Raw genomic sequence first — 57187 nt, 5'->3', positions numbered from 1 at the left:
AATCCGGGCACTGACATCAGGCGGTCGGCTTGCTCTTTTGCAACGTCTCTTTCAACTGACCGATGAGCTGGCGGCGGAAATCCCCCAGCCGGGGTTTGTCGTCGTCGATCCACGGCAGCGGTCGGCATAACTCCATCGCTTTAATACCCAGACGCGCCGTGAGCAGGCCCGCGCCGATACCCTGCGCGGCGCGGGCGGAAAGGCGTGCCGCCAGATCCTGCGATACCCAGTCCATGCCCACTTCACGCACCAGTTCGCTGGCCCCGGCAAAGGCGATATTCAGTAAGACCAGGCGAAACAGCCGCAGCCGGCTGTAATACCCCAGATCAATGCCGTACAGCCGGGCGATGCGATTGATGAGGCGCAGGTTGCGCCAGGCGATAAACGCCATATCCACCACAGCCAGCGGGCTGACGGCAATCATCAGCGTCGATTCGGCGGCAGAACGGCTGATCTCGCGCCGCGCCTGGGCGTCCAGCACGGGCTGCACCAGATGGGCGTACAGCGTGACAATTTCCCGGTCGCTTTGCGTCTCATGGATCGCCGCGTACCAGCGTTGCAGCGCGGGATGCGCCTGATCGATACCCGCCTGCTGCGCCAGCTTCTCGCAAAACGCGCGCCCCTTGCCGGTACCGTGGCTGTGCAGCAGATCGCGGGCTTCATCACGCTCCTCCGCGCGCTGGCGTAAACGCCACAGGCGACGCCATTCTGTCGCCACCGATCCAACGCCCGCACCGATAATCAGCGCTCCCGCCGCACAACCGCCGAGCGCCACCCAGTCCTGGGTCTGCCAGGCGTGCATCGTCCATTGCACTCCCTGTCCGACCACGCTTGCCCCAAACAGCGCCAGCCCGGTCATCACCATTTTGCGCCACAGGCTGCGCTTCGGACGCAATGCCGCCTCGATCACCGCTTCCGGTTGCTCATCATCAATCAGCGTTTCATCCACCTTTGTCGGGGCGAATTTATCCGCCTGCGGGCCATCAAACATCTGCGCCGATTTGAACGTTTCGGTTTTATCCGCCTCCAGCGGCCCGGCAAAATCAATGCGCGGTTTCAGCGGTTCGTTCATCGCAATTTATCTCCTGTTAAAAACTCCAGCGCGGCATCAAGACGGATATGCGGCAGCGGGCTGTCCACATCCAGCACCTGCGGGCGAAACGCCTCAAACTGAAAGCCCTGCTTCTCCCAGAACGCCTGGCCCGGCAGGCGGGGCGGCACTTCGCCGGGATAAACAGTCAGCGGTGCGCCATCGCTCTCGCGATGCCCGCGCAGCGCCGGGATCTTTTCACCGTTAACATCAACCAGCCCGCTCTGGGTCGCCTGCACAGCGGCAAGCCCCAGGCAATCCATGCTGATGCCTTCAAAAGCGGCATTTTGCCAGGCGTCCTGGATCAACTGCTGCAGCAACGACACCATATTGGCGTGCTGATCGACCGTCACGTGATCGGCTTTGGTGGCGGCAAACAGCAGCTTGTCGATCACCGGGGAAAACAGGCGGCGGAACAGCGTGCGCTGACCGTAGTGAAAACTCTGCATCAGTTGCGTGAGCGCCAGCCGCATATCGTTGAACGCCTGCGGCCCGCTGTTCAGCGGTTGCAGACAGTCCACCAGCACGATCTGGCGGTCAAAGCGCAGGAAGTGATTTTTATAGAATCCCTTCACCACTTTTTCGCAGTAATAGTTAAAGCGCTCGCGCAGCATCCCGGCGTTGGTACTTTTATCCGCCTGCGCCAGCTTCGCCTCACCGATGGCGTCAACGTCCGGCCAGGGGAAGAATTGCAGCGCGGGCGCGCCCGCCATATCACCGGGCAGCACGAAACGCCCCGGCTGAATAAAATGCAGCCCCTGCCGTTTGCACTGGTGCAGATAGTCCGTCCAGGCATCCGCAATCTCAGCAAGCCGGTTCTCATCAGCCGGTGCCAGCGGATCAAGGCCGTCACACAACTCCTGCCAGCGGGTTGCCCAGATTTTCCGGTCGCCCTGCAACAGCCCCGTCATCTGACGCGACCAGGTCAGGTAATCCTGCGCCAGCATGGGGAGATCCAGCAGCCATTCACCGGGGTAATCGACGATTTCCAGATAAAGCGTGGACGTGTCTTTGAAATGGCGCAGCAGCGACTCACTGGAGCGGTAACGCAGCGCAAGACGGATTTCGCTGACGCCGCGCGTTGGCGTCGGCCAGTCCGGGGGCGTGCCGTAAAGTTTGGCGATCCCTTCATCATAGGTAAAACGCGGAATGCCGAAATCACGCTGCGGCACGCGCTTCACACCCAGAAGGCGCTCTTCACGCACCACGCTAAACAGCGGTAGTCGTGAGCCGTTGTGCACGTTCAGCAACTGATTAACCAACGAGGTGATAAACGCCGTCTTACCGCTGCGGCTCAGGCCCGTCACCGCCAGCCGCAGGTGTCGGTCCATCCCGCGATTGACCAGCGCACTGAATTCATTTTTTATTCTGTTCATCGCATCCTGCCTGGGCGTGTATAAACATAGTGAATAGTTAATGGGGGTAATGCCGCAGGAATCAAATCCTTCGCCCCTGTTTTACAGGCTTTTTACAGTATGGATGGTGAATAGACAGCCTGTAAGTGGTTGAGTAATATGTTACCTCTTTTGGCACAGAACAGGACCGGCTCCGCCATGTCCCCTACTATTTATGATATTGCCCGTGTTGCCGGGGTTTCAAAATCAACGGTGTCACGCGTATTAAATAACCAGACCAATATTTCACCCGAAGCGCGGGTGCGGGTATTAGAAGCGATCGACGCGTTAAAATACCAGCCAAATAAACTGGCGCGTGCGCTGACCTCTAATGGTTTTGATGCGATCATGGTTATATCCACCCGCTCAACCAAAACCACCGCCGGTAATCCTTTTTTCTCGGAAGTGCTTCATGCCATTACCGCCCGCGCCGAACTGGAAGGGTTCGACGTGGTATTGCAGACCTCAAAAAATAGCGAAGACGATCTGCAAAAGTGCATATCCAAAATTAAGCAGAAGATGATCAAGGGCATTATTATGCTCAGCTCGCCCACCGACGAATCTTTTTTTGAAGCGCTGGACAGCTATTCCATTCCTGTGGTGGTGATTGGCAAAGTCGAGGGGGAATTTAACAACGTCTGCTCCGTCGATACGGATAATTACCATGACAGCATCATGTTAACTGAAACGCTCATTAATCAGGGCCGCCGTCGAATTGGCTGCCTGCATGCGCCGCTGGATTATCACGTTTCTGTCGATCGCCTGGCGGGTTTTAAACAGTGCCTCGCCGCACATGATATTACTGTGCAAAATTCCTGGGTGGTGGATGGCGGTTATACCAATGAATCGGCGCTGGCGGCCGCAGAAAAGTTACTGAGCGGCGAGTCGCGGCCTGATGCGATTTTTGCCACCGACAGCCTGAAATTAATGAGTCTGTACCGCATCGCCCATGAAAAAGGCATCGTGATTGGCGAAGAGCTTACTTTGGTCGGCTACAGTAACGATATGCTGAGCTTTTTATTATCGCCGCCGCCGGTACGCATTGAAGTACCCATTCATGAATTAGGCACCCTGGGCAGCGCGTTATTATTCAGCAAAATTGCGGGTAACGCCGTTCCCGCACGCACGCGGGTTGCCACCACGCTGGCGTCCCAGTAAATAAACTACGGGTGGCACATTTGTCGCCACCCGTTTGTTCATCAGAAGCTGTAATTCACACCGACACCGGCGTAATGGAAACGATCGTCGGATCCTTCGTTATGATCCTGCCACTCGTAAGCATATTCCAGAGACATCGACAGACCATTATTGAAATCATAGCCATAGAATAAACCGATACGGTTATAGCTATGCTCTTCGCGGGTAATATCTTCAGACCAGTCCCAGTTGGTCCAGCGATCCAGACCGAGGCGGGTGTACGGCATCAGCGTTGTGCTGCCAAGGGAGATCGGCAGATAAATACGCATTTCCTGGGTCGAGAATTCACCGTTATTGGAATCCGTCACTTCGTTAAAGCCACGTTCTAAATAGTAGTTCGCTTTAAGCGAGACGGTATCGTTGAATTTCCAGGTCACCCCGGTTTCTGTTTCAACACGGCTGTCGGAATAACCGGTTTGATCTAAATCCTGATCGAAGCGGTACAGTGCTAGCCAGCCGCCGAAACGGAGTTGGTCGGACAGTTTCAGATCCCAGTCCGGCATAATTTTATAACGCTGGGTATTCGCGGTTCCGGCATTAGCACCTTCGGCGTCTTTGAAATGGAAGCCGTAATTACGCACGCCGCCGGTCACGCCAAATGAAAAATCATCGCTTTCGACAAACTGGTAATGAATGTCCAGTTCCGGGCGATTGAAATAACCACCACGGGTAAAGTTACTATAATCCGCTGGCCCCTCCTGATACATGGTCATGGCAATTCGCCATGCACCATACGAGGCATTGAAATAGACGGAAGGTTCATATAAACCGTCTTTATCTTCGCCCTGCCCCTCGACGTTTTCAATTTCATACATTGCGCCGATATTATAATGCCAGTTATTTTCTTCAGCCTGAACGCCCGCAGCAGCGCTGCACAGCAACAGGCACGGCAGTACCTTCTTCATGAGAATATCCTTGTAGAACTACAGTGATAAAACGTGTCAGGGAAATTCCTGACACGCAAAAAAGAATAATTATTTCAGGGCGATTTCGCTTTCGCTGTCAAAGAAATGACTCTTCTGCATATCGAACTGAATATTAATATGCTGTGCGGCGCAATAATCTGCATCAGCGCCAGCGCGCAACGTTAATTCGTGACCGCCCACGGTGGCATAGAGCATAAATTCCGCCCCGGTTAATTCTGCCACGCTAATTTGTGCGGCAATACCTTCCGGTTCTGTGACCGGATGAATATCTTCCGGGCGAATGCCCAGCACCACAGGTTTATGTTGATACGCGTCCAGCGTTTCGCGGCAGAGTATTTTTTCCGGAATGGGTAATTTCAGGGTTTCCGTTACAAAATACCCGGCGTCCAGCGTACCGCGAATAAAGTTCATCGCCGGAGAACCGATAAACCCGGCGACAAACATATTTGCCGGTTGGTTATAAACCGTTTTCGGTGCGCCGACCTGCTGGATCACACCGTCTTTCATGATCACGATGCGCGTCGCCATGGTCATGGCTTCGGTCTGATCGTGCGTCACGTAGATCATCGTGGTGTTGAGCTTCTGATGCAGGCGGCTGATTTCCGCACGCATCTGCACACGCAGTTTGGCATCGAGGTTGGAAAGCGGTTCATCCATTAAAAAGACGCCCGCTTCACGCACGATGGCGCGCCCCAGTGCCACACGCTGACGCTGACCGCCGGACAACGCCGCCGGGCGTCGGTCGAGATAGTTTTTCAGCCCCAGGATCTGCGCCGCCCACTGCACGCGCTCGTCGATAATCGCGGCGTCCATCTTCTGCATCTTCAGGCCGAACGCCATGTTGTCGTACACCGACATGTGCGGATAGAGCGCATAGTTCTGGAACACCATGGCGATACCGCGCGATTTGGCGGGCACATCGTTCATGCATACGCCGTCGATCAGTAGCTCGCCGCCGCTGATCTCTTCCAGCCCGGCAATCATTCGCAGGGTGGTGGATTTACCGCAGCCCGACGGTCCGACGAAGACAATAAATTCTTTATCTTCAATCTCCAGGTTGAAGTCCTTCACCACGTGAACCTGGTTGTTGTAGATCTTTTGAATGTGTTTAAGCGAAAGTTGTGCCATCGATCAGTCCCTTTTTCACACAGCCACGCTGTGATGTGTTAACCAGAATGTTTCCAGACGCGCCCAGCTCAGGTCGGCAGTTGACGCCAGGCGCAGATCTGCGCCGGAAAGCTGCTCACCAATGCCAACGGACGCCATGCCGCAGGCATTGATCGCGTCAATACCCGCCTGCGCGTCTTCAATACCGATGCACTGCTCAGGTTTCACGCCCAGCCCCTCACAGGCGGCAATAAAAATCGCCGGATCGGGTTTGGAGCGCGCCACCTTTGCGGCATCGGCGCAAAAATCAAACTGCGCGGTAAGGTTAAGCGCCGCCAGAATGCGCGGTGCATTGAGCGACACCGACGCCAGACCAGTGCGGATGCCCTGCGCGCGCAGCGCGGTCAGCAAGCCGGCAATCCCCGGTAAAATGGAATCGGGGTTGAGCTGAGCGAGTGATTCCACGTAAAGCGCATTTTTGCGCTCGCAGAGTTGCAGACGCTGCGCCTCATCCACGCGCGCTTCTGCCCTGCCGTGGGCGAGAATACGCCGCAGCGACTCGCTCCTGCTGATGCCTTTAAGCTGTTCGTTGATCTTCTCGTCAATGTCGATGCCGATGTCGCGGGCGATGCGCTGCCATGCGAGGAAGTGCAAATGCGCGGTATCGGTGACGACACCATCAAGATCGAAAATCACGGCCTGGGGTTTCATACGTTTGCCTCCTGCGTGGTACCGCTCCCGGTAACAGACCCAATAAATGCCGCCAGCGGTAAAATCTGCCCCGGCTCAACGGTGACTTTTTGCGCGCCGATCCAAAGCGTTAAGCGGGCTGAAAGCGACACCTCCTGCCGGGTGATCGTCAGTTCCACGTGCTCACCCTGCCAGCAAAACGGCACGGTAATGGAGTGCCACTCAGCAGGCAGACACGGATTAAGATGCAGCTCGCCTTCGCGAACGGTGAGGCCCGCAAAGCCCTGCACCGCGCCCAGCCAGATCGCGCCGGTCGCCGCCGCGTGGATACCGTCATCGCAACTGTGCGGCTCCGGCCCTAAGTCGATCAGGCAGGCTTCCTGCCAGAAGCGGTACGCCTGTTCCGGGCGCTGACAGCGGGCAGCGACGATGCCGTGAATGGCCTTGCTGAGCGACGAATCGTGAATGGTGCGCGGTTCGTAGTAGTCCAGGTTGGCGGCCAGTTGCGACGGCGTGAAGCGCGACGGCAGCAGATAGTTGAGCATCACCACATCGGCCTGCTTGAGGATCTGCATCTCATTGACTTCAGCGCGGGAGTAATCCAGCAAAATCGCCTGCGTGCCCTGCTGCGCCTTGTAGCGAGTAAGATCGATAGTCGGCTTGCTGAAGAACGAATCGTCCTGCGCGATCAGCCCGTTTTCATCGGCCTGCGGCAAAGTCAGACGCGCCAGGAAATTCTCCGCGCGGGCGATGAACGCCGCGTCCGGGGAGTCAAAATGCTGATGAAAATGCAGCGCCCGCGCCACGTTGTGATGGGCTAAATAGTTGGTGTACGCGTTGTTATTGACGTGCTCGGTGTATTCATCCGGGCCGATCACATCGTGCAGTTCAAGCTGACCGTTCACCTCAACCGCGCGGCTTATCCAGAAACGCGCGCTTTCCATCAGCAGCGCTAATCCCTGCTTACGCATAAAGTCGTCGTCGCGGGTGGTCTGGTACCAGGCGTCCACCGCCCAGGCGATGTCAGCGACCAGGTGATGTTCCGCCAGCGCCGAGGCGACTTTTTGCCGCAGTCCGGTGCGGATGTTGATGGCGGCAAACTCCGGTGTTTCTTCCTCGCCGCTCCATGCGCTTTCCCACGGGAACAGCGCGCCCTCATAGCCGTTACGTTGCGCCTTCGCCTGAGCGCCCGGAAGATTATGCCAGCGGTAACTCAGCAACTGGCGCGCCACGTCCGGCTGCGTCATCTGGAAGAACGGCAGCAAAAAGACTTCGGTATCCCAGAAAATATGGCCCTTGTAGCCTTCGCCGGTTAAGCCTTTCGCCGCGATGCTGCACCGCTCGCTGTGGGTCGGCGTCATGGCAAAAAGGTGATACAGCGCGAAGTCCAGCGCCCGTTGATCTTCCGGGTTCTGGCTCCCGACCTGCACCCGGCTGTGCTGCCAGCGACGCGCCCACGCCTGCGCTGATTCTGCGAGCAAGGCGTCATAAGGTTGCTCTGCACAGGCAGTTAGCGAGGCCAGCGCCGATTCAGGGGTTGCACCGTCGCGCGAGCAGGCGATCCAGCTTGTTTTCACGATTTCAAACGCGTCGCCGCAACGCACATCCGCACTGATGTGCTGGCTGAGGCGGCGGTTTTTAGCAAAAAAGCGGCTGCCCGCGCCCGCTGGCACAGCGCAGTGGCTGGTGATGATCACCTCGTCCTGGCCGTCCTGGGTGCGATAGCCGCCCTGCAAATAACGCTGGTCGAACACGCGAACGCTGATTTCGTCCAGGTGCTGGCGACCGCTGTTGGTCTGCGTGGCGTCGATGCCGGTGGCGATCGACACGCGGGCGTCTTCGTCCAGCGGCGTGATAACCACGCGGGAGCAGAGCAGTGAGAACTGCGCCATGCTCAAAAAGCGCTGGCAGGCGATCCGGTAGCGGCGACCGTTCGGTGCCACCCAGACCACCGTTCTGCGCAACTCACCGCAGGCAAAATCCAGTTCGCGGTGGTACGTCTCCACGCGGCCTGCCAGCAGGGAGAAAATCTCCCCGTCCAGCTCAATGTGCATGTGCTGCACATCCGGCAAATTGATCAGTTCCGTGGTTTCGCCCTGCCCGGCACGATGGTACAGCCCGGCCATATACATGCCACGGGTCTGGCCGGTATAGGGTTCTTCGTGGCTGGCGCGCACGCCGAGAAAGCCGTTGCCCGCCGCCATCAGGGTGGCAAATTTGTCCAGCGTATGCGGGCTGAAGGATGATTCTTCCAGTGATGTCAGATTTAACATATGTCGACACTCGTTCCCTGTTCTGCCGCCTGATAAATAGCCGCAACAAGCTGCTGGATCAGGTATCCCTGCTCCGCATCTGCGATGCTGACCGGGGCACCCTGCACATGATCGACAAAGGCTTTCATGCTGTTGAAATGCCGGTTGTCGTCTGCTTTTTCACGCTGCATCAGCGTGACCAGCTCGCCGCCTTCATCCTGATAAATATGCGCCGGGAACAGCGATGCCCCGGCGTTGTCACCGCAGAATTCCACGCTCATCACCGACTGCGGCACGATATTCAGTGCAAACGAGGTTTCGAGACGCAGAATGCCGCCGTTGTGAAACTCAAGGGTGGCGAATACCGCATCCTCAACCGTGTAGGTTTTCGGATCCCATTCACCAAACTGCCCGCTGTGCTTGCGCGTTCCCAGTTTCTGGAAGGTATGCGCCGTCACGCGACGTACCGCCGGAAAGCCCAGCACGTACATCGCGGCATCCAGCATGTGAATACCGATGTCGATTAACGGCCCGCCGCCCTGTAGCTCTTTGTTGGTGAACACGCCCCAGCCCGGCACGCCGCAGCGACGCAGCGCTTTCGCGTTGGTGACGTAGATTTCACCCAGCGTGCCCGCTATCACCTGCTCGCGCAGCAGTTGCGTATCCAGCGCAAAGCGATGATGGAAGTCATACGCCAGCACTTTCCCCGCCCGCCGCGCGGCATCGCGCATTTCTGCCGCCTGCTCAGGCGTCATGGCGGGTGGCTTTTCGCACATCACATGGCAGCCGTTCGCCAGCGCCTGGAGAACGTTCTGATGGTGAAAGCGGTTCGGCGAACAGACGCTGACGATATCCGGCTGGCACTGTTGATACATGGCCTGCGCATCCGCAAAAGCGTGCGGGATGCCCAGCCGGGCGGCGAAATCATTCGCCCGCTCGGCTGTGGTATCAACGACCGCGACCAGTTCCAGATCGGGGCGGGTCAGGTAATACGCGGCGTGAACTTTCTCCGCCACCTGCCCCGCACCAACGATGGCAACCTTGAGTTTCTCACTCATCTCGCAGTCGCCCCTCAGCAGGTACGCAAAAATTGCAGGGATTGCTGATAAGCCGCCGCCGGATCTTCAGCGCGGATACGGCCTTCATAGACGATGTAACCGTCATAGCCGTCGGCGCGAAGCTGGTCGAAATGGCGTTTGAAATCGATGCTGCCGCTGCCCGGCTGGTAGCGGTGGTTGTCAGCGATGTGGACGTGGCCCAGCAGATCGCGGTTGGCGTGGAACGCGGCGCTGATATCGTCCTCTTCGATGTTCATGTGATAGAAATCACCGATGATTTTGGTGTGTTTGAGCTTGTTATCCACGATATAGGCGCGGGCTTCAGCCAGGGTGTTGATCATGTGATCCTGGTAGCGGTTCAGCGGCTCAAGGAACACGGTGGTGCCGGTACGCCCCGCCACCTCGTCGAGTTGACGCAGGGAATCGCTGACCGCTTTACGGTCGTCTTCCAGGCTGCGCGGTGAGGTCATCGGCGGCAGACGGAAAGTAAACATGCCCCATGCGGCCGGGACTACGATGCCTTTGCCGCCCACTTCCGCCAGCGCTTCGAGAATGCGGGCGATTTGGATCAGACCGTTTTTACGGCGAACTTCGAGGAAGTCACCGATCCAGCCATCGTAGCCGCCGCAGGCGGTGGTCACAGGCAGGCCCGTTTCCGCGATGGCCGCTTTTACTGCGTCCACGTTTTCTACCAGCAGTTTGCCGTCGATTTCAAAGCCGTCAAAACCCATCGCTTTGATGTATTTAAATTTTTCCAGGATGTCGGTCGGGAAAAATGCCTGGTTCTGTGTTCCGATTTTCATGTGGCTAAAATCCATTTCAGTTAAAAAGTAACGCCCATTTTGATGCTCAGGTCCGGCTGCTGATCGACATACTTCATGTAGCTGTCAGCGCTGTCGTGGAAGGTAACCACCGGGTCGATCAGATCTTCGCAGTTGAGATAGCCGTTCATCAGTAATTCCCAGCAGGTCTCTTCGATGCGCTTGCGGTTCCAGCGCGGGTATTCCGGGTTCGGTTCGCTGGACGCACGGGAGAAGACGATTTTCGCGTTGTTGAAATGCGCTTCGCGGCCCAGGTTGAAGTTGTTGAACGGTTTGGCGAAAGCGACAAAAGAGATGGTGCCGCCGTAAGCCAGACCGCGCAGCGCCGCCTGCAATGCGTCGCTGTGACCGCTGGTTTCGATGATCACATCGGCACCCAGTTTGTTGGTCAGCTTTTTGATTTCCAGGCCCACGTCAGTGCCGATTGGGTTCATGCAGACGTCTGCCCCGTGGCGTTTGGCGATGTCGCAGCGGTGAGCGATTGGGTCCACGCCGATAACCAGGGAAGCGCCCGCTTTTTTCGCCAGTTGAACGGCAATCTGACCGATTGCGCCCAGGCCAACAATAACCACCACGTCACCGACGCGCACGTTACCGTCACGTACGCCGCTCATGGCAAACTGCGCCGGGTCGTAGCACACCGCGTTTTTCCAGCTTGCACCGGCTGGCATTTTGCGCAGTTTGTAGTTGTTAACGGCGTTAACGATCACCGTTTCTGACAGCGGGCCGTAGGTGCAGACCTGATCGCCGATCTGATAATCGGTGACACTGTCACCCATTTCTACGATCTCACCGACCACCATGTTGCCCAGCTGGAACTTGCCGAACTCGATCCCGCGAGCGGCACCTTCGGCACGCGGCACAAACAGGTTCCACTCTGCGGAAAACTCTTCGTCAATGAACGGGCTGGCCGCGCGGAAGTCCACCACTTCGGTGCCGTGTTTCGGCGCGCCGAAGGCGACTTTGATTTTGACTTCATTGGCCTGAACCGGGCGATCTTCGTAGTCAACCAGAGCGGCTACGCGCGGGGCTGTTGCAACTAACTTTTTCATTTGTGACTCCATCACTCCATTAATTGACGGCTTAACCTTTAACGCCGCCAGCTGTTAATCCACTTTTGATAAAACGTTCAGACAGTGCGTACATCACGACGACCGGCAGCGCTGTGACCAGTGAAGCAGCCATCATTCGTCCCCAGACATAATCCGGCGTGCTGAACAGGGTGCTTAAGCCCACTGGCAGCGTGAAGTTCGCCGAACTGGAGAGGAAAATGGAGGCAAACAGATAGTCATTCCACGCCACCATGAAGCAGTAGACGAATACGGAAACCAGCCCCGAAATCGCCAGCGGCACGGTGATGTAAAAAATGATTTGTAGCCGGTTAAGACCGTCCATCATGGCCGCTTCTTCGATCTCATCCGGGATGGTGTCGAAGTAGCTTTTCAGCATGAATACGGCGGTCGGCAGCGTCTGGGTCACCATGGTGATGATCAGCGCCATTTCGGTGTCATAAATGCCAAGCGCGGTGATGATTTTGAACAGCGGCACCACCAGCAAAATGCCCGAGAACATATACACCGCGTAAAAACTGGCGTTGATGGTCATCCGGCCTTTAAAGCGCAGTTTGGACAGGGCATACGCGCCCAGAATGCCAATGAACACTGCGATGGCCGAGGCGGTTAACGCCACCACCAGACTGTTTTTGAAGTAGGTCATGAACGGGAAGATGACCGGGTTAAAAATGTCCAGGTAATGTTCCAGCGTCCACGACTGCGGGAAAATAGTCGGATGGAGCGAGATCGCCTCTTTCGGGCTTTTAAACGACGTCATCAGCATCACGAAGAACGGAAATAACGTCACCACTAAAAACAGCACCAGACCGGCGTAGAAACCCACGCGCCCCAGCACTTTGCGCTTATTTGTTGCCATTGAGATTCACCCGGTTTCTGGTTATCAGGATGACCGCGAAAATGATGATGAACAGCACCACGGAAATAGCCGCCGCTTTGCCCAGATCGTTAAACGCGAACGCCGTTTTGTAGAGATACACGCCGAGGATGTTGACTTTGGTGGTCAGCAGCCAGACATCGGCAAACATGTAGAACATCCAGATGGCACGCAGCGTCACGACCGTCGCCAGCACCGGCATGATCGCGGGCAGCGTCACGATGCGAAAACGTTGCCAGGCATTAGCGCCGTCCATTTCCGCCGCTTCATACAGCGATTTATCGATGGTCTGCAAAATCGCCAGGAACGAGATGAACGCATACGGGAAGTAACGCCAGATGGCGAACAGCACCACGAGGAAAAAGCTGCTGCCGGGGTTGTCAAACCACAGCGGTGCTTCTTCAAACAGGTGCAGCACGTCAACGCCGAGGAAATTCACGATGCCGTAGCCGCTGTTGAACATGTATTTCCAGGCAAACACCAGCGAGATGGACGGCGTCACGTAAGAGAGAATGACCAGCGAACGGGCCGTCTTACGCAGGCGAAATTCCCGGTTGAAAAACAGCGCCACGCCAAGGCCCAGCCCGGTGCTGCCCAGTACCACCAGCGTGGTGTACCAGAAGGTTGTCCATAACGAATGCCAGAATTCGGCATCGGTCAGAATGCTGATGTAGTTTTCCAGTCCGATAAAGCGTGCGCTGATATTCGGATTAAGCGGTAAACGCAGAAAACTGATTTCAATGTTCGACAACATCGGCCAGGCCACTAACCCCCCCAGCAATACCAGGCTGGGGGCAAGTAGCATCATGGCGAACGGCATGTCGGAGCGGCCAGAGAACCACTTCTTCATAGCAACTTATCCTGTGGGTCAGTGTTGTTTCATGAGTTCAACGATGCGCTGCTGACTACGATCCAGCGCCGCATTCGTCTCTTTTTTGCCCACGGTCACGGAGTTGACCATTTCGCTCAACACGGCGGAGCCGGTGATATCGCCCATGCGGGTGAAGTTTTTCTCACCGACGGAGCCAAATACCTGAACGTTAGGGAACTGAGCGATCAGCTCAGCGGGCAGCGTGCCGAAGGCTTTGATCACGTCGTTGTTTTTGTAGCTGTCGGTATCCACGACTGCTTTGGTAACCGGCAGCGCGGCACCCGGCGACATCAGCACCCAGTCAGCGGAGTTCTGTGCCTGCTCCATAAAGGCGATAAATTTCTCAGCCGCTTCGGTTTCCGCTTCTTTTTGTCCGGCGGTGATGGTCAGCGAGGTCAACATGCCGTAGACGGCGGAAGATTTTTCGTTCGGCACCACAAAGCCGAGATCGGCGGGCGTCCCCTCTTTGTAGAAGGCGGGCAGAATGTAGGTGGAGTAGAACGCCATCGGCGTGGTGCCGTTCATAAAGGCGTCTTTAATTTCCATCACATCGTTAGAGCCCGGCATGGTGTACTGCGCCAGATCGCGGTAGTAGTTGAGCGAGGCGAGCATTTCCGGCGAGTTAACGGTCACCTCCCCCGCCGCGTTGAACACGTTGGCGTGGTTTGAGAGCGCAAACTGCGAGAAGGTCTGTTCGGTCATCACGCTTTCTGCCGTTGGCAGCGCGATACCGTATTTTTTATCTTCCGCGTGGGTCATGGCGCGGGCCGCATCCAGCAACTGGGTCCAGTTTTTCGGCTCGCTGACGCCCGCTTTTTCCAGCGCAGATTTGCGATACCAGATGCCGCCAAGCCAGGCGCTGATCGGTACGCCGGTATAAGCGGTGGCGTCTTCGGTGCGCACGATGCGCAGCACGCCGTCATAGAAGCTCGCTTCACCCATATTGCTGATGACTTTTTTGATCGCGTCGCGGTCGATCAGCGCTTCTTTATCCATCACTTTGGCGTAGTCATGGCTCACTTCAATGACTTCCGGCAGTGCGCCAGAACGGGCCAGGGTGATCACTTTGGTGTTGTAGGCGTCTTCTTCTACCGGAACCTGTTTCACAACGATGTTCGGGTTTTGTTTACTGAAACGCTCAATAAGCTGAGTAATAACCGCCTGACGTTCCTGCTCCACTGACGAATGCATAAATTCGATAGTGACCTGTTTTGATTCCTCATCTTTACAACCAGAAAGCAAAGCAGCGGCTATCAACACTGATATCAGTGCTGGTTTTGAGATATTCATTATATTTCCTTATATTAATAGTGAAGCCATAACACCTGATAAGGCTGCATTTGATAAAGCTGATCCCCTTTAATTACCTGACCGGTAATTAATTCATTAAATTCATAATTACTTAAGGGGTATGCCTGAATAGCGTTGCTTAAATTAAACAGCGCAAGAATACGTTCACCGCTGGCGCTGCATCTTTCCATGGCAAATACGGCGTCATTTTCAGAAGAAAGAGTAAACTGACTGTCCGGGTGGAATGCGGCCTGTGATTTTCGCACGGCGACTAAATGCGCTAATTGCTGATAAACGCGCTGGCGTAATGAACCTTCCGTATTAAGTTGCGCTTCAATTTCAGTTAATGAATACTTCTGACGGTTAATGGCGCGGTTATATCCCAGACGCTCGACGCCCGCATAATCATTACGCGAACCCAGAATGCTCTGGATATAAATTGCCGGAACGCCAGGGAAAGCCAGCAAAATAGCGTGGGCCAGCGTAAAGCGCGCCAGACGCTCATCATCGCTGCTGTCGCGCTGATTTAACGCATCCATGTAGGTGACGTTCATTTCATACGGGCTGCGGGTGCCGTCCGGGTTGTTTTTCCAGTTCACCAGCGCGCCTTCGCGTTGCAGTTGCTCCACCAGAGATAAAATTTCATCTTCCGGCAGAATGCCGCGCAGCGGATTCAGGCCAATGCCGTCATGGGAGGAAAGGAAGTTAAACCAGGTGGTGTTGCCTTTTGCGCCCTCGTTCAGCGAGGCGGCCCACTGGCTTAGCGCCGTGGCCTTGCCGGTATGCACGGCGTGCAGCACCAGCGGCGGAAGCGGGAACTGATAAACCATCTGCGCTTCGTCGTAGCCGTTGCCGAGATACGAAATATTATCTTTGTGCGGGACGTTGGTTTCGGTGATCAGCACCGTGCCGGGGGCGACTTCATCGGCAATGGCGCGGAACAGCTTAACCAGTTGATGCGTCTTCTCAAGGTGAATACAACTGGTGCCCACGGTCTTCCACATGTAGCCCACCGCATCCAGACGCACATAATCCGCGCCCTCTTGCAGGTAGTGCAGCAGCACATTGACCATCGCCAGCAGCACAACAGGATTGGCGAAGTTCAGGTCAATTTGATCGTCGCTGAAGGTCGTCCAGATGTGTTCCTGACGTCCATCGGCCAGGGTAAACGGAGAGAGCAGCGGCAGCGCGCGCGGACGGGTCACGCCGGATAAATCCGTAGCGGGATCTTCTGAAATAAAGAAATTGTTATATTGCGGGTCGCACGCCAAATAGCCTTTAAACCATTCGCTTTTTGCCGAAATATGATTACAGACAAAATCGAACATTAATTTGGTGGATTGTTTCAGGCGGGCAATATCAGACCAGTCACCGGCAACCGGATCAACCTGATGATAATCAATGACGGAAAAACCGTCGTCGGAAGACCACGGGTAAAAAGGGAGTAAATGAATATGAGAGAATGTATCTTTTAACCAGTTCTGGTAAAAACCATCGAGCGTTTTTAAGGTTTTTTCATCCTGATGATGAAACTGATCGGCATAGGTGATTAGCACAACGTCCGTTTCATCCCACCCTTCTTTTCTCCTGGTGGCAATAGTTTTCTTGCTCTTTTCGATAACGGAAATAAACGCTTCAATGGCCTCAGCGTTTAACTTTTCATCATAAATAGATGCCAGCAGTTGTTTAATTTTTCGCATTTTACCTTTTCCATGGGAGCGGTACCACGGAACGGAAAATTACGCCCGTTTTATTTTTATGTCAACGCAGCGAAAGGCTGAAACTGCGCCTCCCGGCAAAAGTTGCGCAGACTTAATCGCATATTTGTGAGGTAACGCAAATTTAGGATAAAAACAGAAGCGCGGGAGGCGTATGGCCACCTCCCGGCGGGGGAAATTAAGAGGGACGGTTATAGCGCGTGGAAACTTTACGCATGACTTTCTTCAGTACCGGTTCAAGGAGAAGGCCAAGGAGAATTTTTAATGGTCTGCGGGCGACCGATTTCACCGCCCACCCTGCCACACCCGCCGGGCCATAACGCAGCGCGGTCAGCAGCACCAACTTGCCCACAATCTTCAGGCCAGGTTTAACTTTCTGCCCGCGGCGTTGCCATTTATCCGTCATTCAATACCTCTCATTAACCCGCAAATTCAGAGCTGGCGGAAGCGACTGCGCAACGAGAACGTGTCGGACGTGACATAGCGTTCCATTTCGCGTAACCGCTTTTCACCGGCGGCCAGTTCAGCATCCACCGCGTCCAGCAGTTCACCGCTGGTGGGGATCGCGTCGCTGTCATTCATATTTTCCGGCAGCGGATCGAGCACAAAGGTCAGCACGATGTAGGCCACCATGACGAAGAAAAACAGCCCGAAAAACATCGCTAACACCGTGATCAATCGGACCAGTTTGACCGGAACGTCAAAGTAATGGGCGATCCCGGCGCATACCCCTTTCACCATCCCCTGCTGCGGAATACGCCAGAGTTTTTTATTCAGATTAAGTCCTGTCATTAGCGTTCCCTCCAGTTCGGGTGCTCTGTATCAAGTATGGCTTCCAGAGACTGAATACGCTCGCGCATCCGCGCGGCATCGTCAGTCAGTTGCACCAGTCGCTGCTGGTCGCTTTGCGATAACTCGCCGCGCGACGTGCGGTTGTTATAGTGCAGCCACAGCCAGATGGGCAGCACAAACAGAACAAATAAGGTCAGGGGAATAGCCAGAAATAGCGCGCTCATGTGTACTCCTTACAGGTGATGAGGCGGCACGTTCGGATGCCGCCTGTTTTATGTTTATTATTGGTTATCCTGCTTCATTTTTGCTTTCAACTGAGCCAGTTGCTCGCTGATCGCATCGTCCGCTTTCAGTTCGGCAAATTCCTGATCCAGCGTTTTTGGCTTACCGAAACCCTGGCTTTCCGCTTCCGCTTCCATGTGATCAATACGGCGCTCAAAGGATTCAAAACGCGCCATCGCTTCATCAATTTTACCGCTGTCGAGCTGGCGACGGACATCGCGTGACGAACTGGCCGCCTGATGACGCAGCGTCAGCGCCTGCTGGCGAGCACGGGTTTCGCTGAGTTTGTTTTCCAGCTCGGCGATTTCGGTTTTCATGCGGGTCAGCGTATCGTCCACCAGCGTAATTTCATGCTCAAGGGTGCCGATAACGTCGGTCAGCTTTTGCTTTTCAATCAGCGCCGCACGCGCCAGATCGTCTTTATCTTTACGCAGCGCCAGTTCAGCTTTTTCCTGCCATTCAGTCTGCTGCGCGGTAGCCTGCTCAATGCGGCGAGAAAGCTGTTTCTTTTCTGCCAGCGCACGGGCGGAGGTGGAACGCACTTCCACCAGCGTATCTTCCATTTCCTGAATCATCAGACGCACTAACTTCTGCGGATCTTCAGCCTTCTCCAGCAGGGAGTTGATGTTGGCGTTCACGATGTCGGCAAAACGAGAAAAAATACCCATAATTAAATCCTCATGTTTTCTGTAATCGGGCCAGGCCCTGTGTTCTGACTAATACAATCTGCGTGCCAACTTTTCATGTCATTGATTTTATTGATTATGATTAATTTTACCGCAGCGGAGAATTACGCTAGAGTGGTGAAATAGACTAATGAGTGGCGAATTTCATCATGGCTGAATACAAAGACAATATTCTCGGCGAAGCGAACAGCTTTATTGACGTGCTGGAGCAGGTATCCCGCCTGGCACCCCTGAATAAGCCGGTGCTGATCATCGGCGAGCGCGGGACCGGTAAAGAGCTGATTGCCAGCCGCCTGCATTTTCTCTCCTCGCGCTGGGACGGTCCGTTTATCTCGCTCAACTGCGCGGCCCTGAACGAAAATCTGCTTGATACCGAACTGTTCGGACACGAAGCCGGAGCCTTTACCGGCGCGCAAAAGCGGCATCCGGGCCGCTTTGAACGTGCCGATGGCGGGACGCTGTTTCTGGATGAACTGGCGACCGCGCCGATGCTGGTGCAGGAAAAGCTGCTGCGGGTGATTGAATATGGCGAGCTGGAGCGCGTCGGCGGCAGTCAGCCGTTACAGGTGAACGTGCGGCTGGTCTGCGCCACCAACGCCGATTTACCGGAGATGGTGCGCAATGAGACTTTCCGCGCCGATCTGCTCGACCGTCTGGCTTTTGACGTGGTGCAACTGCCGCCGCTGCGCGAAAGGCAAAGTGACATCATGTTGATGGCGGATCATTTTGCGATCCAGATGTGCCGTGAACTGCGGTTACCGCTGTTCCCGGGCTTTACCGAACGTGCGCGTGAAACGCTGATGGATTACCGCTGGCCGGGTAATATTCGTGAACTGAAAAACGTGGTGGAACGGTCGGTGTATCGCCACGGTACCAGCGAGGTGCCGCTCGATGAGATCATTATCGACCCCTTCCACCGCGCCCCGCCACTGCCTTCTGCGCCCGCTGAAGCCTCAACCCTGCCCGCGCTGCCGCTGGATTTACGCGCTTTCCAGCACGAGCAGGAAAAAGCGCTGCTGGAAGCCAGCCTCGCGCAGGCGAAGTTTAATCAGAAACGTGCCGCAGAATTACTCGGCTTAACCTATCACCAGTTGCGGGCGCTGCTGAAAAAACACGCCCTGTGAATCACTTTTTCTTAAGCATTGATTTCAGATCGGCAAAAGGATTGTAGGTCGCAGCACCCACGTCTTTTTGCGCATCTTCCCCGGCCACTACGGAAGAACCGTACTGGTCAGCTTCGGTGTATTTGGAGTGCTCATGATCGTGGCAGAACAGGCACAACAGCTCCCAGTTGCTGCCATCGGGCGGGTTATTGGTGTGATCGTGGTCGATATGGTGCACGGTTAATTCGCGCAGATTGGAGTACACAAACTCGCGTGAACAGCGTCCGCAAACCCACGGGTAAATCTTCAGCGCGCGCTCGCGGTAATCCACTTCCAGACGGGCGTAATTCTTCGGAATGATAGCCATAACGGCAGTCCTTACATGTGCAGAGGTTATCCCGCCATCATAAGCTAACGCGCGGCTCAGGCCAATTATTGCGGCAGGTTTCCAGCACAAACTCGCGCAGCCAGCGGTGCGCCGGATCGACCTGTGAACGCGGATGCCACATCTGCGCCACGGTAATCCCCGGCAGCGTCAGCGGCAGTTCAAAAACGTGCAGCGCCCTGCCCGACGCGGCCAGCAGAAACGATGCCGGAACCAGCGCTACCAGGTCCGAAGCCTGCGCCACGGCCAGCGCCGCCGGGAAGCCCGGCACGATGGCGGCAATATGGCGCTCAAGCCCCAGCGCCGCCAGCGCATCGTCTACCGGCCCGGTTTGTCGGCCCCGCCGCGAGGCCACCACGTGCGCCTGGGCGATGTACTCTTCAATCGTCACCGTCGGCATTGCCGCAAGTGGATGATCGTTTCTCACCACCCCGACAAAACGGTCGCGAAACAGGGTTTGCAGGCGGATTTCCGGCCCCATTTCGCCAGGTACGCCAATCTCCAGATCCACCAGCCCTTCACGTAACGGTTTCGCGCTTTTTTCATGCTTGGGCGCAAAGCGTAAGCGCACGTTCGGCGCGCGTTTTGCCGCCGAAACAATCAGCGTCGGGCCAAAGGCTTCCACGAAACCGTCGTTCGCCCGCAGCACAAAGGTGCGGTTAAACGTGGAAAGATCAATGTCCGTTGTGGCGGGCCGGAGTACGGCCAGAGCATCCGCCAGCGTCTGCTGCGAGCGTTCACGCACGCTGTCGGCAAAGGGCGTCAGCACCATATTGCGTCCGGCGCGTACCAGCAGCGGATCGCCCGTCACCGCCCGCAGACGGCTTAACGTGCGGCTCATTGCCGATGCGCTCAGTCCCAGTCGGCGCGCAGCGCCCGCCACGCTGCCTTCAGCCAGCAGCGCATCAAGAGCGATAAGAAGATTCAGATCGGGTTCGTTCATGGCGCAATACTAGCCTGTTCCCGGCCATTTTGGGAAGGCGTCTGGTGCAGGTTATAACTGCAACTGCTGCGTCTTCCGCCTTATCTGTGCCAGGGCTATAGTCAGCACATCGACAGTAATGACAGGGCACTCTGCATGGAACTTTTTAGCGATAAACCGGGCGATGAAGGCCTGAGCGGGCGAGAACGCCGGCTGGCAACCATCGCCGTGATGACCTCCACCACCATGGCGGTGTTTGACGGGGCGATGGTCAACATTGCGCTGCCGCAAATCGCCCGCGCGCTCAACGTCACCGCGCAGGCCGCCGTGTGGGTGGCGAACGGTTATCTGCTTTCGGCGGCGATGACGCTGGCTATTTTTGCCGCCCTCGGCACCCGTTTTGGCTTTCGGGCGCTGTTTGTCTTTGGGCTTGGCGTATTTACCCTGGCGTCACTGGGCTGTGCGCTCTCATCAACGCTCCCCATGCTGACGGGCTTTCGGATTTTGCAGGGCATCGGCGGCGCGGCAACGCTGAGTATTGCGCCCGCGATCCTGCGATCTGTCTATCCCAACCGGCTTCTGGGGCGCATTCTGGGGCTCAATGCGCTTTTAATCGCCGCCAGCACCGCGATTGCGCCGCTGCTGGGCGGGACGCTGCTCTCCACGCTGGGCTGGCAATGGCTGTTTGCGATTAATCTCCCGCTTGGGCTGGTCGCCCTGCTGCTGGCGCGACGGGTGATCCCTGCCGCATCGTTATCCGGGCGCGAACCCTTTGATGTGGCGGGGGCAGTGCTCTCCGCGCTGATGCTTGGGGCGCTGATCATGACGGCAGAAGCCTTTTCCAGTCCCGGAAAACACACGATGAACGCGCTGGTCTATGCGCTGATTGCGCTGGTTTCCGGCGGCGCGTTTGCCTGGCATTCACTCCGTATTCCGAAACCGCTGCTGCCGCCCGCGCTGTTCGCTTCGGCACGCTTTTCACTGGCGGCGCTAACCTCGCTGGCCTCGTTTGTCAGTCAGGGCATGACGTTTGTGGCGCTGCCGTTTCTGTTTCAGAGCGTGTATGGCTACAGCGCGTTTGCCTCGGCGCTGCTGTTTACCCCCTGGCCGCTGGGGATTATTCTCGCCGCGCCGTGGGCTGGCCGTCTCGCTGACCGTCATCCCCCGGCGGTGATTTCCACTCTCGGTCTTGGGCTGTTTGCCGTGGGACTGGTGCTGCTCGCGCTGCTTCCCGCCGATCCTAACGTCTGGGATATCGGCGTACGCAGCCTGGTTTGCGGTTTAGGTTTTGGCTTTTTCCAGAGCCCGAACAACCGGGAGATGCTGGCGAACGCGTCGCGGGCGCACAGCGGCTACGCCTCCGGGGTGCTCGCCATTATGCGCACCTTCGGGCAGTGTCTGGGCGCGGCGCTGGTGGGCGCACTGTTAAGCCTGGCGGGTCACGCTCAGGAAGCACATGCCGTGCATCTGAGTTTGTGGGTGGCGGTTGCGGCGACGATTTGCGCCCTTCTTTTAAGTCTCTCGCGGACGCGACATTCACCTGTTTGATGACTTTTAAGCCAGTTATCACGAGACATTTTTACCTCACGGCGCTAAGTGCGATACACTTTGCAGATCGGTCTTAAAATCAAAGAACTTATGCGCCTACTTTTCTCGACCCTCCTGATGTCAGTCGGCCTGTTTAGCGGACTGGGCCAGGCTGCGCCCGTCCCTGCGGCTAACGATATTCGTGACAGCGGGTTTGTTTACTGCGTCAGTGGTCAGGTCAACACCTTTAATCCACAAAAAGCCAGCAGCGGCCTGATTGTCGATACGCTGGCGGCTCAGCTTTACGATCGCCTGCTCGATGTCGATCCTTATACTTACCGGCTGGTGCCGGAACTGGCGGAAAGCTGGGAGGTGCTGGACAACGGCGCAACGTACCGTTTCCGCCTGCGTAATGACGTCGCCTTTCAGAATACCCCGTGGTTTAACCCGACGCGCAAACTGAATGCTGACGATGTGGTGTTCACTTTTCAGCGCATTTTTAATCGCCATCATCCGTGGCACAACATCAATGGCGACAGTTTCCCCTATTTCGACAGTCTGCAATTTGCTGACACCGTCGAGAGCGTGCGCAAAATCGATAGCCGCACGGTGGAATTCCGCTTAAAAAATCCCGATGCTTCATTCTTATGGCATCTGGCCACCCACTACGCGTCGGTGATGTCGGCTGAATATGCGACCAATCTGGCGAAGGTAGATCGTCAGGAAATGATCGACCGCCAGCCGGTCGGCACCGGGCCGTTCCAGTTAAATGAATATCGCGCCGGGCAATACATTCGCCTGCAGCGACACCCCGGATTCTGGCGCGGTAAGCCGCTGATGCCGCAGGTGGTGGTGGATTTAGGCTCCGGCGGCACCGGGCGTCTGTCCAAACTGCTGACCGGCGAGTGCGATGTGCTGGCCTGGCCTGCCGCCAGCCAGTTGACCATTTTACGTGACGATCCGCGCCTGCGCCTGACGCTGCGCCCCGGCATGAACATCGCCTATCTGGCGTTTAATACCGATAAGCCACCGCTGAATAACCCGAAGGTGCGGCACGCGCTGGCGCTGGCGATCAACAACCAGCGTCTGATGCAGTCGATCTATTACGGCACCGCCGAAACCGCCGCGTCGATCTTGCCGCGCGCGTCCTGGGCCTACGACAGCGAAGCGACCGTGACCGAATACAACCCGGAAAACGCGCGTAAGCAGTTAAAAGCGCTGGGTATCGAGAATCTGACGCTCCAGCTTTGGGTGCCCACCAGCTCGCAGGCATGGAACCCGAGTCCGCTCAAAACCGCAGAACTGATCCAGGCAGATATGGCGCAGATCGGCGTTACCGTTGAGATCGTGCCGGTTGAAGGCCGTTTCCAGGAAGCGCGCCTGATGGACATGAACCACGATTTAACCCTCGCCGGCTGGTCCACGGACAGTAACGATCCCGACAGTTTCTTCCGCCCGCTGTTGAGCTGCGCGGCGATTGACTCGCAGACCAACTTTGCCCACTGGTGTCACCGGGAATTTGACGCGGTGCTGCAAAAAGCGCTGACCTCGCAGCAACTCGCCTCGCGCATTGATGCCTACGACGAAGCGCAAACGATTCTGGCGCGTGAACTGCCCGTGCTGCCGCTGGCGTCTTCGCTGCGCCTGCAGGCCTTTCGCTACGACATTAAAGGGCTGGTGTTAAGCCCCTTCGGTAACGCCTCTTTCGCGGGCGTCTCGCGTGAAAAAGAGCAGGAGGTCCCTCAGCCATGATCATCTTTACGCTACGGCGTCTTCTGCTGTTAATGGTCACGCTGTTTTTACTGACCTTTGTTGGCTTTAGCCTGAGCTATTTCACTCCCCATGCGCCGCTGTCCGGCGCGTCGCTGTGGAATGCGTGGGTATTCTGGTTCACAGGCGTGCTGCACTGGGATTTCGGCGTCTCCAGCATTAACGGTCAGTTGATTTCTGAGCAGCTCAAAGAGGTGTTCCCGGCGACGATGGAACTATGCATTCTCGCGTTTGGGTTTGCGCTGGTGGTCGGCATTCCGGTTGGTATGCTGGCGGGGATCACGCGTAATAAATGGCAGGATAAGTTTATCAGCGCGCTGGCGCTGCTCGGCTTTTCGATTCCGGTGTTCTGGCTGGCGCTGCTGTTGACACTGTTTTTCTCGCTGACGCTGGGCTGGCTGCCGGTTTCCGGACGTTTTGATCTGCTCTACGAAGTGAAAACGATCACCGGCTTTGCGATTATCGACGCCTGGCTTTCTGATTCGCCGTGGCGCGAGGAGATGATCATCAGCGCCCTGCGCCACATGGTCCTGCCGGTGCTGACGCTGGCGGTTGCGCCGACTACGGAGGTGATCCGCCTGATGCGCATCAGCACCATTGATGTCTTCGATCAAAACTATATTAAAGCCGCCGCCACCCGTGGCATCTCGCGCTTCACCATTTTGCACCGTCATGTGCTGCACAATGCGCTGCCCCCGGTGATCCCGCGTCTGGGGCTGCAATTCTCCACCATGCTGACGCTGGCGATGATCACCGAAGTGGTGTTTAGCTGGCCGGGGCTGGGACGCTGGATGATTAACGCGATCCGCCAGCAGGATTATGCGGCTATTTCCGCCGGTGTCATGGTCATCGGCGCGCTGGTGATCATTGTTAACGTCATTTCCGATATTCTGGGCGCACTGGCGAACCCTTTGAAACATAAGGAATGGTATGCCCTCCGATAACATTTACAGCGAAAAAAGCGCCCCCGGCGCGCTGCGTACCATCTGGCGTTATTTTTACAGCGACACCACGGCGATGATCGGGCTGTACGGCTGCGCGGGCCTGACGCTGCTTTGCGTGTTTGGCGCGTGGTTTGCGCCCTATGGCATCGATCAGCAATTCCTCGGCTACCAGTTGTTGCCGCCTTCCTGGTCGCGCTACGGGGATGTTTCCTTTTTCCTCGGTACCGACGATCTGGGCCGCGATGTGTTGAGCCGTTTGTTGAGCGGTGCGGCCCCGACGGTGGGCGGTGCGTTTGTGGTGACCCTTGCCGCGACGCTGTTCGGGCTGGTGTTAGGCGTTATCGCCGGGGCCACGCACGGTCTGCGTTCGGCGGTGCTGAATCATATTCTGGACACGCTGCTCTCGATCCCTTCCCTGCTGCTGGCGATTATCGTGGTGGCGTTTTCCGGCCCGCATCTGATCCACGCGATGTTTGCCGTCTGGCTGGCGCTGTTGCCGCGCATGGTGCGTTCGGTCTACAGCATGGTGCATGACGAGCTGGAAAAAGAGTACGTGGTTGCCGCACGGCTTGATGGCGCGACGACGATGAATATTTTGTGGTTTGCCGTGCTGCCGAATATGACTTCCGGGCTGGTGACAGAAATTACCCGCGCGCTGTCGATGGCGATCCTCGATATTGCCGCGCTCGGCTTTCTCGATCTCGGCGCGCAGCTCCCGTCCCCGGAATGGGGCGCGATGCTCGGCGACGCGCTGGAATTGATTTACGTCGCCCCCTGGACAGTCATGCTTCCCGGTGCTGCAATTATGTTAAGTGTGCTGCTGGTTAACCTGCTGGGCGACGGTATCCGCCGCGCGGTCAATGCGGGGGTGGAATAATGCCGTTACTCGATATCCGCAATCTGACCATTGAAGTCAAAACGGGCGAAGGCTGGGTGAAAGCCGTCGATCGGGTGAGCATTACGCTGGCCGAAGGTGAGATCCGCGGGCTGGTGGGCGAATCCGGTTCCGGTAAAAGTCTTATCGCCAAAGCCATTTGCGGGGTCAATAAAGACAACTGGCGCGTCACCGCCGACCGTATGCGCTTTGATGACATCGATTTAATGCGCCTTTCCCCGCGCGAGCGCCGTAAGCTGCTCGGCCATAACGTGTCGATGATTTTTCAGGAGCCGCAGTCGTGTCTCGACCCTTCTGAACGCGTTGGCGTGCAACTGATGCAAAACATCCCCGGCTGGACCTATAAAGGCCGCTGGTGGCAGCGCATCGGCTGGCGTAAGCGCCGGGCGATTGAACTGCTGCACCGGGTGGGGATTAAAGATCATAAAGACGCGATGCGCAGTTTTCCCTATGAACTGACCGACGGCGAGTGCCAGAAGGTGATGATTGCCATTGCGCTGGCCAACCAGCCGCGCCTGCTGATTGCCGATGAGCCGACTAACGCCATGGAGCCGACCACGCAGGCGCAAATTTTCCGCCTGCTCACCCGGCTTAATCAGAATAACAACACCACCATTATGCTCATCAGCCATGACCTGCAAATGCTCAGTCAGTGGGCGGATCGCATTAACGTGATGTACTGCGGGCAAACGGTGGAGACGGCGTTGAGCGACGATCTGATCAGCACGCCGCACCATCCATATACCCAGGCGCTGATCCGCGCCATTCCCGATTTTGGCAGTGCAATGCCGCATAAAAGCCGCCTGAACACCCTGCCGGGAGCCATTCCGTTGCTTGAACACTTACCGATTGGCTGTCGCCTGGGGCCGCGCTGCCCTTATGCGCAGCGCAAATGCATTGAGACACCGCGCCTGACAGGGGCGAAAAATCATCTTTATGCCTGTCATTTCCCCCTCAACATGGAGCGTGAGTGAGATGATCGACACCCTGCTTGAAGTGCGTAACCTGAGCAAAACATTCCGCTACCGCACCGGCTGGTTTCACCGTCAGACGGTTGAAGCGGTGAAGCCGCTGAGTTTTACCCTGCGTGAAAAGCAAACGCTGGCGATCATTGGCGAGAACGGCTCCGGGAAATCGACGCTGGCGAAAATGCTGGCCGGAATGATTGAGCCGACCACCGGCGATCTGCTGATTGACGATCACCCGCTGCATTTTGGCGATTACTCGTTCCGCAGCCAGCGCATTCGCATGATTTTTCAGGATCCGTCTACCTCGCTTAACCCGCGTCAGCGCATTTCGCAAATTCTCGACTTCCCGCTGCGCTTAAATACCGATCTCGAACCGGAAGCGCGCCGCAAGCGCATTGTCGAAACGCTGCGGATGGTGGGAATGCTGCCGGATCACGCCAGCTATTACCCGCATATGCTGGCACCGGGGCAGAAACAGCGTCTTGGGATCGCCCGTGCGCTGATCCTGCGGCCCAAAGTGATTATTGCGGATGAGGCGCTGGCGGCCCTGGATATGTCGATGCGCTCGCAGTTAATTAACCTGATGCTGGAATTGCAGGAAAAACAAGGGATTTCTTACATTTACGTCACCCAGCACATCGGCATGATGAAGCACATTAGCGATCAACTGCTGGTGATGCATCAGGGTGAAGTGGTCGAGCGCGGGAGCACGGCAGACGTGCTGTCAGCGCCACTGCATGAACTGACGCGGCGTCTGATTGCCGGTCATTTTGGTGAGGCGCTTACCGCCGATGCGTGGCGCAAAGATCGCTGAGTATTGCCGCGACGTCTAATCCGATCAGCGGTGAGGGGTTAGGCAGTCAATGGGTCTTGCGGAAAAATAACGTGACAGATTAGGTCACGAGTGAGATATAATTTCAATTTAGTGTTGAATAATTGTGACTTAATAAGCGTATCACTATGATTATTAAGCCATAAAATTAGCAGAAACTATAAGGATTCAAAGCTATGGGTTTTCTTACCGGTAAACGCATTCTGATCACTGGCGTCGCCAGTAAACTCTCCATTGCCTACGGTATTGCACAGGCTATGCACCGCGAAGGCGCAGAACTGGCGTTCACCTACCAGAACGATAAGCTGAAAGGCCGTGTGGAAGGGTTTGCCGCTGAACTGGGTTCAAGCATTGTTCTGCCGTGCGACGTGGCAGAAGATGAGAGCATCGAAGCGCTGTTTACCGAACTGGCAAAAAGCTGGCCGAAATTCGACGGTTTCGTTCACTCCATCGGTTTCGCGCCGGGCGACCAGCTGGACGGCGACTACGTTAACGCCGTAACCCGTGAAGGCTTTAAGATTGCGCACGACATCAGCTCCTACAGCTTTGTGGCGCTGGCGAAAGCCTGCCGCTCCATGCTGAACCCGGACTCTGCGCTGCTGACCCTCTCTTACCTCGGTGCTGAGCGCGCGATCCCGAACTACAACGTGATGGGTCTGGCAAAAGCCTCTCTGGAAGCCAACGTGCGTTACATGGCGAACGCCATGGGCCCGGAAGGCATCCGCGTAAACGGTATCTCCGCAGGTCCGATCCGCACGCTGGCGGCATCTGGCATCAAAGACTTCCGTAAAATGCTGGCACACTGCGAAGCGGTCACCCCGATCCGTCGCACTGTCACCATCGAGGACGTGGGCAACAGCGCAGCCTTCCTGTGCTCTAACCTCTCTGCCGGTATTTCTGGCGAAGTGGTTCACGTTGACGGCGGCTTTAGCATCGCGGCAATGAACGAGCTGGAACTGAAGTAATTCCCCCCACACCCCTTCCGCCCGGAAGGGGTGTTTTATATTCCTTTACGATCTTTGATATCACTCAACAATCTTTCATCCCCTCTCCCGCTTACGCCAGGATAATGCTGCGAAAAAGATCCGGCGCACCGTGCTGTTCCGGGTCGTCACATCAGATCAAGGAAAGCCCATGGAGCAACGTCGTTTTTCCGGCAAAAGCCACTGGTATCATGAAACCCAGTCGAGTACCGGCCAGACACCCGCGCTTCCGCTCGTTCCCGACGCTGCACGCGTAGCCGACCGATTTTTACTGGATCTGGCGTTGCCTGAAGAGAGCCTCAGTGCCTGTCAGTCCTGGCTACAACCCGCCCGCGATCTGTGCACGCGCCTTTTTCCGCCGCAGGTTCCGGTCAGCCGGTTACGCACCTTTAGCGCCTACGATCGTCTGAGCACCGCGCTGACGGTGGCACAGGTATACGGCGTCCAGCGCTTATGCAACCACTACGCCGCACGTCTTGCCCCCCTGCCGGGGCCAGATTCTTCCCGTGAAAGCAATCACCGTCTGGCACAGATTACGCAGTACGCCCGCCAGCTTGCCAGTTCACCGCATGTTATCGACAGCCGCGCCCGCCAGCATCTGGACGACGTGGGACTAACCTGCGATGACATTATTCTGATGAATCAGATTATTGGTTTTATCGGTTTTCAGGCGCGGTCCATCGCTACCTTTCAGGCTATGTTGCGCCAGCCCGTGCGCTGGCTGCCGGGCATGGAAATGCAACAGGATGCGCCTCCTGCGCCATTTGCCCGCAGCGACATTGGCTGGTCACCTGCACTGGAAACCGTTGCGCTGCGCAATGCCAGCGCCGGGCAACTGGAAGCGCTGGCTCAGTGGCAACCGCAGCCTGAACTCACGGTTCTCACGCCGACGCTGGCCCATGAGCCCTGGAGCCTGAATGCCCTCGGCGCAATTTTGTTAAGCGATGTGCATACCGAACTCGATCCCCAAATGCGCCAGCTTGCCGCGCTGCTGACCGCCCGCATCAATGGCAGCGCACACTGTTTCGATGAGCAACAGCGCGCGCATCCGGCGGATGAAGCATTGTTGAGCGGCCTGCGCCAGGACGAACAGGCGATTTTACGCTGGAGTCAAAAAGATGCCCGAACCCAGGCGGTGGTTCAGGCCGTGCTGCTGATCACCCGTGCGCCGGACCGCTTTAGCGCAGCGCAATTTAATCCCCTGGTGGAACAGGGATTTTCCACGCAGCAGGCGGTGAATTTACTCGTCTGGAGCGGCGTATGCGGCTGGCTTAATCGTCTTAAAATCGGGCTTGGCGAGGTCTGATTTGGCGAAACAGCGCTTGCTGCGACACCCAGATTCGCGTAAAACTGTCAGCCGCTCTTATGGCCACGAAAATACAAAATTATGTTCCAGGACAACCCGCTGCTCGCGCAGCTTAAACAGCAACTTCATTCCCAGACGCCGCGCGCTGAAGGCGTCGTGAAAGGCACGGAAAAGGGCTTTGGCTTCCTTGAAGTCGACGGACAAAAAAGCTACTTCATTCCCCCGCCGCAGATGAAAAAAGTGATGCACGGTGACCGCATTGTCGCCGTGATCCACAGCGATAAAGACCGTGAATCCGCCGAGCCGGAAGAGCTGGTTGAAGCGTTCCTGACGCGTTTTGTTGGCCGGGTTCAGGGCAAGAACGATCGCCTTTCTATCGTGCCCGATCATCCGCTGCTGAAAGACGCTATCCCTTGCCGCGCCGCGCGCGGTGTGGAGCATGATTTTAAAGAAGGCGACTGGGCAGTCGCTGAAATGCGTCGCCACCCGCTGAAAGGCGACCGTGGTTTTTACGCCGAAATGACCCAGTTTATTACCTTTGGTGACGATCACTTCGTGCCGTGGTGGGTCACTCTTGCCCGCCATAATCTTGAAAAAGAAGCGCCAAACGGCGCGGCGACGGAAATGCTCAATGAAGACCTGGAGCGTGTCGATCTGACCGCGCTGGACTTTGTGACCATCGACAGCGCCAGCACCGAAGATATGGACGATGCGCTGTATGCGCAGGAGCTGGCCGATGGCAAACTGCAACTGACCGTGGCCATTGCCGATCCGACCGCCTGGATCGCCCAGGACAGTCCGCTGGATAACATCGCCAAAGTCCGCGCGTTTACCAACTATCTGCCGGGCTTTAACATCCCGATGCTGCCGCGTGAACTCTCCGATGATCTGTGCTCACTGCGGGCCAATGAGCTGCGCCCTGCTCTGGTCTGCCGTATGACCATCAGCGCTGACGGCACCATCGAAGATAATATTGAATTCTTTGCCGCCACTATTCAGTCGAAAGCGAAACTGGTTTACGACGAAGTTTCTGACTGGCTGGAAGGGACCGGAAGCTGGACGCCGGAAAGCGAAGCGATTGCCGCGCAGATCCGTCTGCTGCACCGCATCTGCCTCGCCCGCAGCGAGTGGCGCACCACGCATGCGCTGGTGTTTAAAGATCGTCCTGACTACCGCTTCGTGCTGGGTGAAAAAGGCGAAGTGCTGGACATCGTTGCTGAACCGCGCCGCATCGCCAATCGCATCGTTGAAGAATCGATGATTGCTGCCAACATCTGCGCCGCCCGCGTGCTGCGCGATAAACTTGGCTTTGGTATCTACAACATTCATATGGGCTTCGATCCGGCTAACGGTGAAGCGCTGGCGGCGTTGCTGAAGACGCACGGCATGCATGTGGATGCGGAAGAAGTGCTGACGCTGGAAGGTTTCTGCAAGCTGCGCCGCGAACTGGATGCGCAACCGTCTGGTTTCCTCGACAGTCGCATTCGTCGTTTCCAGTCGTATGCGGAAATCAGCACCGCGCCGGGCCCGCACTTTGGCCTGGGACTTGAAGCCTATGCAACCTGGACATCCCCTATCCGTAAATATGGCGACATGATCAACCACCGCCTGCTCAAAGCGATCGTTAAAAACGAGAGCATTGCGCGTCCGGCGGACGACATCACACAGCAAATGGCCGAGCGCCGCCGCTTAAACCGTATGGCTGAGCGCGATGTCGGCGACTGGCTGTATGCCCGTTTCCTGAAAGACAAAGCGGGTACCGATACCCGTTTTGCGGCTGAAATTATTGATATCAGCCGGGGCGGGATGCGTGTGCGCCTGATCGATAACGGCGCGGTGGCATTTATCCCTGCCCCGTTCCTGCATGCGGTACGCGATGAACTGGTGTGCAGCCAGGAAAGCGGCACGGTGCAGATCAAAGGCGAAACGGTTTACAAAGTAACAGACGTTATTGATGTGACCATTGCTGAAGTCCGTATGGAAACTCGCAGCGTTATCGCCCGTCCACAGGCCTAATGCTGTGACGGCCTGGCATTCTGTCAGGCCGTCAATCTCTCTTCTGTTGTGCAATTATTCGATTTGACTCACTAAAACGGTTAAAAACGTCCACACTTAAATCAGGCGTATCTGCATAATCATTCCTTTAGCGAGGAATTTTTAATCGCTGGCTATGCATTTTAACCGGAGTCGTTTTAATATAATAACGCAAGAAAAAACAACACGTTCTGCACTGTTTTAGTTTTTTTGGCAGTAAGGGCTTGTGACTAAGGATGCGTATCGCTGGTGGGCTGGAGAAAGCATGAAAGACGATCTGGAACAAAATTTACTGTTTCGTTACCTGGGGACAATTAGCCCTTACTGGCGACTCACCGCAGACAGCAATGTGCTTCATTTTGCCACAAGCGAAACCTCCGACACCTGCCAGACTATTGATCTCGATGAAGAGCTTGCCACCCGCATTCGTGAGATGACGGCGATTACATCGAGTGTCACCATGACGCTGACGATCTCCGGTACCGAAGTGCTGGTGCACCTTGTGGGTCGTAAAGTCAGCAAAAGCGAATGGGAGGGGTCGGCGTCCGAATGGCATGACACCTCCTCCGTCGCCCGCGATCTGGTGCAGGGATTATTGTTTGCTGAACAGATCGTCTCGGAAGCCAATTCAGCCATCGTGATCCTCGATCGCCACGGTAATATTCACCGCTTTAACCGGTTATGCGAAGAATATACCGGCCTGCGTGAACACGAAGTGATCGGTCAGAATGTCTTCACATTATTTATGAGTCGCCGGGAAGCGGTGGCATCCAGGCGCGATATCAGTGAGTTCTTTCGCAACGGTAATTCTTTTGAACTCGAACGCTGGATTAAAACCCGCAAAGGACAACGCTTATTTTTATTCCGCAATAAGTTCGTCCACAGCGGCAGCGGTAAGAACGAAATTTTCCTGATTTGCTCCGGCACGGATATTACCGAGGAACGCCGGGCGCAGGAGCGTTTGCGCATTCTGGCCAATACCGATACGGTCACCGGCCTGCCCAATCGTAATGCCATCCATGAAATGATCAGCGATGCCATTGCCGCGCGTGAAGACGCACAGGTAGGCGTGGTTTACCTCGATCTCGATAATTTCAAAAAGGTGAATGACGCTTACGGGCATATGTTTGGCGATCAGCTTTTGCAGGCGGTGTCGCTGGCCATTTTAAGCTGTCTGGAAGAGGGACAGATGCTCGCGAGGCTCGGCGGCGATGAGTTTATCGTGCTGGCGACCCCCACATCGCAGAGTTCGCTGGAGGCGATGGCATCACGAATTCTTACCCGTTTGCGCCAGCCCTTTCGCATCGGCCTGATTGAGGTGTACACCAGTTGTTCTTTGGGGATCGCCCTCGCCCCTCAGCACGGTAACGATCGGGAAAGTATTATCCGCAATGCTGATACAGCGATGTACACCGCCAAAGAGAGCGGGCGCGGCAAATTTTGCGTCTTCTCGCCTGAGATGAATCAGCGCGTCTTTGAATATTTATGGCTCGATACCAATCTGCGTAAAGCGCTGGATAACGACCAACTATTGATCTACTACCAGCCAAAAATCACCTGGCGCGGCGAAATCCGCAGCCTCGAAGCGCTGGTGCGCTGGCAATCGCCGGAACGTGGTTTAATCGGGCCGCTGGAATTTATCTCCTACGCTGAAGAGTCCGGCCTGATTGTGCCGCTGGGCCGTTGGGTGATGCTGGACGTGGTGCAGCAGGTCGCAAAGTGGCGTGATAAGGGAATTAACCTGCGCGTGGCGGTGAACGTCTCAGCGCGGCAGTTAGCCGATCAGACTATTTTTAGCGACTTAAAGCAGGCGCTCAAAGATCTTAATTTCGAGTACTGCCCGATTGACGTGGAGCTTACCGAAAGCTGCCTGATTGAGAACGAAGAACTGGCGCTGTCGGTGATCCAGCAGTTCAGCGCGCTGGGCGCGCAGGTGCATCTGGATGATTTTGGCACCGGCTATTCGTCATTATCCCAGCTGGCGCGTTTCCCGATTGACGCGATTAAACTCGATCAATCTTTTGTGCGCGATATCCATAAGCAGTCGGTGTCGCAATCCCTGGTGCGCGCCATCGTGGCGGTTGCACAGGCGCTTAATTTGCAGGTGATCGCCGAGGGCGTTGAGAGTGCGAAGGAAGATGCGTTCCTCACCAAAAATGGCGTTAACGAACGGCAGGGATTTTTATTTGCTAAACCGATGCCCGCGAGCGCATTTGAGCGCTGGTATAAACGCTATCAAAACCGGAAAGCACGTTAGCGAGAGGTTTTCCCTTCTCTTTTGCCCTTAATTTTTGCATCATTGAATTTATTGACTATTTAAACAAGGTGATGAAATGGCTGACATCGACGTAAAGCAACTGGCGGGACGCATTGATACCGTGCTGGATATCCTGGTTGCGGGTGACACCCACTCTGCCATCCATAATCTTGAAATATTAAAAACTGAATTATTGCGCGCTGAAAGTGAAGAGCAAACGCAAACTCCGGGCTCGCCTAAAACGCCCTGGGAAATCTGATTCTACCCTAAATAATTCGAGTTGCATGAAGGCGGCAAGTGAATGAATCCCTGGGAGCGTACACAAGTACGTGACTGGGGTGAGAGAACGCAGCCAACGCACATGCAACTTGAAGTATGACGGGTATAAAAGAACAATTCACTGCCGTTATGAGTTTATCGCCATGACGGCTTATTTTTCCTTTTACGGCCCCTGAGCCGTGTGAAAGTCGTTGCTATGAATTCCCGACAACAAACTATTCTGCAAATGGTGATTGAAAAAGGCCGCGTCAGCGTGGCTGAACTGGCTAAAACCACCGGCGTTTCCGAAGTGACCATCCGTCAGGATCTCAATACGCTGGAGAAGCAAAGCTATTTGCGCCGCACCCACGGTTTCGCTGTCCCGCTGGAAAGCGACGACGTTGAAACCCGCATGATGAGTAATTTCACCCTCAAACGTGAACTGGCCCAGTTTGCCGCCTCGCTGGTGAATCCCGGCGAAACCGTCTTTATCGAGAACGGCAGCAGCAATGCCCTGCTTGCGCGCACGCTGGCGGAGCTTAAAGACATCACGATTATTACCGTCAGCGGCTACATCGCCCATCTCCTGAAAGACACCGCCTGCGAAGTGATTCTGCTTGGCGGCATCTATCAGAAAAAAAGCGAAAGCATGGTCGGCCCCCTAACGCGTCAGTATGTCCAGCAGGTTCACTTCAGCAAGGCGTTTATCGGCATTGACGGCTGGCAGCCTGAAACCGGGTTTACCGGACGCGATATGATGCGCGCTGATGTGGTTAACGCGGTACTGGAAAAAGGCTGTGAAGCCATTGTGCTCACCGACAGTTCAAAATTCGGTGCGCTGCATTCCTATACCCTCGGACCCATCAATCAATTCAGCCGCGTGATCACCGATGAAAAGTTGCATCCGGTGCAGCAGGCGCAATTAGAACAAGCGGGATTGATTGTGAATATTGTCAAAACCGCCTCCCCGCAATAATCCCCGACGCCCGCTCTGGCGGGCTTCTCTTTATCTCTGAGAGTTTTCTGACGCCTCAATTAAGACTATTTACCTGTCTGGTTTGAGGGCAAGACGTAAAATCATGTTGAGCGATATAACAGGAAGTGACTATCACACGCGTGAATGAGTAACACCTGCGCAACGTAATTTACGGAAAAAGACTTAAGTTTGCTTAACGGCCACTATACTTAACCTGTACTCCTTTCCGTAAATCTATAATTTCAGGAGATAAAGGTATGATGATGTTATCAAGCAAAAAAATGGCAACCGCTGTTCTGGCTGTGGCTCTGGCAATGTCGCTGAGCGCATGTTCTAACTGGTCTAAACGCGATCGTAATACCGCAATCGGTGCCGGTGCGGGCGCTTTAGGTGGTGCAGTATTAACAGATGGTAGTGGTTTGGGCACCCTGGGTGGCGCGGCTGTTGGTGGTATTATCGGTCACCAGGTCGGTAAATAATATTCTATTACCGCGCATGCGGATTAATATAAAGAGAATATATTTCCAGGTCTGACATACGCAGTGAAATACCAGGGCCGCGGTAATTTACCGTGGCCTCTTAATTGGTGGATATATTATCCACCCGCCAGTTTGACCTTCATGCCTTTGGCTTCGAGCAACGATTTAATCAGATCGCGCTTATCGCCCTGAATCTCGATCACACCGTCTTTTACCGCCCCGCCGCATCCGCATTTCTTTTTCAGTTCTGCGGCCAGTTTGGTGAGTTCGTCATCGCTGGCATCAATACCGGTAATCAGGCACACGCCCTTCCCTTTGCGTCCGCTGGTCTGGCGCTGGATCCGCACAATCCCGTCGCCTTTCGGACGCGCAATTTCTTGCTTAGGTTCGTCAATACGCCCGGTTTCGGTGGAATAAACCAGGCGGCTGTTATTGTCGCTCATCAGGCCCCCTGACGCAGTGAAGCATTAATGGCCTTCAGCGTCTGCGCTGGATCGCCCGACTGGGTGACCGGGCGACCAATCACCATATAATCCACGCCCGCCTTCTGTGCTTCTTCTGGCGTCATGATGCGACGCTGATCGCCCACATCGCTGCCCGCGGGACGAATACCTGGCGTGACCAGTTTGAAGGCCTGGCCAAATTCATTTTTAAAGCGCACGGCTTCCTGGGCTGAACACACTACGCCGTCAAGACCACATTGCTGTGTGAGACGCGCCAGGCGTTCCGCATGTTCGGCAGGTGAACTGGTGATCCCAAGGTCATGCAGATCGCTGGCTTCCATGCTGGTCAGCACGGTGACGGCAATCAGCAGAGGCGCATCTTTACCAAACGGCACTAATGCTTCATGTGCAGCGGTCATCATGCGAGCCCCACCCGACGCATGAACGTTCACCATCCACACGCCGAGTTCAGCGGCTGCGGCAACCGCATGGGCGGCCGTATTCGGGATGTCATGGAATTTAAGATCGAGAAAGACATCGAAACCACGGTGGTGCAGTTCACGAACAAACTGTGGACCGAAAAGCGTGAACATCTCTTTGCCTACTTTCAGGCGGCAGTCTTCTGGTGCGATGCGATCGACAAAGGCCAGCGCCTGATTACGATCGGCATAATCGAGGGCAACAACGACAGGAGAAGAAGTAACGGCGGTAGAAGAAAATGAAGCAGTAGACGTCATGACCAGACCTTCCTGATGATGGGCACCCGCTCAGGCGCAAGGAATAAACGGCGTGCATTCTACCTGCGAGAAGGCCAAAAGGACAGGAGGCATTTTTTCCTGCTAGGCAAAAGGTGCACCGGGGCTGAGCTGAAAATTAAAAGCATCACAAGTATGTTGTAACTAAAGTGGACCGTTTTTTAAAACTACTGTCCATCGAGGCCGCGAATTGGCTTAACGGTTGACCAGGCCCGGCACGACGGGCAATGCCAGTACATGGTGTAAGCGGTAAAACCGCATTTGTGGCAGCGATAGCGCGGCTTGCTGCGGATTTGCTCACCAACCATGTCCCGCAGCACCATCAGACTCTCTTTGGCGCGCCCTTCTTCCGCCTCATGCAGGTGATAATCCATCAGCTTATGGAAAACCCGCATGGTGGGATGTCGCTGCAACTGACGCGTAACGTATACCTGCGCAGGGTCCTGCCCTTCCTGCTGCTCAACAATATCCGCCAGCATCAGGTCCGCCGTCGCACCCGCGTTTTCTTCCACGCAACGGCGCAAAAATTCTGCCCACTCACTGGCTTTACCCAATTGCAGATAGCAGGTTTGCAGCATTTCCAGGGTTTCGCTGACCAGTTCTTTATCCTGATCGATGACGCGCAGCAGGCTTTCGACGGCCTTATCGTATTCACCTTTAGCCATCAGCACCCGCCCCATCATGATGGAGACGCGCGGGCTGTTACGATCGGCAGCGGCACCTTTTTTAAGCAGCGCCATCGCCTTGTCTAAATCGTCGCTGCCAATATGCTGCAACGCCAGTTCGCAGTAGAAATGGGCGATTTCCACGCGCTGTTTATCTTTACCCAGCTTCACCAGCCGCTCGGCCACATCGATCGCTTTTTGCCAGTCGCTGGTCGCCTGGTAGAGTTGCAACAGTTGTTGCAACGCACCAATACGAAATTCGGTTTCATCGACTAACTGCTTAAACATGTCTTCCGCGCGGTCATACATGCCAGCGGCCATATAATCGCGGCCTAATTGCTGCACGGCCAGCAGGCGTTGATCGTAGGAAAGCGATGCGCTTTCCATCAGGGTCTGATGAATACGAATGGCGCGATCGACTTCGCCACGGGAGCGGAACAGGTTTCCGAGGGTGAGATGGGCCTCAACGGTACCGGTGTCCTCTTTTAACATATCGAGGAACAGGTCTACCGCTTTGTCCTGTTGGTTGCTTAGCAGAAAGTTTACCCCCGCGACGTAATCGCGCGAGAGCCGGTTCGCTTCATCCTGCTTTGTTTGTTGCGCACTTCTGCGGCCCATGTACCAGCCATAAGCGGCCGCGACGGGCAAAAGCAGAAACAACAACTCCAGCATATACTGTTATTCCTTGACGGACGGCGTGCCGGTCATTACGGGAACGTCGTTTGCAGGTGCAAGCTGATGTTCAAGTCGTTTAATTTTGCGATCCGCGCGCGAAAGGGAAACCCTCACACGCAGCCAGAATAGTCCACAAACCAGCCAGCCAATGGCGAAACCTGCAGCAAATAAAAACGCCAGCAGCGTTGAAATACGGAATTCGCCCTGCGCCAGCAGATAATTGAAGGTCACAAGCTGATCGTTTTGCGCACCCAGCGTTACCGAAATAACAAAAACCGCTAACACCAGTAAGAAAATGAGTAAATATTTCACATTACTTCCCGTTATGTGGATTTGAGCGAATAAATTGTGTTCAACTTACTGCATTCAGCCTTATAACCTACCATTTTCGCGCCCTGGACGAAACGGAAAAGCGCGTCAGATAATGTATTTGAGGGCTGAACACAGAAAATCAATCGTTGATGAAAATAAAGCCCGCGTCAGGGCGCATTGCCGTCATCATCACGCGAGACAATCTCTTTAACTTCCTCAACCGGTGGCGTTAATGGCCCGCACAAACGCTGCGCCAGCATAGTGGCAAAGGTGACCAGCAAACCGGAAATCAATGTCGCCACGACTAAATCACGCGGCCAGTGCATTCCCAGCAGCATTCGACTGCCCATCACCGCGGTTGCCCATACCAGAAGCACGACGATGGTGATTGTTCGTCTGCGCGGCCACAGTAATCCTACCGCCAGTAACGCCCAGCTTGCGGCAAACATGGTATGCCCGGAGGGGAACGCAAACCCGGTCTCTTTTTGCCAGTGCTTGCGTAAAAAGGCTGGAATATCGTCTCTTCCTTTAAGCTGTTCTTTTACCAGATGCCCGCGATCCTTGCGCTTTAAAGTGTAGAACTCATCAACCGGAATATGCTGCGTTTTTTCAAGCCAGATGACAAATGGGCGCGGCTCCTGCACCTGTTCTTTCACCCAGGATTTCACCCCCTGCCCGGCAAGGATTGCGGATCCGAGGATCAGGAAAAGCACCAGCGCGGCTTTTAAGCGGAAGCGCAGACACCACAAAAACCAGCCGAAAAGGACCACATGGGTGATGATCCCCCATGGCTGGGTTACGGTTTCTGTCACCCAGTAGAGAAGTTTAAGCCAGCCGCTGCCCGGCCCCGGCTCCCACTGCCAGCCTGAAAGCCACACGGCGAGCGGCATAATCAGCAATATTCCTGTCCCTGCCATAATGCGCTTTATGATCGGAATCATCTCTTCTCCTTATCCGGTTAAGCCCTCAATAATAACTGAAAATTAACATCCCGGATCAGATTGACGCATTTGTGCGCTTAAAGTTTGCTGCCGGTTGTCGCGATTAGAGAAGTTTGCCCGCTTGTGGCAAAATAGCGCCAGACAAAAGCCTTAAGGCTATGGCACAAGAAAGTGCCTCTCATTTCGGAGAATCACATGCAGCTTAAACGTGTGGCAGAAGCCAAACTGCCAACCCCATGGGGCGATTTCCTGATGGTGGGTTTTGAAGAACTGGCAACCGGGCAGGATCATGTTGCACTGGTTTTCGGCGATATTTCCGGCCAGACGCCGGTACTGTCGCGTGTGCATTCAGAATGCCTCACGGGTGACGCCCTTTTCAGCCTCCGCTGTGACTGCGGTTTTCAGCTTGAAGCGGCGTTATCACACATTGCAGAAGAAGGTCGCGGGATCCTGATGTACCATCGCCAGGAAGGTCGTAACATTGGCCTGCTGAATAAAATTCGTGCCTATGCGCTTCAGGATCAAGGCTATGACACCGTTGAAGCCAACCACCAGCTCGGCTTCGCCGCTGATGAGCGCGACTTCACGCTGTGCGCAGACATGTTTAAATTGCTGGGGGTGGATGAAGTCCGCCTGCTGACCAATAACCCGCGCAAAGTCGAGATTTTAACCGAAGCGGGGATTAATATCGTTGAACGTGTGCCGCTGATCGTGGGGCGCAATCCGAAGAATGAGCATTATCTTGATACCAAAGCCGCCAAAATGGGGCATTTGCTGGATTAAGCTAACGCGTAAAAAAGGCCTGCTGATGCAGGCCTTTTTGTTTTAGTGCAGCATGTTGCGGATAACGTAATGCAATATGCCGTCGTTCTGGTAGTAAGTCAGTTCGGTCCCGGTGTCGATACGGCAGCGACACTCAATCACCTCTTGCGAACCGTCTGCGCGGGTAAGCTGAACAGGGATCGTCGCACCGGGTTTCAGCGCATCCAGATTATGTACGTCCAGACGCTCTTCACCGGTCAGCGCCAGCGTTTTACGCGTTACCCCCTGTGGGAACTCCAGCGGCAGGATCCCCATCCCAATCAAATTGGAGCGGTGGATACGTTCGAAAGATTCCGCAATCACCACGCGCACGCCCAGCAAACGCGGCCCTTTTGCCGCCCAGTCACGGCTGGAGCCAGAACCGTACTCTTTCCCGGCAATCACCGCCAGCGGCGTGCCTTCCGCCTGATAACGCATAGCGGCGTCATAAATCGACACCACTTCGCTACCCGGAAGATGGCGCGTCATGCCCCCTTCCACGCCCGGCACCATTTCGTTACGAATGCGGATGTTGGCAAAGGTGCCGCGCATCATCACTTCATGGTTCCCGCGACGCGAACCGTACGAGTTGAACTCACCGCGCTCCACGCCATGGCTTTGCAGATAGCGCCCCGCCGGACTGTCGGGTTTAATGCTCCCCGCCGGTGAGATGTGGTCGGTGGTGACCGAGTCACCCAGCATCGCCAGGATCCGGGCACCGTGAATATCCTCCACCGGCTTCGGCTGCGCGCCCATATCATCAAAGAATGGCGACAGGCGAATGTAAGTGGAATCGGACTGCCAGCCGTAGGTGTCGGAATGCTCGACTTTGATCGACTTCCACTCGTCCGTTCCCTCAAAGACTTCGGCGTACTCTTTGCGGAACATGTCAGTGGAGACTTTCTCCACGGCGCGGGCGATCTCCTGACTCGAAGGCCAGATATCTTTCAGATAAACCGGATCGCCTTTGCGATCGTGGCCGATCGGATCGGTAGCCAGATTGATATTCATATTGCCCGCCAGCGCATAAGCCACCACCAGCGGCGGCGATGCCAGCCAATTAGTTTTAACCAGCGGGTGAATACGCCCTTCAAAGTTACGGTTGCCAGAAAGCACTGCGCCGACCGTCAAATCACCTTTTTTAATCGCCTGCTCGATGGGGTCAGGAAGCGGCCCGGAGTTACCGATACAGGTTGTGCAGCCGTAACCGACCAGATTAAAACCGAGCTCGTCGAGATAAGGAGTCAGACGGGCCTGCGCCAGATAATCAGACACCACTTTTGAGCCGGGCGCGAGAGAGGCTTTAACCCACGGCTGGCGTTTGAGGCCCAGCGTCACCGCTTTTTTCGCCAGCAGTCCGGCGGCCATCAGTACGCTTGGGTTTGATGTGTTGGTACAGGAGGTAATAGCCGCAATAACCACCGCCCCTTCCGGCAACTGGTACTGCTGGCCTTTCATCACATAATCGACAGGCAGCCTGTCTTTTTGGGCGGTATTAATCTCCAGCTCAGAGCTGGCGACAAAGGCTTTCGGTACGTCGCTTAAGGCCACCCGATCCTGAGGACGTTTAGGTCCGGCAAGGCTGGCCTCTACCTCGTTCATGTCCAGTTCCAGCGTGCTGGTGAACACCGGCTCGTCGCCAGTATTACGCCACATGCCCTGGGCTTTGGCATAGGCCTCAACCAGCGCCACCTGCTCTTCACTGCGCCCGCTAAGACGCATATAGTCGAGCGTTACGCCATCGATCGGGAAAAAGCCGCAGGTCGCACCGTATTCCGGTGCCATGTTAGCAATGGTCGCCCGGTCAGCCAGCGGCAGGGAATCCAGGCCATCGCCGTAAAACTCAACGAATTTGCCTACCACACCGTGCTTACGCAGCATTTGCGTCACCGTTAAAACCAGGTCGGTGGCGGTGATCCCCTCAGACAGCTTCCCGGTCAGCTTGAAGCCAACAACGTCCGGGATCAGCATGGAGACAGGCTGTCCGAGCATTGCCGCTTCCGCTTCGATACCGCCCACGCCCCAGCCGAGAACACCCAGGCCGTTGATCATAGTGGTATGCGAATCGGTACCGACCAACGTGTCGGGGTAAGCGATCCATTCTTTATCCTGCAATTCGCTCCACACCGCTTTGCCCAGGTATTCAAGGTTCACCTGGTGACAAATGCCCGTTCCCGGTGGCACGACGCTAAAGCGGCTGAATGCCTGCTGGCCCCAGCGCAGGAAAACGTAACGCTCATGGTTACGCTCCATTTCAAGGCGGACGTTTTCTTCGAAGGCATCATCATCGCCAAAATGGTCGACGGTCACGGAGTGGTCGATAACCAGATCGACCGGAGAAAGCGGGTTCACTTTGGCGGTATCGCCGCCCAGACGTTTAACGGCTTCGCGCATGGCGGCGAGATCCACCACCGCCGGGACGCCGGTAAAGTCCTGCATCAGAACCCTGGCCGGTCGATAGGCAATTTCCCGATCGGCGTGGGCCGTTTTCAGCCATCCGGCTAATGCGCGAATATCTTCTTCGGTTACGGAGTCTTCATCCTGCCAGCGTAGCAGGTTCTCCAGTAATACTTTCAGCGACTTGGGTAATCGCGCAATATCCCCAAGTTCCTTAGCGGCCAGCGGCAGGCTGTAGTAATAGTAGGTTTTATTCTCAGCCTGCAATGTATCCTTACTGGCTTCGCGTAGGGTCGACGACATAAGCTCCTCCTTAATACAGGGATTGCGATACCCTGATAAGCATCAGGGTCTGTATTAAAGATAACACAAACATGTCGTAACGTTTTGATAACAACCCAAATTGATAAACTTCGAGGTTAAGGTACTGCGCAGGAAACAAAAAACCCCGCCGTGGCGAGGTTTTAGAGAAGATTAATGGGAGAGCGTCCAGACCAGTTGTCCCCAGAAAGCGATAGAGACAGAGAATGCGCTAAGCCATGACCAGTATTTAAGATTATTCATTTTGATTACACCATCCTAATTATCCAATCAATGAAACTGAGTTTTTACTCAATTCACTTATGCTGTGGTGTATTTATTAAAGAGTACAAAAGGCTTGCCTCAGCGGGTTAATTTCCACAGACCTGAGGCAACAGCAATTATTGTTTTTTGTGTTCGTCTTCTGCGAACGATGCAATAAAAGCCTGCTGATTTGGCGTCAGTGTCCATGAAGGCGGAATGCAAACCACAGTTTCATTTTTCGCCGGTTCAGGCTTGTCATGTAACTGACACAGTGGCTTACGCACTTCAGGGAGTCTTGTAGACGCCATTTTTAACCCCAAAAATTCCAGACAAGTAATGCCACGACCGCCCAGAATAAGGCGGAGCCGAGAAATACCGCCAGCCAGGCTTTACGCTTCAGCTCTGGATCCCTTTGCGGTTCTTCACTTCCTGATGGCATTGCTAACCTCACACAATCGACATCGCTTATCATTTTGACACCGAACAATAGGTACAAGTAATCATGAGATGAGACAAATCCTAAAGAAACTTTAGACGAAAAGCCAGCGAATTTACGCATCATTTCCAGTGAAATATTCAATCTTTTGACCAGAAATAAATTATTGATGTAAGAACCTGGCGCAGCGGCTTATGTGATTCTACTTTGTTACCGAATCAGAGCATGGAGAGTGTGTTTTTTGATTGCTATTTAAGTGCCAATGTCCGTTATCCACTCCTTCCCAAATCTTGCAGGGTTTCACAGGGTATAAGACAATGACGACCGGCTGATAAACGGAGTTTTATGTTGCCAGTATTCGCAAGGCTAACATTAAATGTTAATGGTTATGCGTCACAGGCCATATATCATTCAGGACTAAAATCATATAAGGGATTATTTATGAAACGTATAACGCAAGCTTTGCTGCTTGTTGCTCTTTTGACAAAGATCCACCCCGCCCATGCAATCGTTATCCAGACAGGAGAATGGTTTGCAACCGACACAATCACCGGAAAAACACAGAATTACTGTTACAAGCCGAAGACTACCGCCATTCTGGGGAATGCACGCAAAGGGCGAGTAGTGACAAAAAAAGGGTGTGTGATCAATACGATTGAAAGCAATGAAACCACTTTTAAAAGCACGTTTTTTTGTCTAAAAGCAGATGAGCGCATTGATTTCGAAATAGATTTAACAAAAATCGGTAAAAACGAATTAACCATGAAGATGAGACTAGATTATGAGAAGGATGGCAAAAAGACGGTTGTAAACAGAAACTATGTCCAAAAATTTATAAAGAAAACGTGTTCTAGCAACACCAAGTCCGCCCCGGACGGGCGACCAAACATCTTTAACTGATTAATTTTTTAAGTGATTTTTATTTTTCATGGCCCCCGTATAACCAGCGGGGGCGTAGTAGTTGTGAGCCTTATTTCTCAGGCAATTTAATATCCTGGAACATCGCTTCAATATCTTCATTCGATCGCAACGCAACGGCGGTATCAACTACATCGCGGGTCAGATGCGGGGCGAAGCGCTGAATAAAATCATACATATAGCTGCGCAGGAAAGTGCTGCGGCGGAAACCAATTTTCGTGGTGCTGTGACTGAAAATGTCCTGCGCATTCAGTTTGACCAGATCCGGATCAGAAATCGGGTCCACTGCCATGCTGGCAATCACCCCAACACCCAGCCCCAGACGGACGTAGGTTTTGATCACATCTGCATCGGTGGCCGTGAAAACAATGCGCGGCGTCAGGCCCGCACGATTGAACGCCGTATCCAGTTCTGAGCGCCCGGTAAAACCGAATGTGTAGGTAACCAGCGGGAACTGTGCCAGTTCCTCAATACCCACCGACGCTTTCCCGGCCAGCGGATGATCGGGGGTCACAACGATGGAACGGTTCCAGTGATAGCACGGCAGCATAACCAAATCGTCATACAGGTGCAGCGCTTCGGTGGCGATGGCAAAATCCGCATTGCCTTTTGACACCGCTTCAGCAATTTGCGTCGGGGAACCCTGATGCATGTGCAGCGACACGCGCGGATAGCGCTCGATAAAACCTTTGATCACATTGGGCAGCGCATACCGCGCCTGGGTGTGAGTTGTCGCGACATAGAGCGAACCTTTATCCGGCCAGGTGTGCTCCCCCGCTACCGATTTAATGGCATCCACTTTTGATAAGACTTCACGGGCAATGCGGATAATTTCCTGGCCTGCTGGGGTCACCTGCGTCAGGTGCTTACCACTGCGGGCAAAGATCTGTATGCCCAGCTCATCTTCCAGCATACGGACCTGCTTACTGATGCCGGGCTGTGAGGTATACAGCCCTTCAGCAGTAGAAGAGACGTTGAGGTTATGATTGACCACCTCAACAATATAACGAAGCTGCTGTAGTTTCATGACTGACCATCCGGTGTGCGGCTTGCGAGCTCATGCCTAAGACGATTTAATAATAAAAAATGATTTAACTATAACCACTATATCATTTATGTGTTTAGTGTATAGATGAGCCGGTAAAATAATCGCACGCAATAAAAAAGGGCCGGAGAACCGGCCCTTCATCACAGGTTATTGAAGTTAGACTACTTCTTACCTTCCACCCATTTACCATCAACAAAGAATGCAGACCAGCCTGTGGCTTTGCCCTCTTTTTCCGAGGCAACATACTGCTGCTTCGTTTTACGGCTGAAACGCACAACGGTTTTATTGCCCTGCGGATCTTCTTGTGGCGCATCGGCCAGATAACGCAGTTTTTCCGGCAGACGATCGCGGAAGCGGAACAGCTCTTCCACCAGCGGTGCGCGCGTCTCACGTGATTTCGGGAAAGTGTTTGCCGCAAGGAAAACACCTGCCGCGCCGTCACGCAGAACAAAATACGCATCTGACTTTTCACAAGGCAGTTCAGGCAGCGGCACCGGATCTTCTTTCGGCGGCGCGACTTCACCGTTGCGCAGGATCTTACGCGTGTTTTTGCAGTCGTCGTTGGTGCAGGCCATGTACTTACCGAAACGCCCCATTTTCAGGTGCATTTCAGAACCACACTTCTCGCACTCCACAATCGGGCCATCATAGCCTTTGATGCGGAACTCACCCTCTTCGATTTCGTAGCCATCACAGGTCGGGTTGTTACCACAGACGTGCAATTTACGCTTCGGATCGATCAGGTAGCTGTCCATCGCCGTGCCACACTTCACGCAGCGGCGCTTGGCGCGCAGCGCGTTGGTTTCCGCATCGTCGCCTTCCAGCACATTGAGGACTTCGTTTTCCGGCACCAGGTTGATGGTGGTCTTGCAGCGCTCTTTCGGCGGTAATGCATAGCCAGAACAGCCCAGGAACACGCCGGTACTGGCCGTACGAATGCCCATTTTGCGACCGCAGGTCGGGCAATCGATACTGGTCAGTACCATCTGGTTAGGGCGCATGCCCCCTTCTTCTGGATCCTTCTCGGCTTGTCCGAGCTGATCGGTAAAATCTTTGAAGAAGTCGTCCAGTACGCTTTTCCACTCCGCTTCATGGTTAGCCACCTGATCGAGGCTACTTTCCATCTGTGCGGTAAAATCGTAGTTCATCAGCTCGCGGAAATTTTCTTCCAGACGATCGGTGACGATTTCGCCCATCTTTTCCGCGTAGAAACGACGGTTCTCAACGCGTACATAGCCACGATCCTGAATGGTCGAAATGATCGACGCATAGGTGGACGGGCGACCAATACCGCGTTTTTCCAGTTCTTTAACCAGTGACGCTTCGCTAAAGCGCGCAGGCGGTTTGGTGAAGTGCTGGGCAGGCGTCAACTCAATGAGCGACACCACATCGCCTTTGTTCACCGCAGGCAAGGTCCGGTCTTCGTCGCCTTTGCGCAGTTGCGGCATCACTTTGGTCCAGCCATCAAAACGCAGCGTGCGACCACGTGCTTTCAGGCGGAACTCGGCCGCTTCAACGGTCAGCGTCGTGGAATCGTACTGGGCAGGCGTCATCTGACAGGCCACAAACTGACGCCAGATCAACTGGTACAGTTTTTGCGCATCCGCTTCCATATCTTTGAGCGATTCGGCAAGCACGCCTACATCAGAAGGACGAATCGCTTCGTGCGCTTCCTGAGAGTTTTCTTTGCTGGTGTACTGATTCGCGCTTTCCGGCAGGTATTTTTTGCCGAAGTTGTCCGTAATGTACCCGCGCACCATGTTGACCGCATCCTGGCTCAGGTTCGTTGAGTCAGTACGCATATAGGTGATGTAGCCCGCTTCATACAGGCGCTGCGCCATCATCATGGTCTTTTTCACGCCATAGCCGAGACGGGTACTCGCCGCCTGCTGAAGCGTGGAGGTGATAAAAGGTGCGCCAGGTTTGCTGCTGGTCGGCTTATCTTCACGATCCGACACCACATAGCGCGCTTTTTCAAGCTGGCTGACCGCCGCCATCGTCTGCTCGCGGTTGACCGGGCGGAACGGCTTATCGTTGTGATGAGAAACCTGAAGCGGGAGGGAATCACCGGCGGGCGTTGCCACACTTGCGTCGATTTCCCAGTATTCTTCCGGCACAAAGGCTTTGATTTCACGCTCGCGGTCGACGACCAGGCGCACCGCAACGGACTGAACACGTCCGGCGGATAAACCACGGGCGATCTTTTTCCACAGCAGAGGTGAAACCATGTAACCCACCACGCGATCCACGAAGCGACGCGCCTGTTGTGCATTCACTCTGTCGATGTTCAGTTCGCCGGGCTTTTCGAAAGCCTGTTGAATCGCGTTTTTGGTAATTTCGTTAAACACCACGCGGCTGTAGCGGGTGTCATCGCCACCGATCACTTCCCGCAGGTGCCAGGCAATGGCTTCCCCTTCGCGGTCAAGGTCGGTTGCGAGATAGATATGGTCAGCTTTTTCAGCGAGCGATTTCAGCTCAGCAACGACCTTTTCTTTGCCGGGAAGCACTTCGTAACGTGCGTCCCATTGATTCCATGGGTCAACGCCCATGCGATTGACAAGAGCGCCACGTTCATCCTTTTTGGGCTTCTTAGCCGTTTTGGTGGAGGCAGAGTCAGCGCTCTTTTTGGGTGCTGAGCCACTGGTCGGCAAATCGCGGATATGACCGACGCTGGATTTTACCACGTAGTCATTACCCAGATACTTATTGATCGTTTTGGCTTTTGCCGGGGACTCAACGATGACGAGAGCTTTACCCATATTCACCTTTACCTAATTTGATTCTTCCAGGAATACGTCGCACGTTGATTCACTTTCCACTGGCGACGCGCTTTTATATGGCAGCGACGGCACTGGATATCAACCCCTATTAAAACCGGGCGCGTGAATTATTGTGCCCAGGTGACTGAGTTCACAGGTTTTTTCGCGCAGCAAGTTAGTAGCACGACGGACTTAAGGTCGAATGTCAAGCAAATCTGTTGCCAGATTGACGAAAGCGCACACTCTACCTGATAAAATTCGTTACGCAACTTTATTAGCATGCAAAAGCAAATCACGCCAGCGAAGCCCTGGGGTGAAAACCATTTTAAAAACAGGGAAAATTTGCCCGTGTCCCCTGCCGGACGTAGAATGTGCGCATTGCCTAAGGAGTCCGTTATGCACGATACCATTCAACCTATTGCTCGCCAGTCGTTACTCATTGTTGCCAATGAAATCATTCAGAATCATGAAGACTATATTCAGGGCATTAGCGCAACCGACGTGACTGAACGCAATGGCGTACTGGTCTTTAGCGGTGAGTATTTTCTCGATGAGCAGGGCCTGCCAACGCCGAAAAGCACCGCCGTCTTCAATATGTTTAAACATCTGGCACATGTGTTATCCGAGAAGTACACCCTGACGGATTAAGCACATAAAAAAGCGAGGCCTGAAGCCTCGCTTTTTGTTTTACAGCATCGGCTTTTCACCGCGCTGCCACCAGCGTAGCAGCAGGCGATCAACGCTTTCCGCCGCGCTGCCGGTAAAACGATCCATCAGCTTTTTGCGCTGCATGAAACGAACGCTGACCACCTCACGTTCATTTATAAGACTCAGCAATAATTCATCGCTGGTCCCGACTTCATCCACCAGCCCTTTCTCCTGAGCCTGCATGCCATACCAGTGCTCACCGGTTGCTACTTCATCGATATTCAGCGTCGGACGCATACGCTTGACGAATTCTTTAAAGAGGTCGTGCGTTTCATTCAGATCCTCGCGGAACTTCTGTCGCCCTTCTTCGGTGTTCTCACCAAGCAGAGTCAGCGTACGTTTGTACTGACCCGCCGTATGCAACTCGATGTCGATATCTTTGCTTTTCAGGAAGCGGTTAAAGTTGGGGATCTGTGCGACCACGCCAATCGAACCGAGGATGGCAAAGGGCGCTGCCACGATTTTATTGGCTACGCAGGCCATCATGTAGCCTCCGCTGGCCGCCACTTTATCGACTGCAACGGTTAACGGAATATTTTTGTCGCGCAGGCGCTGGAGTTGAGAGGAAGCAAGACCATAGCCGTGTACCACACCGCCCGGACTCTCCAGGCGCAGTATCACCTGATCCTCTGGCTTCGCCATCGTTACGACAGCGGTGATTTCTTCACGCAGGCTGCTCACTTCATGCGCGTCCATACTGCCTTTAAAATCGAGTACATACACACGAGGCTTGGTCTTCACCGGCGCTCTGCCCTGTTTAGCAGCGGCTTTGGCCTCTTTTGCCTCAAGTTTTGCCTTTTTCTTTTGCGCCTTATGCCACAGCTTTTGCTGATGGCTGTCGAGCAGCGCAACGGAGACATCCTCTTGCATTTCCTTATACTGCTCACTGAGATTCGTGATGCGTAGCTCACCGCGATGGCGCTTACGCTGCGCCAGATTGACGATGAGCACGGCCACGACTGCGATCGCAATGACCACCGTAGCAATTTTTGCTAAAAACAACCCATATTCAGCCAGTAATTCCACGCGTACCACCTTGATATAACCGCTCTGTATTCGCATCCAGTGTACATGACCCTAACGGGGTCGTCTTCTTTGACAGCACAATGTTACGAGCCATCTCCCTGATTTTTTTAGATACCATGAAAACGTTGCAAGATGTTAACCTGCCCGATTGTCAAACTTTGGCTGATTGAAATAGCGCGCGGATTAAGGCATAAAACCCACTGGTCAAGAGGCGATTAATCTGACGCGCGAAAGACAGCTATGTCTGAGGAGAATCCGTGTACTACCAGCCCAAACGCGATTTACTGCAAAACCGCATCATTCTGGTGACCGGCGCAACGGCGGGTATCGGTGAAGAGGCGGCGCTCACCTATGCCCGCCACGGTGCAAGCATCATCCTGCTTGGCCGCAATGAAGAGAAACTGAACCGGGTCGCGCAGGCGATCACGCAGGAAGGCGGTCAGGCGCGTGGGTTTACGCTGGATCTGGCAACCTGCACGCCAGATGACTGCCTGAGCCTTGCCCGGGAGATCGCTCATCACTATCCGCGCCTTGACGGTGTTCTGCATAATGCCGGGCTGCTTGGCGATGTCTGCCCGATGGATCAGCAAAAGCCGGAGGTCTGGCAGCAGGTCATGCAGGTTAACGTCAACGCGACCTTCTATCTGACCCAGGCCTTGCTTCCTTTATTACTCAAATCGGAAGCGGGCTCGCTGGTGTTCACGTCCTCAAGCGTGGGACGTCAGGGGCGCGCAAACTGGGGCGCGTATGCCGCGTCGAAGTTTGCAACCGAAGGAATGATGCAGGTGCTGGCGGAGGAGTATCAGAGCCGTCATCTGCGGGTGAACTGTATTAATCCCGGCGGGACACGCACCGACATGCGTGCAAATGCTTTCCCGACGGAAGATCCACTCAAATTAAAAACACCTGCGGATATTATGCCGCTCTATTTATGGCTGATGGGCGATGACAGCCGCCGTAAAACGGGCATGAGCTTTGACGCTCAGCCAGACCGCAAACCGGGGATATCGCAATGAGTGAAGAACGTTATCAGCAGCGTCAGCAGCGGGTAAAAGAGAAAGTTGACGCCCGCGTTGCAGCCGCACAGGACGAGCGCGGTATTGTGATCGTGTTTACCGGCAACGGCAAAGGCAAAACTACCGCCGCCTTTGGCACAGCCACACGTGCCGTCGGGCACGGCAAAAAAGTGGGTGTGATCCAGTTTATCAAAGGCACCTGGCCTAACGGCGAGCGTAATTTGCTTGAACCCCATGGCGTGGAATTTCAGGTCATGGCGACAGGTTTTACCTGGGAGACGCAGAACCGGGAGTCTGATACCGCCGCCTGCAGGGCTGTCTGGGAGCATGGCCGCCGGATGCTCGCCGATGAAAACCTGGATATGGTGATCATGGATGAACTGACCTACATGGTGGCCTACGATTATTTACCGCTGGAAGAGGTGATCGCAGCGCTGAATGCCCGCCCGTCCCATCAGACAGTGATTATTACCGGCCGGGGTTGTCATCGCGATATTCTGGATCTTGCAGATACCGTCAGCGAACTGCGTCCGGTTAAACATGCTTTTGATGCGGGCGTAAAAGCGCAGATGGGCATTGATTACTGAGATTGATTACTGAGGTTCAACACAGGTGACGTTACGTCACCTGTTGGTGCAATAAAAAATGGCGGCTAATTAGCCGCCATTTTTATGCTTATCCGTTGCTTTTATTACGCGTGCTTGAGCGGCGATTGCTGGATGCCGGACGCGGACTGCTTGTCTGGCTGTGACGTTTCACCGCACGGCGGATCTGATTGGCTTTCAGGCGGCGACGATCTTTTTCAACCGCCACTTTGGATTCGGTTTCCGCCGGTAACTCCACCAGTTCGCGCAGGTAGTTGGTTTGCGCCAGATCCAGTTCGGTATAACCGCCGCGAGGCAGGCCTTTCGGCAGCGGAATGTCACCATAACGGACACGGATCAGACGACTTACCTGCACGCCCACCGCTTCCCACAGACGACGCACTTCGCGGTTGCGCCCTTCGGTCAGGGTGACGTTGTACCACTGGTTAATGCCTTCACCACCGCTGAATTTGATGGTTTTAAACGCCGCCGGGCCGTCTTCAAGCTGTACGCCGCGCGCCAGATCGCGCACTTTGCTGTCTTCAACCTGACCAAAAACACGCACCGCATATTCACGCTCAACTTCACGGCTCGGGTGCATCAGGCGGTTCGCGAGTTCACCATCGGTGGTGAACAGCAGCAGGCCGCAGGTATTGACGTCAAGACGCCCTACCGCAATCCAGCGCGCGCCGCGAAGTTTAGGCAGACGATCAAATACGGTCGGGCGACCTTCCGGATCGTTACGGGTACAGAGCTCGCCTTCCGGCTTGTAATACGCCAGCACGCGGCAGATTTGTTCCACGGATTCTTTAACAGAAATAAGATGTCCGTCGATACGAATTTTCAACGCCGGGGTAACGTCAACGCGGTCGCCCAGGGTTGCGATTTTGCCGTCCACGCTGACGCGTCCGGCCTGAATAATGGTTTCAATTTCACGGCGTGAACCGTGGCCAGCACGCGCCAGCACTTTCTGTAATTTCTCGCTCATAGAGCTTCCTTCAGGTGTCGCCTTCACAGGCGTCTTGGAGACTTGCAAAAACAGCGAGACCGGAAAACCCCTCTCGCTGCTATGTAAAATCATGGCGTAAAAAACGCGCCTTATTTCATGTGGCCGCACATACTACATGAATTTCGCCGCAAATGCTTCTATACACGCGCACGCGCCTGTGCAAATTATGCAGGCCCGGCAAGCGCGCGCTTGCCGGGCAGAGAAAGGTGATCAGAGGAAAGGTTTGACGTCGCCCACGCCTTCGCGGATCACCACCGGCGCATCGTCGGTGAGATCAACCACCGTGGTCGGCTGCTGGCCCAGATAGCCGCCGTGGATCACCAGCTCAACATGTTTCTCCAGACGATCTTTAATCTCTTCCGGGTCCGACTCGGTAAACTCGCTGCCCGGCAGCATCAGCGAGGTGGACAGCATCGGCTCGCCCAGCGTTTCCAGCAGCATCAGCGCAATCGGATTCGACGGCACGCGCAGACCGATGGTTTTACGTTTTTCCTGCAACAGGCGGCGCGGCACTTCTTTGGTGCCTTTTAAAATAAATGTGTAATTGCCGGGTGTGTTGTTCTTGATCAGACGAAACGCCACGTTATCAACAAACGCGTAGGTCGACAGTTCCGACAGATCGCGGCACATCAGCGTGAAGTTGTGCCCGTCGGGTAACTGACGGATGCGGCAAATCCGCTCCATCGCGCCTTTATCTTCGATTTTACAACCCAGCGCATAGCCGGAATCGGTGGGATACACGATCACCCCGCCTTTGCGCACAATCTCAACCGCCTGGTTAATCAGACGCGGCTGCGGGTTGTCCGGGTGGATATAAAAAAACTGACTCATACTTCCCTCTCGTTGGTGTTCTGTGGCTGTTCCCACAACTGCCACACCCCTTCCACACCTGCCGGTAACCAGAGCTTACGGCCCAGTTCGATCCACGGGCAGGGCTGATGAAAATCAGATCCCTGCGACGCCATCAAACCAAACTGTTGCGCGTAGGCGGCAAGCTGGGTGCGCTCATTGGGTGCCTGCTGACATTGTGAAACTTCCATCGCTTCACCGCCTTGTTCGGCAAAGTGTGCCAGCAGTCTTTTCAGCCATTTAGCGCTCAGATCGTAACGCCCCGGATGGGCGATAACAGCCTTTCCGCCAGAATGATGAATCACATCAATAGCTTGTTTTATTGTACACCACTGAGGAGGAACGTATCCGGTTTTCCCGCGCGCCAGATATTTTTTGAACACATCTGCCACGTTGTTTGCCTTGCCGTTAGCCACCAGAAAACGGGCAAAATGACCGCGCGTTACCGCTCCACCGTTGGCCAGCGCCTGCGCGCCTTCCCATGCGCCGGGGATGTGCGCTTTTTCCAGTCGTTCAGCAATCAGGCGCGCCCGCTGCTGACGGCGTTCTTTTTGCTCGTCCAGCAGCGTGCACATCGCCGGATGGGTGATATCAATATTCAGGCCCACAATGTGGATCTCGTGATTTTCCCAGAGCGTGGAGATTTCCACGCCGGTAATCAGCGTCAGGGGCAGTCCGGCGCGGTCAATTTCGGCCTGGGCTGCGGGGATGGACGCCGTGGTGTCGTGATCGGTAATAGCCAGCGTGCCAACGCGCATCGCTACCGCGCGATGCACCAGTTCTTCAGGAGTCAGCAGTCCGTCTGAGGCGAGAGTATGTGAATGTAAATCGTAAATGACTGCGTAATTCGTATCGCTCAAGGCGGCTCCGGTTGGGCTATAAATGAAATTTCTGCTCTATCATAACGGGTGATGATGAATTTCTGAAATCAGGGGGTTGACTTTACCTCTTCGAACCAGTTAACTAGTACGCAAGTTCACGCAAACGAGGTATCTGGAAATGACTGCACATTCTACTCTTAACCGCTGGTGGCGCACTCCCTGTATTGGGCAGTGAGTTAACGTCTGCGTTAAGCAAACAGATACCCCGGCCCGCCTGACTGAGCGGGCTTTTTTTTGAACAAAATTAATGAGAACGATTATGCAAACGCAAAAACCAGCACTGGAGCTTCTCACTGATGATGCCGTTTACCGGGAGAACCCGACGGCCCTCTTTCATCAGATTTGTGGCGCGCGCCCGGCAACGCTGTTGCTTGAATCCGCCGATATTGACAGCAAAAACGATTTAAAAAGCCTGCTGTTAGTCGACAGCGCGCTGCGCATTACCGCTTTAGGTGACACTGTCACTATTAATGCATTCACCCGCAACGGTGCATCTCTCCTGCCGCTGCTTGATGCCGCCCTGCCTGCGGGCGTGGAAAATACCGTCACGCCTGAGGGTCGCGTGTTGCGCTTCCCGGCGGTAAGTGCTCTGCTGGACGAAGACGCCCGCCTGTGCTCGCTGTCAGTGTTTGATACTTTCCGCCTGTTGCAGACGCTGGTTACCGTGCCTGCCGATGAGCGTGAAGCGATGTTTTTCGGCGGCCTTTTCGCCTATGACCTGGTCGCCGGGTTTGAAGAATTACCCGCGCTGAATCAGGATAACCGCTGCCCGGATTACTGTTTTTACCTTGCAGAAACGCTGCTGGTTATCGATCACCAGAAGCAGCACACCCGCATTCAGGCAAGCCTGTTTACCCCGGAAGCCACCGAGAAAGCCCGCCTGACGCAGCGTATCGCGCAATTACGCGATCAGTTGCATGAGATCCCTGCCGCCCTGCCGGTAGAATCCGTTCCGTCAATGCGTTGCGAATGTAACCAGAGTGACGATGAATTCGGCGCGGTAGTGCGCAACATGCAAAAAGCGATTCGCGCCGGTGAAATTTTCCAGGTCGTGCCGTCACGCCGCTTCTCGCTGCCCTGCCCGTCACCGCTCGCCGCCTACGATGTGCTGAAAAAAAGCAATCCCAGCCCGTACATGTTCTTCATGCAGGATGCCGATTTCACCCTGTTTGGTGCATCGCCGGAAAGCTCGCTGAAATACGACGCCACTTCCCGGCAGATTGAGATCTACCCGATTGCCGGAACACGTCCGCGCGGTCGTCGTGCTGACGGCTCTCTTGACCGCGATCTCGACAGCCGCATTGAACTGGAGATGCGCACCGATCATAAAGAGCTCTCTGAACACCTGATGCTGGTGGATCTGGCGCGTAACGATCTGGCGCGTATCTGCACGCCGGGCAGCCGCTACGTTGCCGATTTGACCAAAGTGGATCGCTACTCGTTTGTAATGCACCTCGTTTCCCGCGTGGTGGGTGAATTGCGTCATGACCTCGACGCCCTGCACGCTTACCGCGCCTGTATGAATATGGGCACCCTCAGCGGTGCGCCGAAAGTGCGCGCCATGCAACTGATCGCCAGCGCCGAAGGTTCCCGTCGCGGCAGCTACGGCGGTGCGGTGGGCTATTTTACCGCCCACGGCGATCTGGATACCTGCATCGTGATCCGCTCCGCGTATGTCGAAAACGGCATCGCCACCGTCCAGGCGGGCGCAGGCGTGGTGCTGGATTCTGTCCCGCAGTCTGAAGCTGATGAAACCCGTAACAAAGCCCGCGCTGTCCTGCGCGCCATTGCCACCGCGCACCACGCTCAGGAGACGTTCTGATGGCTGACATTCTGCTGCTCGATAATATCGATTCCTTCACTTACAACCTCGCTGACCAGTTGCGTGCCAGCGGGCACAACGTGGTGATCTACCGCAATCACGTTCCGGCACAGACGCTGATCGACCGCCTGGCAACGATGGAAAATCCGGTGCTGATGCTTTCACCCGGACCCGGCGCACCGTCTGAAGCGGGCTGCATGCCGGAGCTGCTGACCCGCATGCGCGGCAAGCTGCCGATTATCGGCATCTGTCTGGGGCATCAGGCGATTGTCGAAGCCTACGGCGGTTATGTCGGCCAGGCCGGAGAGATCCTGCACGGTAAAGCGTCGAGCATTGAACATGACGGTCAGGCGATGTTCGCCGGGCTGAGCAACCCGCTGCCGGTGGCGCGCTATCACTCGCTGGTGGGCAGCAACATTCCGGCGGGCCTGACCATCAATGCCCATTTCAACGGCATGGTGATGGCGGTGCGTCATGATGCGGATCGCGTGGTCGGCTTCCAGTTTCACCCGGAATCCATCCTGACGACTCAGGGCGCGCGCCTGCTGGAGCAGACGCTGGCCTGGGCACAACAGAAACTGGCCCAGAGCAACACCCTGCAACCGATTCTGGAAAAACTCTACCAGGCGCAGACGCTCAGCCAGCAGGAAAGCCACCAGCTTTTCTCCGCCGTTGTGCGCGGCGAGCTGAAGCCAGAACAACTGGCTGCAGCGCTGGTGAGCATGAAAATTCGCGGCGAGCACCCGAATGAAATCGCCGGGGCAGCTACCGCATTGCTTGAAAACGCGGCTCCGTTCCCGCGTCCGGATTATGCGTTT

Annotated in this window: 55 protein-coding genes and 1 other annotated feature (1 of these 56 running past the window's edge); of the genes, 22 read left to right on the top strand and 33 right to left on the bottom strand. The window is 55.0% G+C overall.

Annotated elements, in window-relative coordinates:
• Positions 1-16 precede the first annotated feature (16 nt).
• Both BM373_RS04280 and BM373_RS04275 read right to left on the bottom strand, forming a co-directional pair.
• Positions 17-1072 (bottom strand): YcjF family protein, encoded by a 1056-nt coding sequence (locus BM373_RS04280; RefSeq protein WP_090459798.1) that lies wholly within the window; start codon positions 1070-1072, stop codon positions 17-19.
• On the bottom strand, positions 1069-2466 hold the full coding sequence (locus BM373_RS04275; RefSeq protein ID WP_090459796.1) for a YcjX family GTP-binding protein: 1398 nt from the start codon (positions 2464-2466) through the stop codon (positions 1069-1071). The genes BM373_RS04280 and BM373_RS04275 overlap by 4 nt, the downstream gene beginning before the upstream one ends.
• 177 nt (positions 2467-2643) lie before the next feature.
• On the opposite strand from BM373_RS04275, the gene BM373_RS04270 reads away from it, so the two are divergent.
• Positions 2644-3642 carry a LacI family DNA-binding transcriptional regulator gene (locus BM373_RS04270; protein ID WP_090459793.1) on the top strand — a complete coding sequence of 333 codons (999 nt, stop codon included), beginning with the start codon at positions 2644-2646 and terminating at the stop codon, positions 3640-3642.
• A gap of 41 nt (positions 3643-3683) precedes the next feature.
• Here the strand turns inward: BM373_RS04270 and BM373_RS04265 are convergent, their stop codons facing one another.
• The 15 genes from BM373_RS04265 to pspA form a co-directional block, all read right to left on the bottom strand.
• Positions 3684-4586, bottom strand: coding sequence for an OmpG family monomeric porin (locus BM373_RS04265; protein WP_090459791.1), 903 nt, complete (start codon positions 4584-4586; stop codon positions 3684-3686).
• 69 nt (positions 4587-4655) lie between these two features.
• Complete coding sequence (locus BM373_RS04260) at positions 4656-5735, bottom strand: ABC transporter ATP-binding protein (RefSeq protein WP_090459789.1); 1080 nt, start codon at positions 5733-5735, stop codon at positions 4656-4658.
• Positions 5736-5750: 15 nt separating this feature from the next.
• Positions 5751-6425: a beta-phosphoglucomutase gene (pgmB, locus tag BM373_RS04255; RefSeq protein WP_090459787.1), complete on the bottom strand. Its 675-nt coding sequence runs from the start codon at positions 6423-6425 to the stop codon at positions 5751-5753.
• Complete coding sequence (locus tag BM373_RS04250) at positions 6422-8677, bottom strand: glycoside hydrolase family 65 protein (protein ID WP_090459785.1); 2256 nt, start codon at positions 8675-8677, stop codon at positions 6422-6424. The genes pgmB and BM373_RS04250 overlap by 4 nt, the downstream gene beginning before the upstream one ends.
• Complete coding sequence (locus BM373_RS04245) at positions 8671-9714, bottom strand: D-glucoside 3-dehydrogenase (protein ID WP_090459782.1); 1044 nt, start codon at positions 9712-9714, stop codon at positions 8671-8673. Before BM373_RS04245 ends, BM373_RS04250 begins: the two co-directional genes overlap by 7 nt.
• Before the next feature lie 14 nt (positions 9715-9728).
• On the bottom strand, positions 9729-10517 hold the full coding sequence (locus BM373_RS04240; RefSeq protein WP_090459780.1) for a 3-dehydro-D-guloside 4-epimerase: 789 nt from the start codon (positions 10515-10517) through the stop codon (positions 9729-9731).
• 20 nt (positions 10518-10537) lie between these two features.
• Positions 10538-11587: a D-guloside 3-dehydrogenase gene (locus tag BM373_RS04235; RefSeq protein ID WP_090459778.1), complete on the bottom strand. Its 1050-nt coding sequence runs from the start codon at positions 11585-11587 to the stop codon at positions 10538-10540.
• 31 nt (positions 11588-11618) lie between these two features.
• A complete protein-coding gene (locus tag BM373_RS04230; RefSeq protein WP_090459776.1) occupies positions 11619-12464 on the bottom strand; it encodes a carbohydrate ABC transporter permease in 846 nt (281 codons plus the stop codon).
• Complete coding sequence (locus tag BM373_RS04225) at positions 12451-13332, bottom strand: carbohydrate ABC transporter permease (protein WP_090459774.1); 882 nt, start codon at positions 13330-13332, stop codon at positions 12451-12453. Before BM373_RS04225 ends, BM373_RS04230 begins: the two co-directional genes overlap by 14 nt.
• Positions 13333-13350: 18 nt before the next feature.
• Entirely contained in the window at positions 13351-14643 is a 1293-nt protein-coding gene (locus BM373_RS04220; protein ID WP_090459773.1) for an ABC transporter substrate-binding protein, read from the bottom strand.
• A gap of 14 nt (positions 14644-14657) precedes the next feature.
• Positions 14658-16343, bottom strand: a complete 1686-nt coding sequence (locus tag BM373_RS04215; RefSeq protein WP_090459771.1) for an alpha-amylase family glycosyl hydrolase — start codon at positions 16341-16343, stop codon at positions 14658-14660.
• 196 nt (positions 16344-16539) lie between these two features.
• Complete coding sequence (gene pspD, locus BM373_RS04210; protein ID WP_090459769.1) at positions 16540-16767, bottom strand: phage shock protein PspD; 228 nt, start codon at positions 16765-16767, stop codon at positions 16540-16542.
• 26 nt (positions 16768-16793) lie between these two features.
• The gene (gene pspC / locus BM373_RS04205) at positions 16794-17153 is read right to left on the bottom strand and encodes an envelope stress response membrane protein PspC (RefSeq protein WP_090459767.1); all 360 of its coding nucleotides are present in this window, start codon (positions 17151-17153) and stop codon (positions 16794-16796) included.
• Positions 17153-17377, bottom strand: a complete 225-nt coding sequence (gene pspB, locus BM373_RS04200) for an envelope stress response membrane protein PspB (protein WP_090459765.1) — start codon at positions 17375-17377, stop codon at positions 17153-17155. Before pspB ends, pspC begins: the two co-directional genes overlap by 1 nt.
• 57 nt (positions 17378-17434) lie before the next feature.
• Positions 17435-18103, bottom strand: coding sequence for a phage shock protein PspA (gene pspA, locus BM373_RS04195; RefSeq protein ID WP_090459763.1), 669 nt, complete (start codon positions 18101-18103; stop codon positions 17435-17437).
• Between the two features lie 167 nt (positions 18104-18270).
• Between pspA and pspF the strand changes: the two genes are divergently transcribed.
• Positions 18271-19245 carry a phage shock protein operon transcriptional activator gene (pspF, locus tag BM373_RS04190; protein ID WP_090459762.1) on the top strand — a complete coding sequence of 325 codons (975 nt, stop codon included), beginning with the start codon at positions 18271-18273 and terminating at the stop codon, positions 19243-19245.
• A gap of 1 nt (position 19246) precedes the next feature.
• On the opposite strand, the gene yajD is transcribed toward pspF, so the two are convergent.
• A complete protein-coding gene (gene yajD, locus BM373_RS04185; protein WP_090459760.1) occupies positions 19247-19591 on the bottom strand; it encodes an HNH nuclease YajD in 345 nt (114 codons plus the stop codon).
• 37 nt (positions 19592-19628) lie between these two features.
• Complete coding sequence (locus BM373_RS04180) at positions 19629-20552, bottom strand: LysR family transcriptional regulator (RefSeq protein ID WP_090459758.1); 924 nt, start codon at positions 20550-20552, stop codon at positions 19629-19631.
• 135 nt (positions 20553-20687) lie between these two features.
• On the opposite strand from BM373_RS04180, the gene BM373_RS04175 reads away from it, so the two are divergent.
• The 13 genes from BM373_RS04175 (at position 20688) to osmB (ending at position 35760) form a co-directional block, all read left to right on the top strand.
• Positions 20688-22079, top strand: coding sequence for an MFS transporter (locus BM373_RS04175; RefSeq protein ID WP_090459756.1), 1392 nt, complete (start codon positions 20688-20690; stop codon positions 22077-22079).
• A gap of 90 nt (positions 22080-22169) precedes the next feature.
• Complete coding sequence (sapA, locus tag BM373_RS04170; RefSeq protein WP_090459993.1) at positions 22170-23810, top strand: ABC transporter substrate-binding protein SapA; 1641 nt, start codon at positions 22170-22172, stop codon at positions 23808-23810.
• Positions 23807-24772 carry a putrescine export ABC transporter permease SapB gene (gene sapB, locus BM373_RS04165; protein ID WP_090459753.1) on the top strand — a complete coding sequence of 322 codons (966 nt, stop codon included), beginning with the start codon at positions 23807-23809 and terminating at the stop codon, positions 24770-24772. Before sapA ends, sapB begins: the two co-directional genes overlap by 4 nt.
• Complete coding sequence (gene sapC, locus BM373_RS04160; protein WP_090459750.1) at positions 24759-25649, top strand: putrescine export ABC transporter permease SapC; 891 nt, start codon at positions 24759-24761, stop codon at positions 25647-25649. Before sapB ends, sapC begins: the two co-directional genes overlap by 14 nt.
• Complete coding sequence (gene sapD, locus BM373_RS04155; RefSeq protein ID WP_090459748.1) at positions 25649-26641, top strand: putrescine export ABC transporter ATP-binding protein SapD; 993 nt, start codon at positions 25649-25651, stop codon at positions 26639-26641. Before sapC ends, sapD begins: the two co-directional genes overlap by 1 nt.
• Position 26642: 1 nt before the next feature.
• Positions 26643-27449, top strand: coding sequence for a putrescine export ABC transporter ATP-binding protein SapF (sapF, locus tag BM373_RS04150; RefSeq protein ID WP_090459747.1), 807 nt, complete (start codon positions 26643-26645; stop codon positions 27447-27449).
• A gap of 194 nt (positions 27450-27643) precedes the next feature.
• A complete protein-coding gene (gene fabI, locus BM373_RS04145; RefSeq protein WP_090459745.1) occupies positions 27644-28432 on the top strand; it encodes an enoyl-ACP reductase FabI in 789 nt (262 codons plus the stop codon).
• Positions 28433-28601: 169 nt separating this feature from the next.
• Positions 28602-29756, top strand: a complete 1155-nt coding sequence (locus tag BM373_RS04140) for a CMD domain-containing protein (protein WP_090459743.1) — start codon at positions 28602-28604, stop codon at positions 29754-29756.
• An 81-nt stretch (positions 29757-29837) separates the two neighbouring features.
• Positions 29838-31772 (top strand): exoribonuclease II, encoded by a 1935-nt coding sequence (locus BM373_RS04130; RefSeq protein ID WP_090459738.1) that lies wholly within the window; start codon positions 29838-29840, stop codon positions 31770-31772.
• 283 nt (positions 31773-32055) lie between these two features.
• A complete protein-coding gene (gene pdeR, locus BM373_RS04125; protein ID WP_090459736.1) occupies positions 32056-34047 on the top strand; it encodes a cyclic di-GMP phosphodiesterase in 1992 nt (663 codons plus the stop codon).
• 76 nt (positions 34048-34123) lie between these two features.
• Positions 34124-34306, top strand: a complete 183-nt coding sequence (locus BM373_RS04120; protein ID WP_090459734.1) for a protein YciZ/DeoL — start codon at positions 34124-34126, stop codon at positions 34304-34306.
• Between the two features lie 216 nt (positions 34307-34522).
• On the top strand, positions 34523-35281 hold the full coding sequence (locus BM373_RS04115) for a DNA-binding transcriptional regulator YciT (protein ID WP_090459732.1): 759 nt from the start codon (positions 34523-34525) through the stop codon (positions 35279-35281).
• A 260-nt stretch (positions 35282-35541) separates the two neighbouring features.
• On the top strand, positions 35542-35760 hold the full coding sequence (gene osmB, locus BM373_RS04110; protein WP_090459991.1) for an osmotically-inducible lipoprotein OsmB: 219 nt from the start codon (positions 35542-35544) through the stop codon (positions 35758-35760).
• Between the two features lie 116 nt (positions 35761-35876).
• Here the strand turns inward: osmB and yciH are convergent, their stop codons facing one another.
• The 5 genes from yciH to pgpB all read right to left on the bottom strand — a co-directional run bounded on the left by yciH (position 35877) and on the right by pgpB (position 39551).
• Complete coding sequence (yciH, locus tag BM373_RS04105; protein WP_090459730.1) at positions 35877-36203, bottom strand: stress response translation initiation inhibitor YciH; 327 nt, start codon at positions 36201-36203, stop codon at positions 35877-35879.
• Positions 36203-36940 (bottom strand): orotidine-5'-phosphate decarboxylase, encoded by a 738-nt coding sequence (gene pyrF, locus BM373_RS04100; RefSeq protein ID WP_143102616.1) that lies wholly within the window; start codon positions 36938-36940, stop codon positions 36203-36205. Before pyrF ends, yciH begins: the two co-directional genes overlap by 1 nt.
• Before the next feature lie 185 nt (positions 36941-37125).
• Positions 37126-38295 carry a lipopolysaccharide assembly protein LapB gene (lapB, locus tag BM373_RS04095; protein ID WP_090459729.1) on the bottom strand — a complete coding sequence of 390 codons (1170 nt, stop codon included), beginning with the start codon at positions 38293-38295 and terminating at the stop codon, positions 37126-37128.
• A gap of 6 nt (positions 38296-38301) precedes the next feature.
• Positions 38302-38610 carry a LapA family protein gene (locus tag BM373_RS04090; protein ID WP_090459727.1) on the bottom strand — a complete coding sequence of 103 codons (309 nt, stop codon included), beginning with the start codon at positions 38608-38610 and terminating at the stop codon, positions 38302-38304.
• Between the two features lie 167 nt (positions 38611-38777).
• A complete protein-coding gene (pgpB, locus tag BM373_RS04085) occupies positions 38778-39551 on the bottom strand; it encodes a phosphatidylglycerophosphatase B (RefSeq protein ID WP_090459725.1) in 774 nt (257 codons plus the stop codon).
• A gap of 195 nt (positions 39552-39746) precedes the next feature.
• Here pgpB and ribA point away from each other — a divergent pair, with 195 nt between their 5' ends.
• Positions 39747-40334: a GTP cyclohydrolase II gene (gene ribA / locus BM373_RS04080; protein WP_090459722.1), complete on the top strand. Its 588-nt coding sequence runs from the start codon at positions 39747-39749 to the stop codon at positions 40332-40334.
• Between the two features lie 42 nt (positions 40335-40376).
• Here ribA and acnA read toward each other — a convergent pair whose 3' ends face one another.
• The 3 genes from acnA to BM373_RS04065 form a co-directional block, all read right to left on the bottom strand.
• Positions 40377-43052, bottom strand: a complete 2676-nt coding sequence (acnA, locus tag BM373_RS04075) for an aconitate hydratase AcnA (RefSeq protein WP_090459720.1) — start codon at positions 43050-43052, stop codon at positions 40377-40379.
• A gap of 171 nt (positions 43053-43223) precedes the next feature.
• Positions 43224-43313 (bottom strand): small membrane protein YmiC, encoded by a 90-nt coding sequence (ymiC, locus tag BM373_RS21775; RefSeq protein ID WP_256214550.1) that lies wholly within the window; start codon positions 43311-43313, stop codon positions 43224-43226.
• A 310-nt stretch (positions 43314-43623) separates the two neighbouring features.
• Entirely contained in the window at positions 43624-43764 is a 141-nt protein-coding gene (locus tag BM373_RS04065; RefSeq protein WP_218159463.1) for a YmiA family putative membrane protein, read from the bottom strand.
• 426 nt (positions 43765-44190) lie between these two features.
• Here BM373_RS04065 and BM373_RS04060 point away from each other — a divergent pair, with 426 nt between their 5' ends.
• Positions 44191-44649, top strand: a complete 459-nt coding sequence (locus tag BM373_RS04060; RefSeq protein ID WP_177220106.1) for a DUF3617 family protein — start codon at positions 44191-44193, stop codon at positions 44647-44649.
• Between the two features lie 70 nt (positions 44650-44719).
• Here the strand turns inward: BM373_RS04060 and cysB are convergent, their stop codons facing one another.
• A complete protein-coding gene (cysB, locus tag BM373_RS04055) occupies positions 44720-45694 on the bottom strand; it encodes an HTH-type transcriptional regulator CysB (RefSeq protein ID WP_090459714.1) in 975 nt (324 codons plus the stop codon).
• A 182-nt stretch (positions 45695-45876) separates the two neighbouring features.
• Positions 45877-48474 carry a type I DNA topoisomerase gene (gene topA, locus BM373_RS04045; RefSeq protein ID WP_090459711.1) on the bottom strand — a complete coding sequence of 866 codons (2598 nt, stop codon included), beginning with the start codon at positions 48472-48474 and terminating at the stop codon, positions 45877-45879.
• A 396-nt stretch (positions 48475-48870) separates the two neighbouring features.
• Here topA and BM373_RS04040 point away from each other — a divergent pair, with 396 nt between their 5' ends.
• Positions 48871-49122 carry a YciN family protein gene (locus BM373_RS04040; protein WP_090459709.1) on the top strand — a complete coding sequence of 84 codons (252 nt, stop codon included), beginning with the start codon at positions 48871-48873 and terminating at the stop codon, positions 49120-49122.
• A gap of 39 nt (positions 49123-49161) precedes the next feature.
• Here the strand turns inward: BM373_RS04040 and sohB are convergent, their stop codons facing one another.
• Complete coding sequence (sohB, locus tag BM373_RS04035; RefSeq protein WP_090459706.1) at positions 49162-50208, bottom strand: protease SohB; 1047 nt, start codon at positions 50206-50208, stop codon at positions 49162-49164.
• A gap of 257 nt (positions 50209-50465) precedes the next feature.
• Here sohB and BM373_RS04030 point away from each other — a divergent pair, with 257 nt between their 5' ends.
• Complete coding sequence (locus BM373_RS04030) at positions 50466-51224, top strand: YciK family oxidoreductase (protein ID WP_090459704.1); 759 nt, start codon at positions 50466-50468, stop codon at positions 51222-51224.
• The gene (gene cobO / locus BM373_RS04025) at positions 51221-51811 is read left to right on the top strand and encodes a cob(I)yrinic acid a,c-diamide adenosyltransferase (RefSeq protein ID WP_090459702.1); all 591 of its coding nucleotides are present in this window, start codon (positions 51221-51223) and stop codon (positions 51809-51811) included. The genes BM373_RS04030 and cobO overlap by 4 nt, the downstream gene beginning before the upstream one ends.
• 88 nt (positions 51812-51899) lie before the next feature.
• Here the strand turns inward: cobO and rluB are convergent, their stop codons facing one another.
• The 3 genes from rluB to rnm all read right to left on the bottom strand — a co-directional run bounded on the left by rluB (position 51900) and on the right by rnm (position 54526).
• Positions 51900-52796, bottom strand: a complete 897-nt coding sequence (gene rluB, locus BM373_RS04020; RefSeq protein WP_090459700.1) for a 23S rRNA pseudouridine(2605) synthase RluB — start codon at positions 52794-52796, stop codon at positions 51900-51902.
• 231 nt (positions 52797-53027) lie between these two features.
• A complete protein-coding gene (locus BM373_RS04015; RefSeq protein ID WP_090459698.1) occupies positions 53028-53648 on the bottom strand; it encodes an L-threonylcarbamoyladenylate synthase in 621 nt (206 codons plus the stop codon).
• Positions 53645-54526, bottom strand: coding sequence for an RNase RNM (gene rnm, locus BM373_RS04010; RefSeq protein WP_090459696.1), 882 nt, complete (start codon positions 54524-54526; stop codon positions 53645-53647). Before rnm ends, BM373_RS04015 begins: the two co-directional genes overlap by 4 nt.
• A 160-nt stretch (positions 54527-54686) precedes the next feature.
• Positions 54687-54783 (top strand) — a sequence feature (Trp leader region).
• A 23-nt stretch (positions 54784-54806) separates the two neighbouring features.
• Between rnm and BM373_RS04005 the strand changes: the two genes are divergently transcribed.
• Together BM373_RS04005 and trpD are read left to right on the top strand one after the other, a co-directional pair.
• Positions 54807-56369, top strand: coding sequence for an anthranilate synthase component 1 (locus BM373_RS04005; RefSeq protein ID WP_090459693.1), 1563 nt, complete (start codon positions 54807-54809; stop codon positions 56367-56369).
• On the top strand, positions 56369-57187 hold the 5' portion of the coding sequence (gene trpD / locus BM373_RS04000) for a bifunctional anthranilate synthase glutamate amidotransferase component TrpG/anthranilate phosphoribosyltransferase TrpD (RefSeq protein ID WP_090459691.1). 777 nt of this gene lie beyond the right edge of the window; the window shows 819 of its 1596 coding nt (coding positions 1-819); it begins with the start codon at positions 56369-56371; its stop codon lies off the right edge, out of view. The genes BM373_RS04005 and trpD overlap by 1 nt, the downstream gene beginning before the upstream one ends.

Origin of the sequence: Enterobacter sp. kpr-6 (assembly GCF_900116015.1) — a bacterium.
Classification (GTDB): domain Bacteria; phylum Pseudomonadota; class Gammaproteobacteria; order Enterobacterales; family Enterobacteriaceae; genus Enterobacter_D.
The sequence above is the reverse complement of the archived record's forward strand: the minus strand, read 5'-3'. Positions and strand labels throughout refer to the sequence as shown.

Excerpts from the sequence above, each read along its gene's own strand:
- pspB (WP_090459765.1), bottom strand. The coding sequence starts at position 17,377 with ATGAGCGCGCTATTTCTGGCTATTCCCCTGACCTTATTTGTTCTGTTT.
- sapC (WP_090459750.1), top strand. The coding sequence starts at position 24,759 with ATGCCCTCCGATAACATTTACAGCGAAAAAAGCGCCCCCGGCGCGCTG.
- osmB (WP_090459991.1), top strand. The coding sequence starts at position 35,542 with ATGATGTTATCAAGCAAAAAAATGGCAACCGCTGTTCTGGCTGTGGCT.
- BM373_RS04220 (WP_090459773.1), bottom strand. The coding sequence starts at position 14,643 with ATGAATATCTCAAAACCAGCACTGATATCAGTGTTGATAGCCGCTGCT.
- sapF (WP_090459747.1), top strand. The coding sequence starts at position 26,643 with ATGATCGACACCCTGCTTGAAGTGCGTAACCTGAGCAAAACATTCCGC.
- BM373_RS04115 (WP_090459732.1), top strand. The coding sequence starts at position 34,523 with ATGAATTCCCGACAACAAACTATTCTGCAAATGGTGATTGAAAAAGGC.
- BM373_RS04175 (WP_090459756.1), top strand. The coding sequence starts at position 20,688 with ATGGAACTTTTTAGCGATAAACCGGGCGATGAAGGCCTGAGCGGGCGA.
- BM373_RS04270 (WP_090459793.1), top strand. The coding sequence starts at position 2,644 with ATGTCCCCTACTATTTATGATATTGCCCGTGTTGCCGGGGTTTCAAAA.
- BM373_RS04245 (WP_090459782.1), bottom strand. The coding sequence starts at position 9,714 with ATGAGTGAGAAACTCAAGGTTGCCATCGTTGGTGCGGGGCAGGTGGCG.
- pgmB (WP_090459787.1), bottom strand. The coding sequence starts at position 6,425 with ATGAAACCCCAGGCCGTGATTTTCGATCTTGATGGTGTCGTCACCGAT.
- rluB (WP_090459700.1), bottom strand. The coding sequence starts at position 52,796 with ATGAGCGAGAAATTACAGAAAGTGCTGGCGCGTGCTGGCCACGGTTCA.
- topA (WP_090459711.1), bottom strand. The coding sequence starts at position 48,474 with ATGGGTAAAGCTCTCGTCATCGTTGAGTCCCCGGCAAAAGCCAAAACG.
- ymiC (WP_256214550.1), bottom strand. The coding sequence starts at position 43,313 with ATGAATAATCTTAAATACTGGTCATGGCTTAGCGCATTCTCTGTCTCT.
- BM373_RS04260 (WP_090459789.1), bottom strand. The coding sequence starts at position 5,735 with ATGGCACAACTTTCGCTTAAACACATTCAAAAGATCTACAACAACCAG.
- pyrF (WP_143102616.1), bottom strand. The coding sequence starts at position 36,940 with ATGACGTCTACTGCTTCATTTTCTTCTACCGCCGTTACTTCTTCTCCT.
- sapA (WP_090459993.1), top strand. The coding sequence starts at position 22,170 with ATGCGCCTACTTTTCTCGACCCTCCTGATGTCAGTCGGCCTGTTTAGC.
- BM373_RS04225 (WP_090459774.1), bottom strand. The coding sequence starts at position 13,332 with ATGAAGAAGTGGTTCTCTGGCCGCTCCGACATGCCGTTCGCCATGATG.
- yajD (WP_090459760.1), bottom strand. The coding sequence starts at position 19,591 with ATGGCTATCATTCCGAAGAATTACGCCCGTCTGGAAGTGGATTACCGC.
- BM373_RS04280 (WP_090459798.1), bottom strand. The coding sequence starts at position 1,072 with ATGAACGAACCGCTGAAACCGCGCATTGATTTTGCCGGGCCGCTGGAG.
- BM373_RS04265 (WP_090459791.1), bottom strand. The coding sequence starts at position 4,586 with ATGAAGAAGGTACTGCCGTGCCTGTTGCTGTGCAGCGCTGCTGCGGGC.
- BM373_RS04215 (WP_090459771.1), bottom strand. The coding sequence starts at position 16,343 with ATGCGAAAAATTAAACAACTGCTGGCATCTATTTATGATGAAAAGTTA.
- acnA (WP_090459720.1), bottom strand. The coding sequence starts at position 43,052 with ATGTCGTCGACCCTACGCGAAGCCAGTAAGGATACATTGCAGGCTGAG.
- BM373_RS04230 (WP_090459776.1), bottom strand. The coding sequence starts at position 12,464 with ATGGCAACAAATAAGCGCAAAGTGCTGGGGCGCGTGGGTTTCTACGCC.
- BM373_RS04040 (WP_090459709.1), top strand. The coding sequence starts at position 48,871 with ATGCACGATACCATTCAACCTATTGCTCGCCAGTCGTTACTCATTGTT.
- pdeR (WP_090459736.1), top strand. The coding sequence starts at position 32,056 with ATGAAAGACGATCTGGAACAAAATTTACTGTTTCGTTACCTGGGGACA.
- cobO (WP_090459702.1), top strand. The coding sequence starts at position 51,221 with ATGAGTGAAGAACGTTATCAGCAGCGTCAGCAGCGGGTAAAAGAGAAA.
- pspC (WP_090459767.1), bottom strand. The coding sequence starts at position 17,153 with ATGACAGGACTTAATCTGAATAAAAAACTCTGGCGTATTCCGCAGCAG.
- BM373_RS04120 (WP_090459734.1), top strand. The coding sequence starts at position 34,124 with ATGGCTGACATCGACGTAAAGCAACTGGCGGGACGCATTGATACCGTG.
- pspD (WP_090459769.1), bottom strand. The coding sequence starts at position 16,767 with ATGACGGATAAATGGCAACGCCGCGGGCAGAAAGTTAAACCTGGCCTG.
- BM373_RS04180 (WP_090459758.1), bottom strand. The coding sequence starts at position 20,552 with ATGAACGAACCCGATCTGAATCTTCTTATCGCTCTTGATGCGCTGCTG.
- fabI (WP_090459745.1), top strand. The coding sequence starts at position 27,644 with ATGGGTTTTCTTACCGGTAAACGCATTCTGATCACTGGCGTCGCCAGT.
- BM373_RS04235 (WP_090459778.1), bottom strand. The coding sequence starts at position 11,587 with ATGAAAAAGTTAGTTGCAACAGCCCCGCGCGTAGCCGCTCTGGTTGAC.
- yciH (WP_090459730.1), bottom strand. The coding sequence starts at position 36,203 with ATGAGCGACAATAACAGCCGCCTGGTTTATTCCACCGAAACCGGGCGT.
- BM373_RS04015 (WP_090459698.1), bottom strand. The coding sequence starts at position 53,648 with ATGAGTCAGTTTTTTTATATCCACCCGGACAACCCGCAGCCGCGTCTG.
- BM373_RS04240 (WP_090459780.1), bottom strand. The coding sequence starts at position 10,517 with ATGAAAATCGGAACACAGAACCAGGCATTTTTCCCGACCGACATCCTG.
- BM373_RS04250 (WP_090459785.1), bottom strand. The coding sequence starts at position 8,677 with ATGTTAAATCTGACATCACTGGAAGAATCATCCTTCAGCCCGCATACG.
- pspA (WP_090459763.1), bottom strand. The coding sequence starts at position 18,103 with ATGGGTATTTTTTCTCGTTTTGCCGACATCGTGAACGCCAACATCAAC.
- pspF (WP_090459762.1), top strand. The coding sequence starts at position 18,271 with ATGGCTGAATACAAAGACAATATTCTCGGCGAAGCGAACAGCTTTATT.
- BM373_RS04140 (WP_090459743.1), top strand. The coding sequence starts at position 28,602 with ATGGAGCAACGTCGTTTTTCCGGCAAAAGCCACTGGTATCATGAAACC.
- BM373_RS04275 (WP_090459796.1), bottom strand. The coding sequence starts at position 2,466 with ATGAACAGAATAAAAAATGAATTCAGTGCGCTGGTCAATCGCGGGATG.
- BM373_RS04130 (WP_090459738.1), top strand. The coding sequence starts at position 29,838 with ATGTTCCAGGACAACCCGCTGCTCGCGCAGCTTAAACAGCAACTTCAT.
- lapB (WP_090459729.1), bottom strand. The coding sequence starts at position 38,295 with ATGCTGGAGTTGTTGTTTCTGCTTTTGCCCGTCGCGGCCGCTTATGGC.
- sapB (WP_090459753.1), top strand. The coding sequence starts at position 23,807 with ATGATCATCTTTACGCTACGGCGTCTTCTGCTGTTAATGGTCACGCTG.
- BM373_RS04060 (WP_177220106.1), top strand. The coding sequence starts at position 44,191 with ATGAAACGTATAACGCAAGCTTTGCTGCTTGTTGCTCTTTTGACAAAG.
- cysB (WP_090459714.1), bottom strand. The coding sequence starts at position 45,694 with ATGAAACTACAGCAGCTTCGTTATATTGTTGAGGTGGTCAATCATAAC.
- BM373_RS04005 (WP_090459693.1), top strand. The coding sequence starts at position 54,807 with ATGCAAACGCAAAAACCAGCACTGGAGCTTCTCACTGATGATGCCGTT.
- sapD (WP_090459748.1), top strand. The coding sequence starts at position 25,649 with ATGCCGTTACTCGATATCCGCAATCTGACCATTGAAGTCAAAACGGGC.
- pgpB (WP_090459725.1), bottom strand. The coding sequence starts at position 39,551 with ATGATTCCGATCATAAAGCGCATTATGGCAGGGACAGGAATATTGCTG.
- ribA (WP_090459722.1), top strand. The coding sequence starts at position 39,747 with ATGCAGCTTAAACGTGTGGCAGAAGCCAAACTGCCAACCCCATGGGGC.